This is a genomic window from Serratia sp. 506_PEND (assembly GCF_001076875.1).
In the GTDB taxonomy this organism is placed as follows: domain Bacteria; phylum Pseudomonadota; class Gammaproteobacteria; order Enterobacterales; family Enterobacteriaceae; genus Serratia; species Serratia marcescens.
Genome location: NZ_JVEL01000531.1, coordinates 1 through 42,843 on the forward strand (window position 1 = coordinate 1; position 42,843 = coordinate 42,843).

The 42,843-nt window shown below is 62.6% G+C and carries 38 protein-coding genes, 1 pseudogene and 1 riboswitch; of the genes and pseudogenes, 30 read left to right on the forward strand and 9 right to left on the reverse strand.

What is annotated here, in order from left to right; genetic code table 11:
* The 6 genes and pseudogenes from ADK28_RS22330 to baeR form a co-directional block, all read left to right on the forward strand.
* On the forward strand, positions 1-978 hold a 978-nt coding region (locus tag ADK28_RS22330), incomplete at its 5' end, for an MdtA/MuxA family multidrug efflux RND transporter periplasmic adaptor subunit (RefSeq protein ID WP_048796700.1).
* Positions 978-4,097 carry an MdtB/MuxB family multidrug efflux RND transporter permease subunit gene (locus ADK28_RS22335; RefSeq protein ID WP_048796701.1) on the forward strand — a complete coding sequence of 1,040 codons (3,120 nt, stop codon included), beginning with the start codon at positions 978-980 and terminating at the stop codon, positions 4,095-4,097. The genes ADK28_RS22330 and ADK28_RS22335, both read left to right, overlap by 1 nt.
* A pseudogene (gene mdtC, locus ADK28_RS22340) lies at positions 4,094-7,170 on the forward strand (multidrug efflux RND transporter permease subunit MdtC). The gene ADK28_RS22335 and the pseudogene mdtC overlap by 4 nt, the downstream one beginning before the upstream one ends.
* Positions 7,171-7,180: 10 nt before the next feature.
* Positions 7,181-8,611 carry a multidrug transporter subunit MdtD gene (mdtD, locus tag ADK28_RS22345; RefSeq protein WP_048796702.1) on the forward strand — a complete coding sequence of 477 codons (1,431 nt, stop codon included), beginning with the start codon at positions 7,181-7,183 and terminating at the stop codon, positions 8,609-8,611.
* On the forward strand, positions 8,608-9,990 hold the full coding sequence (baeS, locus tag ADK28_RS22350; RefSeq protein WP_048796703.1) for a two-component system sensor histidine kinase BaeS: 1,383 nt from the start codon (positions 8,608-8,610) through the stop codon (positions 9,988-9,990). Before mdtD ends, baeS begins: the two co-directional genes overlap by 4 nt.
* Entirely contained in the window at positions 9,990-10,706 is a 717-nt protein-coding gene (gene baeR, locus ADK28_RS22355; RefSeq protein ID WP_004941568.1) for a two-component system response regulator BaeR, read from the forward strand. Before baeS ends, baeR begins: the two co-directional genes overlap by 1 nt.
* Before the next feature lie 6 nt (positions 10,707-10,712).
* Here baeR and ADK28_RS22360 read toward each other — a convergent pair whose 3' ends face one another.
* Positions 10,713-11,102, reverse strand: coding sequence for a type II toxin-antitoxin system VapC family toxin (locus tag ADK28_RS22360; RefSeq protein WP_048796704.1), 390 nt, complete (start codon positions 11,100-11,102; stop codon positions 10,713-10,715).
* 3 nt (positions 11,103-11,105) lie between these two features.
* The gene (locus ADK28_RS22365; protein ID WP_004941563.1) at positions 11,106-11,369 is read right to left on the reverse strand and encodes an antitoxin; all 264 of its coding nucleotides are present in this window, start codon (positions 11,367-11,369) and stop codon (positions 11,106-11,108) included.
* Between the two features lie 338 nt (positions 11,370-11,707).
* Between ADK28_RS22365 and ADK28_RS22370 the strand changes: the two genes are divergently transcribed.
* The 17 genes from ADK28_RS22370 to gutQ all read left to right on the forward strand — a co-directional run bounded on the left by ADK28_RS22370 (position 11,708) and on the right by gutQ (position 28,826).
* Entirely contained in the window at positions 11,708-12,046 is a 339-nt protein-coding gene (locus tag ADK28_RS22370) for a YegP family protein (RefSeq protein ID WP_016926703.1), read from the forward strand.
* Between the two features lie 178 nt (positions 12,047-12,224).
* Positions 12,225-13,577, forward strand: a complete 1,353-nt coding sequence (yegQ, locus tag ADK28_RS22375; RefSeq protein ID WP_028127781.1) for a tRNA 5-hydroxyuridine modification protein YegQ — start codon at positions 12,225-12,227, stop codon at positions 13,575-13,577.
* Positions 13,578-14,044: 467 nt separating this feature from the next.
* A complete protein-coding gene (yegS, locus tag ADK28_RS22380; RefSeq protein ID WP_016926701.1) occupies positions 14,045-14,950 on the forward strand; it encodes a lipid kinase YegS in 906 nt (301 codons plus the stop codon).
* A 168-nt stretch (positions 14,951-15,118) separates the two neighbouring features.
* Entirely contained in the window at positions 15,119-16,333 is a 1,215-nt protein-coding gene (gene manD, locus ADK28_RS22385; RefSeq protein ID WP_016926700.1) for a D-mannonate dehydratase ManD, read from the forward strand.
* A gap of 5 nt (positions 16,334-16,338) precedes the next feature.
* The gene (locus ADK28_RS22390) at positions 16,339-17,355 is read left to right on the forward strand and encodes a Zn-dependent oxidoreductase (protein ID WP_161802728.1); all 1,017 of its coding nucleotides are present in this window, start codon (positions 16,339-16,341) and stop codon (positions 17,353-17,355) included.
* A 91-nt stretch (positions 17,356-17,446) separates the two neighbouring features.
* Complete coding sequence (locus ADK28_RS22395) at positions 17,447-18,736, forward strand: MFS transporter (RefSeq protein ID WP_048796706.1); 1,290 nt, start codon at positions 17,447-17,449, stop codon at positions 18,734-18,736.
* Between the two features lie 52 nt (positions 18,737-18,788).
* Positions 18,789-20,294, forward strand: a complete 1,506-nt coding sequence (locus ADK28_RS22400; RefSeq protein ID WP_048796707.1) for a mannitol dehydrogenase family protein — start codon at positions 18,789-18,791, stop codon at positions 20,292-20,294.
* Positions 20,275-21,606, forward strand: coding sequence for an MFS transporter (locus tag ADK28_RS22405; RefSeq protein WP_048796708.1), 1,332 nt, complete (start codon positions 20,275-20,277; stop codon positions 21,604-21,606). The genes ADK28_RS22400 and ADK28_RS22405 overlap by 20 nt, the downstream gene beginning before the upstream one ends.
* Before the next feature lie 98 nt (positions 21,607-21,704).
* On the forward strand, positions 21,705-22,391 hold the full coding sequence (locus tag ADK28_RS22410; RefSeq protein WP_016926696.1) for a GntR family transcriptional regulator: 687 nt from the start codon (positions 21,705-21,707) through the stop codon (positions 22,389-22,391).
* A 205-nt stretch (positions 22,392-22,596) separates the two neighbouring features.
* Positions 22,597-23,646 carry a class I fructose-bisphosphate aldolase gene (gene fbaB, locus ADK28_RS22415; RefSeq protein ID WP_015378749.1) on the forward strand — a complete coding sequence of 350 codons (1,050 nt, stop codon included), beginning with the start codon at positions 22,597-22,599 and terminating at the stop codon, positions 23,644-23,646.
* A 236-nt stretch (positions 23,647-23,882) separates the two neighbouring features.
* Positions 23,883-24,431: a PTS glucitol/sorbitol transporter subunit IIC gene (gene srlA, locus ADK28_RS22420; RefSeq protein WP_004941528.1), complete on the forward strand. Its 549-nt coding sequence runs from the start codon at positions 23,883-23,885 to the stop codon at positions 24,429-24,431.
* Between the two features lie 15 nt (positions 24,432-24,446).
* Positions 24,447-25,427, forward strand: a complete 981-nt coding sequence (srlE, locus tag ADK28_RS22425; RefSeq protein WP_016926695.1) for a PTS glucitol/sorbitol transporter subunit IIB — start codon at positions 24,447-24,449, stop codon at positions 25,425-25,427.
* 22 nt (positions 25,428-25,449) lie between these two features.
* The gene (gene srlB / locus ADK28_RS22430) at positions 25,450-25,812 is read left to right on the forward strand and encodes a PTS glucitol/sorbitol transporter subunit IIA (RefSeq protein WP_033639642.1); all 363 of its coding nucleotides are present in this window, start codon (positions 25,450-25,452) and stop codon (positions 25,810-25,812) included.
* Between the two features lie 10 nt (positions 25,813-25,822).
* Positions 25,823-26,602: a sorbitol-6-phosphate dehydrogenase gene (gene srlD, locus ADK28_RS22435; RefSeq protein WP_048796709.1), complete on the forward strand. Its 780-nt coding sequence runs from the start codon at positions 25,823-25,825 to the stop codon at positions 26,600-26,602.
* A gap of 46 nt (positions 26,603-26,648) precedes the next feature.
* On the forward strand, positions 26,649-27,005 hold the full coding sequence (gene gutM / locus ADK28_RS22440; RefSeq protein ID WP_016926693.1) for a transcriptional regulator GutM: 357 nt from the start codon (positions 26,649-26,651) through the stop codon (positions 27,003-27,005).
* Between the two features lie 83 nt (positions 27,006-27,088).
* Positions 27,089-27,862 (forward strand): glucitol operon DNA-binding transcriptional repressor SrlR, encoded by a 774-nt coding sequence (gene srlR / locus ADK28_RS22445; protein ID WP_016926692.1) that lies wholly within the window; start codon positions 27,089-27,091, stop codon positions 27,860-27,862.
* Positions 27,855-28,826, forward strand: a complete 972-nt coding sequence (gene gutQ / locus ADK28_RS22450) for an arabinose-5-phosphate isomerase GutQ (RefSeq protein ID WP_048796710.1) — start codon at positions 27,855-27,857, stop codon at positions 28,824-28,826. Before srlR ends, gutQ begins: the two co-directional genes overlap by 8 nt.
* Positions 28,827-28,867: 41 nt before the next feature.
* Here gutQ and ADK28_RS22455 read toward each other — a convergent pair whose 3' ends face one another.
* The 4 genes from ADK28_RS22455 to ADK28_RS22470 form a co-directional block, all read right to left on the reverse strand.
* Positions 28,868-29,326, reverse strand: coding sequence for an inhibitor of vertebrate lysozyme family protein (locus ADK28_RS22455; RefSeq protein WP_033639640.1), 459 nt, complete (start codon positions 29,324-29,326; stop codon positions 28,868-28,870).
* 84 nt (positions 29,327-29,410) lie between these two features.
* A complete protein-coding gene (gene thiD, locus ADK28_RS22460) occupies positions 29,411-30,211 on the reverse strand; it encodes a bifunctional hydroxymethylpyrimidine kinase/phosphomethylpyrimidine kinase (protein ID WP_033639638.1) in 801 nt (266 codons plus the stop codon).
* Positions 30,211-31,002, reverse strand: a complete 792-nt coding sequence (gene thiM / locus ADK28_RS22465) for a hydroxyethylthiazole kinase (RefSeq protein ID WP_048796711.1) — start codon at positions 31,000-31,002, stop codon at positions 30,211-30,213. Before thiM ends, thiD begins: the two co-directional genes overlap by 1 nt.
* 35 nt (positions 31,003-31,037) lie before the next feature.
* A riboswitch (TPP riboswitch) is annotated at positions 31,038-31,134 on the reverse strand.
* Positions 31,135-31,225: 91 nt separating this feature from the next.
* Positions 31,226-31,840: a TetR/AcrR family transcriptional regulator gene (locus ADK28_RS22470; RefSeq protein WP_048796712.1), complete on the reverse strand. Its 615-nt coding sequence runs from the start codon at positions 31,838-31,840 to the stop codon at positions 31,226-31,228.
* Positions 31,841-32,057: 217 nt separating this feature from the next.
* On the opposite strand from ADK28_RS22470, the gene ADK28_RS22475 reads away from it, so the two are divergent.
* The 4 genes from ADK28_RS22475 (at position 32,058) to ADK28_RS22490 (ending at position 35,834) form a co-directional block, all read left to right on the forward strand.
* Positions 32,058-32,321: a YtcA family lipoprotein gene (locus ADK28_RS22475; RefSeq protein ID WP_004941494.1), complete on the forward strand. Its 264-nt coding sequence runs from the start codon at positions 32,058-32,060 to the stop codon at positions 32,319-32,321.
* A 10-nt stretch (positions 32,322-32,331) separates the two neighbouring features.
* Positions 32,332-33,369, forward strand: coding sequence for a multidrug transporter subunit MdtN (mdtN, locus tag ADK28_RS22480; protein WP_016926685.1), 1,038 nt, complete (start codon positions 32,332-32,334; stop codon positions 33,367-33,369).
* 4 nt (positions 33,370-33,373) lie between these two features.
* Complete coding sequence (locus ADK28_RS22485) at positions 33,374-35,338, forward strand: FUSC family protein (protein WP_048796713.1); 1,965 nt, start codon at positions 33,374-33,376, stop codon at positions 35,336-35,338.
* Between the two features lie 70 nt (positions 35,339-35,408).
* Positions 35,409-35,834, forward strand: a complete 426-nt coding sequence (locus ADK28_RS22490; protein ID WP_016926687.1) for a GNAT family N-acetyltransferase — start codon at positions 35,409-35,411, stop codon at positions 35,832-35,834.
* Here ADK28_RS22490 and ADK28_RS22495 read toward each other — a convergent pair.
* Positions 35,831-37,054 carry an MFS transporter gene (locus tag ADK28_RS22495; protein WP_048796714.1) on the reverse strand — a complete coding sequence of 408 codons (1,224 nt, stop codon included), beginning with the start codon at positions 37,052-37,054 and terminating at the stop codon, positions 35,831-35,833. The two genes, ADK28_RS22490 and ADK28_RS22495, sit on opposite strands and share 4 nt — an antisense overlap.
* A 95-nt stretch (positions 37,055-37,149) precedes the next feature.
* Between ADK28_RS22495 and ADK28_RS22500 the strand changes: the two genes are divergently transcribed.
* Together ADK28_RS22500 and rluF are read left to right on the forward strand one after the other, a co-directional pair.
* Entirely contained in the window at positions 37,150-37,590 is a 441-nt protein-coding gene (locus ADK28_RS22500) for a winged helix-turn-helix transcriptional regulator (protein ID WP_025303888.1), read from the forward strand.
* Positions 37,591-37,695: 105 nt separating this feature from the next.
* Positions 37,696-38,565, forward strand: coding sequence for a 23S rRNA pseudouridine(2604) synthase RluF (gene rluF / locus ADK28_RS22505; protein ID WP_048796715.1), 870 nt, complete (start codon positions 37,696-37,698; stop codon positions 38,563-38,565).
* Between the two features lie 138 nt (positions 38,566-38,703).
* On the opposite strand, the gene ADK28_RS22510 is transcribed toward rluF, so the two are convergent.
* Positions 38,704-41,766, reverse strand: a complete 3,063-nt coding sequence (locus tag ADK28_RS22510) for an autotransporter outer membrane beta-barrel domain-containing protein (protein WP_048796716.1) — start codon at positions 41,764-41,766, stop codon at positions 38,704-38,706.
* A gap of 195 nt (positions 41,767-41,961) precedes the next feature.
* Positions 41,962-42,276, reverse strand: coding sequence for a hypothetical protein (locus tag ADK28_RS22515; RefSeq protein ID WP_015378764.1), 315 nt, complete (start codon positions 42,274-42,276; stop codon positions 41,962-41,964).
* Between the two features lie 175 nt (positions 42,277-42,451).
* On the opposite strand from ADK28_RS22515, the gene ADK28_RS22520 reads away from it, so the two are divergent.
* A partial coding sequence (locus ADK28_RS22520) for a response regulator (RefSeq protein ID WP_048796717.1) occupies positions 42,452-42,843 on the forward strand: 392 nt, incomplete at its 3' end.

The following is a 42,843-nucleotide window of genomic DNA, read 5'->3' on the forward strand; positions in this document are numbered from 1 at the left end:
ACCGTGACCGTCACCAGCCGGGTCGATGGCCAACTGATGGCGATCCACTTTACCGAAGGCCAGCAGGTCAAAGCCGGCGATCTGCTGGCGGAGATCGATCCCCGGCCGTTCCAGGTGCAACTGACCCAGGCTCAGGGGCAGTTGGCAAAAGATCAGGCCACGCTGGCCAACGCCCGGCGCGATCTGGCGCGCTATCAGCAGTTGGTGAAAACCAATCTGGTTTCCCGTCAGGAGCTGGATACGCAGGCCTCGCTGGTGCAGCAGACCGAAGGCGCGATCAAGGCCGATCAGGGCGCGGTCGACAGCGCCAAACTGCAGATCACCTACAGCCGCATCACTGCGCCAATCGACGGCCGCGTCGGCCTGAAACTGGTCGACGTCGGCAACTATGTCACCAGCGGCAGCGCCACCGGTCTGGTGGTGATCACGCAGACGCACCCGATCGACGTAGTGTTCACGCTGCCTGAAGGCAACATCGCCGATCTGCTCAAGGCGCAAAAAGCCGGGCCGGTGAGCGTCGAAGCCTGGGATCGCACCAACCAGAACAAGCTGACGACCGGTTCGCTGCTGAGCCTGGACAACCAAATTGATACCGCCACCGGCACCATCAAGCTGAAAGCGCGTTTCGCCAACGAAGATGACGCGCTGTTCCCCAACCAGTTCGTCAACGCGCGGCTGCAGGTGGATACCCTGCACGACGCGGTGGTGATCCCGACCGCCGCGCTGCAGATGGGCAACGAGGGCAACTTCGTCTGGACGCTCGGCGAAGACAACAAGGTCAGCAAACATCGGGTCACCGCCGGCGTGCAGGACAGCCGGCAGGTGGTGATCAGCGCCGGCCTCAACGCCGGCGATCGGGTGGTGACCGACGGCATCGATCGCCTGACCGAAGGCATGCAGGTGGAAGTGCTCGCGCCGAGCGAAGCGCCGGCGGCGGCCAACGCCAAGCGCGAACCTGACGTTCAGAGGAAGTCCTGATGCAGGTGATGCCTCCCAACGCCGGCGGCGGTCCGTCCCGCCTGTTTATTCTGCGCCCGGTCGCCACCACGCTGCTGATGGTGGCGATATTGCTGGCGGGGATTATCGGCTATCGCGCGCTGCCGGTGTCCGCCCTGCCGGAGGTGGATTACCCCACCATCCAGGTGGTGACGCTATACCCCGGCGCCAGCCCGGACGTGGTGACCTCCGCCATTACCGCGCCGCTGGAACGCCAGTTCGGCCAGATGTCCGGCCTGAAGCAAATGGCGTCGCAAAGCGCCGGCGGCGCCTCGGTGGTGACGCTGCAGTTCCAGCTGGCGCTGCCGCTCGACGTCGCGGAGCAGGAAGTGCAGGCGGCGATCAACGCCGCCACCAACCTGCTGCCGAACGATCTGCCCTACCCGCCGATCTACAGCAAGGTTAACCCCGCCGATCCGCCGATCCTGACGCTGGCCGTGACCTCCACCGCCATGCCGATGACGCAGGTGGAAGACATGGTGGAAACCCGCGTGGCGCAAAAAATTTCTCAGGTGACCGGCGTCGGCCTGGTGACCCTGGCCGGCGGCCAACGCCCGGCGGTGCGCGTAAAATTGAACGCCGCGGCGGTCGCCGCCTATGGCCTGGACAGTGAAACCATCCGCGCCGCCATCAGCAACGCCAACGTCAACTCGGCGAAAGGCAGCCTTGACGGCCCGACCCGATCGGTCACCCTGTCCGCCAACGACCAAATGAAATCTGCCGATGACTATCGCCAGTTGATCGTCGCCTATCAGAACGGCGCGGCGATCCGCCTGCAGGATATCGCCACCATCGAACAAGGGGCGGAAAACACCCGGCTGGCGGCCTGGGCCAACCAGCAGCAGGCGATCGTGCTGAACATCCAACGCCAGCCCGGCGTCAACGTCATCACCACCGCCGACAGCATCCGCGAAATGCTGCCGACGCTGATTAAAAGCCTGCCCAAGTCGGTCGACGTCAAGGTGCTGACCGATCGCACCACCACCATCCGCGCCTCGGTCAGCGACGTGCAGTTCGAGCTGCTGCTGGCAGTCGCGCTGGTGGTGATGGTGATCTACGTGTTCCTGCGCAACGTGCCGGCGACCATTATCCCCAGCGTGGCGGTGCCGCTGTCGCTGGTGGGCACCTTCGCCGCCATGTACTTCCTCGGCTTCTCCATCAACAACCTGACGCTGATGGCGCTGACCATCGCCACCGGCTTCGTGGTGGACGACGCCATCGTGGTGATCGAGAACATCTCGCGCTACATCGAGAAAGGGGAAAAACCGCTCGACGCCGCGCTGAAAGGGGCCGGCGAGATCGGCTTCACCATCATCTCGCTGACCTTCTCGCTGGTGGCGGTGCTGATCCCGCTGCTGTTCATGGGCGACATCGTCGGCCGCCTGTTCCGCGAGTTCGCCGTCACGCTGGCGGTGGCGATTTTGATCTCCGCCGTGGTGTCGCTGACGCTGACGCCGATGATGTGCGCGCGCATGCTCAGCCACGAATCGCTGCGCAAGCAGAACCGTTTTTCCGCCGCCTCCGAACGCTTTTTCGAGCGGGTGATCGCGCGATACGGCCAGTGGCTGAAAACGGTGCTTAACCATCCCTGGCTGACGCTCGGCGTGGCCGTGGGCACCCTGGCGCTGACGGTATTGCTGTATCTGCTGATCCCGAAAGGTTTCTTCCCGGTGCAGGACAACGGCATCATTCAGGGCACGCTGGAAGCGCCGCAGAGCGTCTCGTTCAGCAACATGGCCGAGCGCCAGCAGCAGGTCGCAGCGCAGATCCTCAAGGATCCGGCGGTGGAAAGCCTGACCTCGTTCGTCGGCGTCGACGGCAGCAACGCCACGCTCAACAGCGGCCGGCTGCAGATCAACCTGAAGCCGCTGAGCGAACGCAGCGACCGCATTCCGGCGATCATCAGCCGCCTGCAGCAGCAAACGGCGCGGTTTCCCGGCGTGAAGCTGTACCTGCAGCCGGTGCAGGATCTGACCATCGATACCCAGGTCAGCCGCACCCAGTACCAGTTCACCCTGCAGGCGATGTCGCTGGACGATCTCAGCCTGTGGGTGCCGCAGCTGATGGATGAGCTGAAACAAACCCCGCAGCTGGCGGACGTCACCAGCGACTGGCAGGATCAGGGGCTGGTGGCCTNCGTCAACGTCGATCGCGATTCGGCCTCCCGCCTCGGCGTCACCATGAGCGACGTGGACAATGCGCTGTACAACGCGTTCGGCCAGCGCCTGATCTCCACCATCTACACCCAGGCCAACCAATACCGTGTGGTGCTGGAGCACGACGTCAGCGCGACACCGGGGTTGGCGGCGCTCAATGAGATCCGTCTGAGCGGCAACGACGGCGCCGTGGTGCCGCTGAGCGCCATCGCCAAAATCGAAGAGCGCTTCGGCCCGCTGTCGGTCAACCATCTCGACCAGTTCCCGTCGGCCACCGTTTCGTTCAACGTCGCCGACGGCTACTCGCTCGGCGAGGCGGTGGACGCGGTCACCCAGGCGGAAAAAAATCTCAACATGCCAAGGGACATCACCACCCAATTCCAGGGGGCGACCCTGGCCTTCCAGGCGGCGCTCGGCAGCACGCTGTGGCTGATTTTGGCGGCGGTGGTGGCGATGTACATCGTGCTGGGCGTGCTGTATGAAAGCTTCATTCATCCGGTCACCATCCTCTCCACCCTGCCGACCGCCGGGGTCGGCGCGCTGCTCGCGCTGATGATGGCCGGCAGCGAGCTGGACGTGATCGCCATCATCGGCATCATCCTGCTGATCGGCATCGTGAAGAAGAACGCCATCATGATGATCGACTTCGCGCTGGCGGCGGAACGCGAGCAGGGCTTATCGCCGCGCGACGCCATCTATCAGGCCTGCCTGCTGCGTTTCCGGCCGATCCTGATGACCACGCTGGCGGCCCTGCTCGGCGCGCTGCCGCTGATGCTGAGCACCGGCGTCGGTGCGGAGCTGCGGCATCCGCTCGGCGTCTGTATGGTCGGCGGTTTGATCATGAGCCAGATCCTGACGCTGTTCACCACGCCGGTGATCTACCTGCTGTTTGACAAACTGGCGCGCAACACGCATCGCCAGCCGGATACGCAGGAGTTGCCGTGAGATTCTTCGCCCTGTTCATTCACCGGCCGGTGGCCACCACCCTGCTGACGCTGGCCATCGCCATCAGCGGCGCGATCGGCTTTCGCCTGCTGCCGGTGTCGCCACTGCCGCAGGTGGATTTTCCGGTGATTTCGATCAGCGCGTCGCTGCCGGGCGCCTCGCCGGAAACCATGGCGTCCTCGGTGGCGACGCCGCTGGAGCGCGCGCTGGGCCGCATCGCCGGGGTTAACGAAATGACGTCGATGAGCTCGCTCGGCAGTACCCGGGTCATTTTGCAGTTCGATCTCGATCGCGACATCAACGGCGCCGCGCGCGACGTGCAGGCGGCGATTAACGCCGCGCAAAGCCTGCTGCCGACCGGCATGCCGAGCCGCCCCAGCTACCGCAAGGTCAACCCTTCCGACGCGCCGATCATGATCCTGACGCTGACCTCGGACACCTACAGCCAGGGGCAGCTTTACGATTTCGCCTCCACCCAGCTGGCGCAGAAGATCAGCCAGACTGAGGGCGTCGGCGACGTTTCCGTCGGCGGCAGCTCGCTGCCGGCGGTGCGGGTGGAGCTGAACCCTTCGGCGCTGTTCAATCAGGGCGTGTCGCTGGACACCGTACGGCAGGCCATCGCCAACGCCAACGTGCGCCGCCCGCAGGGCGCCGTGGAAAACCCACAGCAGCGCTGGCAGATCCAGGCCAACGACGCGCTGAAAACCGCCGACGCGTACCGCCCGCTGATCGTTCATTACAACAACGGCTCGGCGGTGCGTTTAGCCGACGTGGCCGAGGTCAAAGACTCGGTGCAAGACGTGCGCAACGCCGGGATGACCGACGCTAAACCGGCGATCATTCTGGCCATCAGCCGCGCGCCGGACGCCAACATCATCGAAACCGTCGATCGCATTCGCGCCGAGCTGCCCGCCCTGCAGGAGAATATCCCGGCCTCGATTCAACTCAACGTCGCGCAGGATCGTTCGCCGACCATCCGCGCGTCGCTGGCCGAGGTGGAACAGTCGCTGGCGATCGCCATCGGGCTGGTGATCCTGGTGGTGTTCATCTTCCTGCGCTCCGGGCGCGCCACGCTGATCCCGGCGGTCGCCGTACCGGTGTCGCTGATCGGCTCGTTCGCCGCCATGTATCTGTGCGGGTTCAGCCTCAACAACCTGTCGCTGATGGCGCTGACCATCGCCACCGGCTTTGTGGTGGACGACGCCATCGTAGTGCTGGAAAACATTTCCCGCCACGTCGAGGCCGGCATGAAACCGATCAACGCCGCGCTGCTGGGCGCGCGGGAGGTCGGTTTCACCGTGCTGTCGATGAGCGTTTCGCTGGTGGCGGTGTTTATCCCGCTGCTGCTGATGGAAGGCCTGCCCGGCCGGCTATTCCGCGAGTTCGCCGTCACCCTGTCGGTGTCGATCGGGCTGTCGCTGATCGTCTCGCTGACGCTCACGCCGATGATGTGCNCCTGCTGCGCCACCAGCCGCCGCGTTCGCAGCGGCGGGCGCGCGGCTTCGGCAAAATGCTGCTGGCGCTGCAGCAGGGCTACGGGCGCTCGCTGAACTGGGTGCTCGGCCACTCGCGCTGGGTGCTGGCGGTGTTCCTCGCCACCGTTGCGCTCAACGTCTGGCTGTATATCAGCATCCCGAAAACCTTCTTCCCGGAACAGGATACCGGGCGTCTGATGGGCTTTATTCAGGCCGACCAAAGCATTTCGTTCCAGGCAATGCGCGGCAAACTGGAAGACTTCATGAAAATCGTGCGCGAAGATCCGGACGTGGAAAACGTCACCGGTTTTACCGGCGGTTCGCGCACCAACAGCGGTTCGATGTTCATCTCACTGAAACCCCTGTCGGTACGCAGCGACGACGCGCAGAAAGTGATCGCCCGCCTGCGCGCCCGCCTGGCCAAAGAACCGGGCGCCAGCCTGTTTTTAATGGCGGTGCAGGATATCCGCGTCGGCGGCCGGCAGGCCAACGCCAGCTACCAATATACGTTGCTGGCGGACGATCTCGCCGCGCTGCGCGAATGGGAGCCGAAGATCCGCACCGCGCTGGCCGCATTGCCCGAGCTGGCGGACGTCAACTCGGATCAGCAGGATAAAGGCTCGGAGATGGATCTGGTCTACGATCGCGAAACAATGGCGCGCCTCGGCATTTCGGTGTCCGACGCCAACAACCTGTTGAACAACGCCTTCGGCCAGCGACAGATTTCGACCATCTACCAACCGCTCAACCAATACAAAGTCGTGATGGAAGTGGCGCCGCCCTACACCCAGGACGTGAGCTCGCTGGACAAAATGTTCATCATCAACAACGAAGGCAAAGCGATACCGCTCTCCTACTTCGCCAGTTGGCGGCCAGCCAACGCGCCGCTGTCGGTCAACCATCAGGGGCTGTCCGCCGCCTCGACCGTCTCCTTTAACCTGCCGGACGGCGGCAGCCTGTCGGACGCCACCGCGGCGATAGAGCGCACCATGACTCAGCTCGGCGTGCCGTCCACGGTGCGCGGCGCTTTCGCCGGCACCGCCCAGGTGTTCCAGGACACCCTGAAGTCGCAGTTGATCCTGATCCTGGCGGCGATCGCCACGGTGTATATCGTGCTCGGCGTGCTGTATGAGAGCTATATCCATCCGCTGACCATCCTTTCCACGCTGCCTTCCGCCGGCGTGGGGGCGCTGCTGGCGCTCGAGCTGTTCGGCGCGCCGTTCAGCCTGATCGCGCTGATCGGCATCATGCTGTTGATCGGCATCGTGAAGAAAAACGCCATCATGATGGTCGACTTCGCGCTCGAAGCGCAGCGCAACGGCGGCATCAGCGCCCGCGAGGCGATTTTCCAGGCCAGCCTGCTGCGTTTCCGGCCGATCATGATGACCACGCTGGCGGCGTTGTTCGGCGCGCTGCCGTTGGTGCTGACCAGCGGCGACGGCGCGGAGCTGCGCCAGCCGCTCGGCATCACCATCGCCGGCGGCCTGGTGATGAGCCAGCTGCTGACGCTGTACACCACCCCGGTGGTCTACCTTTACTTCGACCGGCTGCAGGCGAAGTTCCGCCGCAACAAGCAACTGGCTCCGCTGCCCCATTAATGGCCGACTGATGCTGATGAAACACGCCGCCACGGTACGCTGGCAACTCTGGATAGTGGCATTCGGCTTCTTTATGCAGACGCTGGATACCACTATCGTCAACACCGCCCTGCCCTCAATGGCCGCCAGCCTGGGGGAGAACCCGCTGCGCATGCAGTCGGTGATCGTCTCCTATGTGCTGACGGTGGCGGTGACGCTGCCGGCCAGCGGCTGGCTGGCGGACAAAGTCGGCGTACAGCGGGTGTTTTTCAGCGCCATCGTGCTGTTCACCCTCGGCTCCCTCCTCTGCGCCCGTTCGGAAACCCTGAACGAGCTGATCGCCTCGCGCGTGCTTCAGGGCGTCGGCGGCGCGATGATGGTGCCGGTCGGGCGCCTGACGGTGATGAAGATCGTGCCGCGCGAGCAGTACATGGCGGCGATGACCTTCGTGACGCTGCCGGGCCAGATCGGCCCGCTGATGGGGCCGGCGCTGGGCGGTTTCCTGGTGCAATACGCCAGCTGGCACTGGATTTTCCTGATCAATATTCCGGTGGGCATCGTGGGCGCCATCGCCACGCTGCTGCTGATGCCCAACTACCAAATGCAGACCCGCCGCTTCGATCTCAGCGGCTTTATCCTGCTGGCGATCGGCATGGCGTCGCTGACGCTGGCGCTCGACGGCCATAAAGGCATGGGGCTGTCCGGCGGCGCCATCGCCGGCCTGGTGGCGCTGGGCGCAGCGGCGCTGTTGGGGTATGTTTGGCATGCCTACGGCAATAGCCGCGCCCTGTTCTCGCTGCGGCTGCTTCGCACCCCGACCTACAAAATCGGGCTGCTGGCCAGCCTGCTGGGGCGCATCGGCAGCGGCATGCTGCCGTTCATGACGCCGCTGTTCCTGCAGGTGGGCATGGGTTTCACGCCGTTCCACGCCGGGCTGATGATGATCCCGATGATCATCGGCAGCATGGGCATGAAGCGCATCGTGGTGCAGGTAGTCAACCGCTTTGGCTACCGCAACGTGCTGGTGGCCGCCACGCTGCTGCTGGCGCTGGTCGGCCTGAGCTTCCTGCTGACGGCGATGCTCGGCTGGCTGTGGCTGCTGCCGGTGGTGCTGTTCTTCCAGGGGATGATCAACTCACTGCGCTTCTCGGCGATGAACACTCTGACGCTGAAAGATCTGCCGGACCGGCTGGCCAGCAGCGGCAACAGCCTGCTGTCGATGGTCATGCAGCTGTCGATGAGCCTCGGCGTCAGCGTCGCCGGCATCTTGATCGGCAGCTTCGCCCATCACCAGGTGGTGGCCGATAGCCCGGCCATCCACAGCGCATTCATTTACAGCTACTGCTGTATGGCGTTGATTATCGCTCTGCCCGCGCTCGCCTTCGCGCGCGTGCCGGCCGATAGCGCGCCCAACCGCACGCTGACCAAAGAGCCGGGTACCGGCTCAACGAGGTTGCAATGAGGATAGGCATTACCGGAAAACTGTTCCTGGCCATTTTCGCTACCTGCATGCTGGTGTTGATCACCATGCATTGGGGGGTGCGTGTCAGCTTTGAGCGCGGCTTTATCGATTACATCAAGAGCAGCAACGAGCAGCGCATCAACATGCTGAGCGAAGCGCTGGAGGAACAGTACAGCCATCATGGCAACTGGATATTCCTGCGCAACAACGATCAGGTGGTCTACCAAATCATGCGTTCGTTCGAGCAGAATAGCGACAGCAGCCACAATCTGCCGCCCAAGGGGTGGCGCACCCAGTTTTGGGTGGTGGACAGCCAGTTCAATCGGCTGGTCGGGCATTCCGGCCCGTTGCCGAAGGAAGGGCCTCGCCACCCGATCCGCTACAACAACGAGATCGTCGGCTGGGTGCTCACCACCCCGGTCGAGCGCCTGACGCGCAATACCGACATCAACTTCGATCGCCAGCAGCGGCGCACCAGCTGGATTATCGTCGCGCTCTCCACCCTGTTGGCGGCGGCGGTGACCTGGCTGCTGTCGCGCGGCATGCTGGCCCCGGTCAAGCGCCTGGTGGCGGGCACCCACCGCCTGGCGGCCGGCGATTTCACCACCCGCGTGGCGGTCAGCAGCCAGGATGAACTGGGCAGGCTGGCGCACGACTTCAATCAGTTGGCCACCTCGCTGGAAAAAAACGAGCAGATGCGTCGCGCCTTTATGGCCGACGTGTCGCACGAGCTGCGCACGCCGCTGGCGGTGCTGCGCGGCGAGCTGGAGGCGCTGCAGGACGGCGTGCGCCAGCCGACGCCGGCGTCGCTCAGCTCGCTGCAGGCCGAGGTATCCACCCTGACCAAACTGGTCGACGATCTGCACCAGCTGTCGCTCTCCGATCTCGGCGCGCTGGCCTATCGCAAGGCGTCGGTGGACTGCGTGCACCTGGTGCAGATCGCCGTCGCCGCCTTCCGCGAACGCTTCCGCGCCAAAGGGCTGGAGATCGTCACCCATCTGCCGACGCAGGCGCCGCTGTTCGGCGATCCCGATCGCCTGAACCAACTGTTCAATAACCTGCTGGAAAACAGCCTGCGTTACACCGACGCCGGCGGCCGGTTGGAGATCGGCGTCGAGCAGCAGCCGGGGCGGCTGCTCCTTTACTGGCAGGACAGCGCGCCGGGCATCAGCGATCAGCAACTGACGCGCATTTTCGAACGTTTCTACCGGGCGGAAGGTTCACGCAACCGCGCCAGCGGCGGTTCCGGGCTGGGGTTGGCGATCTGCCACAACATCGTGGAAGCGCACGACGGGAAAATCCGCGCCGAGCATTCGCCTTTAGGCGGCGTGCGCATTACAGTAGAATTTGCTACCCCGATAAAAAATAAGGCGCCCTGATGGACATTCAGAATCAACCCGTGCAGATCATGATTGTTGAAGATGAGCCCAAGCTGGGCCAGCTGCTGGTGGATTATCTCCAGGCGGCGGGCTACGCCACCCGCTGGCTGACCAACGGCAATGAGGTGGTGCCGACCGTGCACCAGCATCCGCCGGCGCTGATCTTGCTCGACCTGATGTTGCCGGGGGCCGACGGCCTGACGGTGTGCCGCGAGCTGCGCCGCTTCAGCGACGTGCCCATCGTGATGGTGACGGCGAAAATCGAAGAGATTGACCGCCTGTTGGGATTGGAGATCGGTGCCGACGATTACATCTGCAAACCCTACAGCCCGCGCGAAGTGGTGGCGCGGGTGAAAACCATCCTACGCCGCAGCTATCGGCCGCAGGAGAACGCGCGGGAAGATGACCTGCTGCACATCGATGAACCGCGCTTCCAGGCCAGCTATCAGGGGCAGTTATTGGATCTGACGCCGGCGGAGTTCCGCCTGCTGAAAACGCTGGCCAGCCAGCCGGGCAACGTGTTTTCACGCGAGCAGCTGCTGAACAACCTGTACGACGACTACCGGGTGGTCACCGACCGCACCATCGACAGCCACATCAAAAACCTGCGCCGCAAACTGGAACTGATCGACGGGGAAAAATCCTTCATCCGCTCGGTATACGGCGTGGGCTACCGCTGGGAAGCCGAGCCCTGCCGGCTGATGAATGGGGTTTAGGGGAAATCAGCGCGTCCAGTCTTCAACCGCCAACCCGGGCACCATGGCGAATGCGCGATCGTTGGTCACCAGCGTCGCGCCACGGCTCTGCGCGTGAGCGGCGATCAGTTGATCCATCGCGCCCATGATTTTGCCCTTCCTCTCCATGGTTGCCCGCATTTCACCGTAGCAACGGGCGGCCTCGCTATCCCATGCATAGACCGTCACGGCAGCAAGAAAGGCCTCGACCATGCTTTGCAACGCCTTGTTCCGCCGTTTAGCCACACCGCAAAGCAGTTCCGCCTCCGTGACGCTGGAAATACATACGGCAGAAGGCGGGAGCTTTTCCATGACGTTAAGCACCTGCGGATGCTGCCGAAACAAGTGGCTGACGGTGTTGGTATCAAACATGTACATCGCCTACTCTTCCTCTGAGAACGGATCGCGGTCTGCCACCCCTTGCTGACGATCTTCCGCGCCAAGAAATTCTTGCGGCACCGGCGTTTGGGCGATAATGCTCAGCAGCGGTGCCCAGCTGTCCGGCTTTGCCGGATATTTGGATAAAATCACGTTGCCCTCCCGATCGCGACGGATATAGACACGATCCGTATCAAATTCAAATTCCACCGGTAACCTCACCGCCTGATTTCTGCCGTTTTTAAACAGCTTTGCGATTCTTTCCATCTTGACACCTCCACAGCAGGCATAGGCCAAAGCATATGCCTGTAGCGTGTCGATGCCAAGATATGTCGCTCATTTTTCATCCACATTGACGAAACGGCCAAACAGTAACGCACGATCTCACGGGGTGAAACCCTGCTCCCCTTGTTATGCGGCGCACTGCGCAATCGCCGCCCGCTCCCTTAGCTTCCCGTGCGGCGCTGTGCTTCTCGGACGAAAACTCCGCGCCGGCGCAAAAAAACTGCGCATTTTTTCGACTAAGCTGCTGTGAGGTTTAGCCGCCGATTTTCAAGCGATTGGCTACACTTACATCACGAATCGGAACCTACAGGAGAAGAACCATGGCAATCGGTCATTACGAGCTGAAAAAAGCAAAGAACGGACAGTACCACTTCAACCTGAAAGCCAGTAACGGCGAGATCATTCTGGCCAGCGAGATGTATGCCAGCAAAGCCTCGGCGGAGAACGGCATCGCCTCGGTGCAGACCAATTCACCGCACGAAGCGCAGTACGAACTGAAGCACAGCGCCAGCAATCAGCCCTATTTTGTGCTGAAGGCCAAGAACCATCAGGTGATCGGCGTCAGCGAAATGTACAGCTCCGAAAGCGCGGCCAAAAACGGTATCCAGTCGGTGACGAAAAACGGCCCGACCACCGACATCCGCGATTTGAGCGCCTGATCCCCCGTTTCGCCCGCGCGGTGGCCGCCACCGCGCGTTTTCCGTTTGACCGGGATCAATCTCCCTTGAATAAATCCGGTTAACTGCTGATTTCTTGCCGCGCTGCGGCTACAATCCCCCGCTTTTACTGCGCCATCAGGTGGCGTGGTGCTGACCTGAAATCAGACCGAGACACACTATGTTTACACCGGAACTTCTCTCCCCGGCCGGCACGCTGAAAAATATGCGTTACGCCTTCGCCTACGGCGCCGATGCGGTTTACGCCGGCCAGCCGCGCTACAGCCTGCGGGTGCGCAACAACGAGTTCAACCACGAGAATCTGGCGCAGGGCATCAACGAAGCGCATGCGCTGGGCAAAAAATTCTACGTGGTGGTCAACATCGCCCCGCACAACGCCAAGTTGAAGACCTTCCTGCGCGATCTGAAGCCGGTTATCGATATGGGCCCGGATGCGCTGATCATGTCCGATCCTGGCCTGATCATGATGGTGCGCGAAGCCTTCCCGCAGATGGACATCCACCTGTCGGTGCAGGCCAACGCCGTTAACTGGGCGACGGTGAAGTTCTGGAAGCAAATGGGCCTGACCCGCGTGATCCTGTCGCGCGAACTGTCGCTGGAAGAGATCGCCGAGATCCGCGCCGAAGTGCCGGACATGGAGCTGGAAATCTTCGTCCACGGCGCGCTGTGCATGGCCTACTCCGGCCGCTGCCTGCTGTCCGGCTACATCAACAAGCGCGATCCCAATCAGGGCACCTGCACCAATGCCTGCCGCTGGCAGTACAAAGCGGAGGAAGGCAAAGAGGACGACACCGGCAATATCGTGCACCTGCACGAACCGATCCCGGTGCAAACCGTCGAGCCGACGCTGGGCATCGGCGCGCCCACCGACAAGGTGTTCATGCTGTCTGAAGCGCAAAAGCCAGGCGAATATATGAGCGCCTTCGAGGACGAACACGGCACCTATATCATGAACTCCAAGGATCTGCGCGCCATCCAGCACGTGGAGCGTCTAACGCAGCTCGGCGTGCATTCGCTGAAGATCGAAGGGCGCACCAAGTCCTTCTACTACTGCGCCCGCACCGCTCAGGTCTATCGCCGCGCCATCGACGACGCGGCCGCCGGCAAACCGTTCGATCCGACCCTGCTCACCACGCTGGAAGGCCTGGCGCACCGCGGCTATACCGAAGGCTTCCTGCGCCGCCACGTGCACGAAGCGCAGCAGAATTACGACTACGGCTCCTCGCTCTCCGAGCGCCAGCAGTTCGTCGGCGAATTCACCGGCGTGCGCCGTGATGGCTGGGCGGAAGTCGACGTGAAGAATAAGTTCGCGCTCGGCGACAGCGTCGAAATGATGACACCGGGCGGCAACGTGGTGTTCACCCTCGAGAGCATGAAAAATAAGAAAGGCGAATCGATTGAGGTGGCGCCGGGCAACGGCCATATCGTTTATTTGCCGATCCCGCAGGATATCGATCTCAATTATGCGTTGCTGATCCGCAATTTGGCGGAAGAAAATAGCGCCGGGGCATAAAAATGAATCGCCGTCATTCGGCGGCGATTTTTAGCAAATATTAGAATTGGATCACATCAATGTGCGCGCAGCTTGGTTACTATCACGCTGCTTAAAACGAACAACGAAAATATTTGCATAGCAATACTAGGAACCACCTCCTTAGCCGGCCCAATCTCCCTTGGGCTGGCTTTTTCTTTATGGGTGCGCCTATTTTTTTCCACCACGCCTATTTCCATAACTTATTCCCATTATCCGTTTTAATAATAATAATCACGCCGCTTCGATATATAAATAACGCTACAGCGATTAATCCTCGCTTCTTTAACACTTTGCTTATTTCCGCGTAAAATTCAGATAAATTCGCATTGCTTCATATTCACTGAGCGCCGGGAAATAACCGGAATTAGCTGAATATTCTGATGGCCTGGTGGCGGCAGCTGGTTTATCTTGAGGCATTCTTGGTTTTCCGCCGGAGGATATCGGCAATGCCTCAACACTCACATGCGTCCGCCCTGCTTATCATCAACGGCAAAGGCGCCGGTAACGAAGAGCTGCGTCAGGCGGTCAACCGGCTGCGCGAAGAACAGATAACGTTGCACGTGCGCGTCACCTGGGAGCACGGCGATGCCGCGCGCTATGTCGCGGAAGCCGCACAGCTCGGCGTCGGCACCGTCGTCGCCGGCGGCGGTGACGGCACCATTAACGAAGTGGCCGCCGCGCTGGTGCAGCTGCCGGCGCACAACCGGCCGGCGCTGGGCATCCTGCCGCTCGGCACCGCCAACGACTTCGCCATGGCGTGCAATATCCCTCCGTCCCCCGAACTGGCGCTGCAGCTGGCGATCAAGGGCCGTTCAGTGCCGATCGATCTGGCGAAGGTCAACGGCGAGCGCTACTTCATCAACATGGCCACCGGCGGCTTCGGCACCCGCATCACCACCGAAACGCCGGAGAAGCTGAAGGCGGCGCTGGGCGGCGTGTCCTACTTTGTGCACGGCCTGCTGCGCATGGATACGCTGCAGGCCGACCGCTGTGAAATCCGCGGGCCGGACTTCCGCTGGGCCGGCGAAGCGCTGGTGATCGGCATCGGCAACGGCAAACAGGCCGGCGGCGGCCAGGAACTGTGCCCCAGTGCGCTGATCAACGACGGCCTGCTGCAGCTGCGCCTGCTGATCGCCGATGAACTGCTGCCGGCGCTGGTCGCCGCCCTGTTCAACGACGAAGAGAGCAACAGCATCCTCAGCGCGGCGCTGCCGTGGCTCGAGATCGACGCGCCGCATGAGATGACCTTCAACCTCGACGGCGAACCGCTCAAAGGCCGCCATTTCCGCATCGAAGTGTTGCCGCAGGCCATCGAATGCCGCCTGCCGCCTAACTGCGCCCTGCTGGGCTAACCTTGTCGGGCGCAGCCGCTGCGCCCCGCTTCTTCCCCTCCGTTCATCCGCTTCCACTCGCGATCAAATGTGATCCTCTCCGGCAAATTCATCAATTCATACTTGTATGGTAGTTAGTTCATGGCGTATTTTCGCGCTATCTCTCCGCAGCTACAGGATGTGAAGGTTATGAAAATCGTCAACGCCGAGGTGTTCGTCACCTGCCCGGGGCGCAACTTTGTCACGCTGAAAATCACCACCGATGACGGCATCATCGGCCTCGGTGACGCCACGCTGAACGGGCGCGAATTGCCGGTGGCCTCTTACCTGAAAGATCACCTCTGCCCGCAGTTGATCGGCCGCGACGCGCAGCGGATCGAAGACCTCTGGCAATTCTTCTACAAAGGCGCTTACTGGCGGCGCGGCCCGGTGACCATGTCCGCCATTTCCGCCGTCGACATGGCGCTGTGGGACATCAAGGCCAAGGCCGCCAATATGCCGCTGTATCAGCTGTTGGGCGGCGCCTCGCGCTCGGGAGTGATGGTGTATTGCCACACCACCGGCCATTCGATCGACGAGGTGCTCGACGACTACGCCAAACATAAAGAGCAAGGCTTCAAGGCGATCCGCGTTCAATGCGGCGTGCCGGGCATGAAAACCACTTACGGCATGGCCAAGGGCAAAGGCCAGGCTTATGAGCCGGCCACCAAGGGCGACTGGCCGGAAGAGCAGCTGTGGTCGACGGAAAAATACCTCGATTTCACCCCCAAACTGTTCGACGCAGTGCGCACCAAGTTCGGTTTCAACGAGCACCTGCTGCACGACATGCACCACCGCCTGACGCCGATCGAAGCGGCGCGCTTCGGTAAAAGCGCCGAGCCGTATCGCCTGTTCTGGATGGAAGATCCGACGCCGGCGGAAAATCAGGCCTGTTTCCGCCTGATCCGCCAGCATACCGTCACGCCGATCGCCGTCGGCGAGGTGTTCAACAGCATCTGGGACTGCAAACAGCTGATCGAAGAACAGCTGATCGACTACATCCGTACCACTCTGACGCACGCGGGCGGTATCACCGGCATGCGGCGCATCGCCGACTTCGCCTCACTGTACCAGGTGCGCACCGGTTCACACGGCCCTTCCGATCTGTCGCCGATCTGCATGGCGGCGGCGCTGCACTTCGATTTGTGGGTGCCGAACTTCGGCGTGCAGGAATACATGGGCTATTCCGAGCAAATGCTCGAAGTGTTCCCGCACAGCTGGACGTTCGACGACGGCTATATGCATCCGGGCGACAAGCCGGGCATCGGCATCGAGTTCGATGAGAAGCTGGCGGCCCGTTACCCGTATGAACCGGCCTACCTGCCGGTCGCGCGTCTGGAGGATGGCACCTTATGGAACTGGTAAACACCATGCGCAGCGTCGTGATCGAACAGCCCGGGCGCCTGGCGATCCAGACGCGCGCGCTGCCGCAACCGGCGGCCGGCGAAGTGCGGGTCAAGGTGAAATTCGCCGGCATCTGCGGCTCCGACGTCCATATCTATCACGGCCATAACCCGTTCGCCCGCTACCCGCGGGTGATCGGCCACGAGTTCTTCGGCCTGATCGATGCGCTGGGCGAAGGCGTCGATCCGGCGCGCCTCGGCGAACGCGTCTCGGTAGACCCGGTGGTGAGCTGCGGCCACTGCTATCCCTGTTCGGTCGGCCGCCCCAACGTCTGCACCTCGCTGCAGGTGATCGGCGTGCACTGCGACGGCGGCTTCAGCGACTACGCCTGCGTACCGGCGCGCAATGCCTACCCGGTTCCGCCGGCCATCAGCGATCGCCACGCCGCGATGATCGAACCCTTCAGCATCGCCGCCAACATTACCGCCCATCTGCAACCGCGCCCCGACGACATCGCGCTGATCTACGGCGCCGGGCCGATGGGGCTCACGGTGATCCAGACGCTGAAAGGGGTGTATGGCGTCAAGCAGGTATGGGTCGTCGATCGCATCGCCGAGCGGCTGGACATGGCGCGCGCCAACGGTGCCGACGAAACATTCAACAACGCCGAGGCCGCATTGCCGCAGGCGCTGCAGCAGCGCGGCGTTCAGCCGACGCTGATCGTCGATGCCGCTTGCCACCCCGCCATTTTACCGGAGGCGATCGCGCTGGCTTCGCCGGCGGCGCGCATCGGCATCATGGGCTTTTCCGGCGACGCCTGCACCCTGACCCAGCAGAGCATCACCAGCAAGGAGCTGTCGATCTTCTCTTCGCGCCTGAACAGCGCGCGCTTCCCGCAGGTGATCGCCTGGATGGCGAACGGCAAGCTGGACCCGCAGCGGCTGCTCACCCACTGCGTGCCCGCCGACGACGTCGAACGGGCGATGCAGATGTTCGAGCGGGATCAGCGCACCTGCTGCAAGGTGCTGCTGCAGTTCGAGTAACGCCAAGGCGGCATCGGGGCATGGGGCGGCGCCCGCCGCCCGTGCAAACAACGAAGCATCACGATTAAAACGACACCCAGTGGAGTGCTTTATGTTTAAAAACCTGCGTTGGACCATCGTGTTCCTGCTGTTCATGGTCTACATGATCAACTACCTCGATCGCGTGGCGCTGTCGATCACCGTGCCGATGATCGAACAGGATCTGATGCTGAACGCCGAACAGTTCGGTCTGATCTTCGGCAGCTTCTTCTTCGGCTACGCCATTTTCAACTTCGTCGGCGGGCTGGCGGTCGACCGCTTCGGCCCGACGCTGGTGCTGGGCGTGGCGGTCGGCCTGTGGTCCATCTTCTGCGGCATGACGGCGATCGCCACCGGTTTTTACTCAATGCTGATCCTGCGCGTCCTGTTCGGCATGGCCGAAGGGCCGATCTGCGCCTCGGCCAACAAGATGATTAACGGCTGGTTCCCGAAGAAACAGGCGGCGACCGCCGTGGGCCTGCTCAGCGCCGGTTCGCCGTTGGGCGGCGCGGTGGCCGGGCCGATCGTCGGCTATCTGGCGCTGGCGTTCGGCTGGCGGCCGGCGTTTATGATCATCTGCGCCATCGGCATCGTCTGGATGCTGGTGTGGTTCTTCGTGGTGGCGGATAACCCGGCGAAAAGCCAACGCGTCAGCAACGAAGAACGGGCGCTGATCGCACGGTTGAAACAGGAAAATCTCGGCGAGGAAAGCGCCTTGAGCGACGCTCCGCACGGGCTGGGTTACTACCTGAAGCAGCCGATCATTCTGGTCACCGCCTTCGCCTTCTTCTGCTACAACTACATCCTGTTCTTCTTCCTGAGCTGGTTCCCCTCGTATCTGGTGCAGGCGCACAATCTGAACATCAAAGAGATGAGCCTGACCACGATGATCCCGTGGATCGTCGGCTTCGTCGGGCTGGCGCTCGGCGGCTATATTTCCGACAAGATCTTCAACATCACCGGCAAATTGCTGCTGTCGCGCAAGATCGTGCTGGTCACCAGCCTGCTGGCGGCGGCGGTGTGCGTGGCGTTGGCGGGCACCGTCAGCAGCGTGGTGCCGGCGGTGATGCTGATGTCGGTGTCGATCTTCTTCCTCTACATTACCGGCGCCCTTTACTGGGCGATCATTCAGGACGTGGTGCATAAATCCCGGGTCGGCGGCGCCAGCGGGTTCATTCATTTGATCAGCAGCGTCTCCGGCATAATCGGGCCGATCGCCACCGGCTACATCGTGCAGAACACCGGCAAATTCGACAGCGCCTTTATGCTGGCGGGCGGCGTCGCCGCGCTGGGCGCGCTGCTGGTGCTGCTGGTGATCAAGGCGCCGCGCGCAACGGCGGGCGTGCAAATCTTAAAACCCTAACGCCAGACGGGGCGGCTTCGCCCCTTTGCTTACCTCTCCAGGGACATTGAACATGAGACTTTCCGACCACAGCGCGCTGCCGGCCGCCGTTATCCGGCCCGGCTACGCACGTGAGCGCGTGAAACCGCGCATGGCGCATATCGGCTTCGGCGCGTTTCACCGCGCGCACCAGGCGATGTACGCCGACAGGCTGGCCAGCGAGCACGGCAGTGACTGGGGCTACTGCGAAATCAGCATGCAGCACGGCCGGCAAAAGATCGCCGATCTACGGCAACAGGACCTGCTGTTCTCGGTGGCGGAGATGGACGACGACGGCTGGCGGGGCCGGGTCATCGGCGTGGTGCGCCAGGCGCTGCACCTGCAAACCGACGGGCTGGCGGCGGTGCTGGCGGCCCTGACGCAGCCCGAGATCGCCATCGTCTCGCTGACCATCAGCGAAAAGGGCTATTGCCACCACCCCGCCAGCGGCCGGCTGATGGCGGAACACCCGGCGATCGCGCATGATATCGCCCACCCGGCACAGCCGCAGTCGGCGCCGGGGCTGCTGCTGGCGGCGCTGCGCCTGCGCCGTGAACGCGGGCTGCCGCCGTTCGCCGTGATGTCCTGCGATAACATGCCGGCCAACGGTCGGGTCACGCGCCAGGTGCTGGTCGAACTGGCGCAGCGGCAGGATCCGGCGCTGGCCGACTGGGTGCGTCAAGAGGTCGCCTTCCCTTCCACCATGGTGGATCGCATTGTGCCGGCGATGACGCAGGAAGCCCGCGAACAACTGTTTGTCTGGCTGGGCGGCGTCGAAGATGAGGTCGGCGTGGCCTGCGAGCCGTTCAGCCAGTGGGTCATTGAGGACCGATTTCCCCAGGGGCGCCCGGCCTGGGAAAAGGTCGGCACCGAACTGGTGAGCGACGTGCTGCCGTACGAGGAGATGAAGCTGCGCATGCTGAACGGCAGCCATTCGTTTCTCGCCTACCTCGGCTACCTGGCCGGTTATCAGCACGTCGGCGATTGCATGCAGGATGCGGATTTTGTCCGCGCCGCCCGCCACCTGATGCTGGCGGAACAGGCGCCGACCCTGCAGGTGCCGAACGTCGATTTGGCGCAGTATGCCGACTCGCTGCTGCAGCGTTACCGCAACCGCGCGTTGAAGCACCGCACCGCGCAGATCGCCATGGACGGCACGCAGAAGTTGCCGCAACGGCTGCTGGACGCGATCCGCTGGCATCTGGCGCGCGGCAGCCGCTTCGACTGCCTGGCGCTGGGCGTCGCCGGCTGGATGCGCTACGTCGGCGGCCGCGATGAACAAGGCGAGCCGATCGCCATCAGCGATCCGCTGCGCGAACGCCTCGCCGCGTTGGTCGCCGGCAGCGAGGAAGGCCGGCCCCGCGTCCTGGCGCTGCTGCAACTCGACAGCGTCTTCGGCCGCGATCTGCCCGATTCGCCTGACTTCGTCCACGCCGTCAGCCACGCTTATCACCAACTGCTGAGCCTGGGGGCCAAAGCCGCCGTCGCCGCTCTGCCGCTTACCGACCGGGAGGTTTCCGATGACCGTCACCACGCATAATGCCGTCAATACCGGCAATCAACCGCTGCTGCGGCGCGTCGCCAGCGCTTCGGCCATCGGCACCGCCGCCGAATACTATGATTTCTTCGCCTACGGCACCGCCGCGGTGCTGTTCTTCGGCCAGCTGTTTTTCCCCAGCGCCGATCCGCTGATCAGCACGCTGGCGGCCTTCGCCACCTACGCGGTCGGTTTCCTGGCGCGCCCGCTGGGCGGCATCGTGTTCGGCCACATCGGCGACAAGGTCGGCCGCAAGAAGGCGCTGGTGATCACCATCCTGATCGTCGGCCTCGGCACCTTTTGCATCGGCCTGCTGCCCACCTATGAGCAGATCGGCATCTGGGCGCCGATCGCGTTGATCTTTATCCGCGTGCTGCAGGGCTTCGGCGTCGGCGGCGAACAGGCCGGCGCGGTGCTGATGACCGCCGAATATGCGCCGCGGCCGCGGCGCGGCTTCTACGCCAGCTGGGTGCAGATCGGCGCGCCTGCCGGTTTCTTGCTGCCGTCCGGGCTGTTCGCGCTGCTGACCGCCGTGCTGTCGCCGGCGCAGATGCTGGACTGGGGCTGGCGCATTCCGTTCCTGCTCAGCCTGCTGCTGGTGCTGGTCGGGCTGTTTATTCGCCTGAAGATCGACGAATCGCCGGTGTTTACCCAGATCCGCGCCACCAAAGCGGTGGAGAGCCGGCCGGTGGTGGAAGTGGCCCGCCGCTATCCCGGCCTTATCGCCAAAGGGGTGTGCGCCAAGCTGATCGAAGCCTGCGCCTTCGCCATGTTCACGGTGATCGTGCTGGCCTACGGTAAGGCCAACCACCTCAACGAAAGCATTCTGCTGGAGGCGATGATCGTGGCGGTGCTGCTGGAGATTTTCGCCATTCCGCTGATGGGCCGCCTCTCCGATCGGCTGGGGCGCAAACCGGTTTACATCGCCGGCGCGCTGCTGCAGGTGGTGTGCATCGTGCCGTTCTTTATGGCGATCAACCTCGATAATTTCTGGGTGACGCAGATCGCCATGATTGTAGTGCTGACCTTCGGCCACAGCATGTGCTACGCGCCGCAGGCCTCCTACTTCCCGGAACTGTTCCCCACCCGCGTGCGCTGCAGCGGCATCGCGCTGATCTGGCAGATCGGCTCGCTGATCGGCAGCGGCATTCTCGGGCTGCTGGCGGTGAAGATCCTGCAGGTGACCGGCGGCCATTACTACGGGCTGGCCGGCTACATGATGGTGCTGGGCGTGGTGTCGGCCCTCGGCCTGAGCCTGATGCCGGAAACCGCGCCAGAGCGGCGCAAGCAGGAGTATCAGGATTGGCATCACTGAGTTACCCTGCCCGGCGGGTGGATTTATCCCCCCGCCCTCAACCAATAATCTGCTAGTATGGTGGCATTCGAATTCCAGCCAGATGCCTGATTGTCGCCATGTCTGAAACGTACAGTCTCACCAACAACGTCCCGGTCAACCAGCAGATCTATCGCTTCCTGCGCAAAGATATCGTCGACTGCACCATCCCCCCCGGCACCCTGCTGTCCGAGAAAGAGATCTCCACCCGCTTTTGCGTTTCGCGCCAGCCGGTGCGCGAAGCCTTCATCAAGCTGGCGGAGGCCGGCCTGGTGCAGATCCTGCCGCAGCGCGGCACCTTCGTGATGAAAATTTCCGCCAAGCGCGTGGCCGACGGGCGCTTTATCCGTCAAGCGGTGGAATGCGCCATCGTGCGCCGCGCGGCTGAGCGCGCCACTCCGGCGCAGCTGATGACGCTGGAGCATAACCTGCACCGTCAAGAGCTGGCGGCGCAGAACGGGCAAACGCGCGAATTTTTGGCGCTGGACGACGAGTTCCACCAGCTGCTGACCCAGTTTGCCGACTGCCCGCTGGCGTGGGAGACCATCGAAACCATCAAGGCCACCATGGATCGGGTGCGTTTCCTCAGCCTGAGCGAAGTCTCGCCGCCGGAGAGCCTGATCAAGCAGCACTACCGCATCTATGAAGCGCTGAAAGCGCGCGATGCCGAGGCGGCGGAGCGCGCCATCCACGATCATCTGCAGGAGATGATCTACTCCATCACCCCGATCGCCCTGCAGAACACCGAGTGGTTCGAGATCGAATAATCAACCGCTTAGCAAGCCGGGGGCGATCGCCCCCGCGTATTTGGCCACGCAAATGGCATTTCCTCTCAATCGCATCTATTGTTTGTCCTTGCCGGAGCAAGTTCGGTAGCATCGCTTTACAGCTTCAATCACCGCTTTTTACTGCGCCGGTGGTCAAAAACCCTTGCATTGCCGGTGTATGAAGAAGCTTAATCGGGAGTGAATCATGACTGATATTGTGCAGTTGCTAGGAAAGGAAGCGGAAGATCTGCTGCAACACCGCTGTACCACTATCCCCGCCGAGAATCTCTACCTGCCGGGCGCCGACTTCGTCGACCGCGTAATGATCGATAACAACCGCCCCAACAGCGTGCTGCGTTCGATGCAAACCCTGTTCAACCACGGCCGCCTGGGCGGCACCGGTTATCTGTCCATCCTGCCGGTCGATCAGGGCATCGAGCACTCCGCCGCCGCCTCGTTCGCCGCCAACCCGCTGTATTTCGATCCGAAGAACATCGTCGAGCTGGCGATTGAAGCCGGCTGTAACTGCGTCGCCTCCACCTACGGCGTGCTGGCGTCGGTATCGCGCCGCTACGCGCACAAGATCCCGTTCCTGGTCAAACTCAACCACAACGAAACGCTGAGCTACCCGACCCAGTACGACCAGACCCTGTACGCCAGCGTCGAGCAGGCGTTCAACATGGGCGCGGTGGCGGTCGGCGCCACCATTTACTTCGGCTCCGAGCAGTCGCGCCGCCAGATCGAAGAGATCTCGATCGCCTTCGAGCGCGCGCATGAGCTGGGCATGGTCACGGTGCTGTGGGCCTATCTGCGTAACCCGGCGTTCAACAAGGACGGCGTGGACTACCACTCCAGCGCCGATCTGACCGGCCAGGCCAACCACATCGCCGCCACCATCGGCGCCGACATCGTCAAACAGAAAATGGCGGAAAACAACGGCGGCTACCGCGCAGTGAAATTCGGCTACACCGACGACCGCGTCTACACCAAGCTGACCACCGATCACCCGATCGATCTGGTGCGTTACCAGTTAGCCAACTGCTACATGGGCCGCGCCGGGCTGATCAACTCCGGCGGCGCCGCCGGTGAGAACGATCTGCAGGAATCGGTGCGCACCGCGGTGATCAACAAACGCGCCGGCGGCATGGGCCTGATCCTGGGGCGTAAAGCCTTCAAGAAATCGATGAAAGACGGCGTTGCGCTGATCAACGCCGTGCAAGACGCCTATCTGGACAAGAAGGTCACCATCGCCTGATGTGACGGACCGCCTGTCCCAAAGCCCGGTTCGCCGGGCTTTTTTGTGCCCGTTATCCCGCCTCCCGCGCCGTTCATCTTCTCTTTCTTTCATTTTAAACTTTCAAAATAAAATATTTATCTTTCAAATTGTGATCTATTTAAAACAAATAGCCCAACAAAGTGACTACTGTAAGGCCCATGGCGACAGAGCCGCCGTTCGCTCCAGGCCATATCAGTCCATTACAGGAGAACATAATGATTGAGCTAATCACCCACGGCGCCGAGTGGTTTATCGGCCTGTTTCAGAAAGGCGGTGAAGTGTTTGTCGGCATGGTGACCGGCATTTTGCCCTTGTTGATCAGCCTGTTGGTTATCATGAACGCGCTGATCAAATTTGTTGGCCAGGAACGTATCGAACGATTGGCGCAGCGCTGCGCGGGCAACCCCGTTTCGCGTTATCTGCTGCTGCCGCTGATCGGCACCTTTGTCTTCTGCAACCCGATGACCCTCAGCCTGGGGCGCTTCATGCCGGAGAAATACAAGCCGAGTTACTACGCGGCGGCCTCCTACAGCTGCCACTCGATGAACGGCCTGTTTCCGCACATCAACCCCGGCGAACTGTTCGTTTACCTCGGCATCGCCAGCGGCCTGACCACCCTCGGCCTGCCGCTCGGCCCGTTGGCGGTGAGCTATTTCCTGGTGGGGCTGTTCACCAACTTCTTCCGCGGCTGGGTCACCGATCTCACCACCAGTCTGTTTGAACGCAAGATGGGCATCCGTCTGGATCGCCAGGTGCAACTTTAATTCGTGGAGTGCAGCATGAGTGCTTATATCCGTATTGAAAAAGGCGCCAGCGGCTGGGGCGGCCCCCTGGAGCTGCCGATAGAGCCCGGCAAAAAAGTGGTGTACATCACCGCCGGCACCCGGCCTTCCATCGTCGATCGCCTCAGCGAATTGACCGGCTGGCCCGCCGTCGACGGTTTCAAAGAGGGCGAGCCGCCGGCGGAAGAGATCGGCGTGGCGGTGATCGACTGCGGCGGCACCCTGCGCTGCGGCCTGTACCCGAAACGCCGCATTCCGACGGTCAACATCCATGCCACCGGCCAGTCCGGCCCGCTGGCGCAGTTTATCCTCGAAGACATCTATGTCTCCGGCGTGCGTGACCACAACATCAGCCGAATCGACGCGACGGAGAACCCACCCGCCGCCGCGGTTGCAGCGCCGCCCAAGGCGCGCGACTACGACACCAGCAAGAAGATCACCGAGCAAAGCGACGGGCTGCTGGCGAAGGTCGGCATGGGCATGGGATCGGTGGTGGCGGTGTTCTTCCAGGCCGGACGCGACACCATCGACACCGTGCTGAAGACCATTCTGCCGTTTATGGCGTTCGTCTCGGCCTTGATCGGCATCATCATGGCCTCCGGCCTCGGAGACTTTATCGCTCACGGCCTGACGCCGCTCGCCAACAGCCCGATCGGCCTGGTGACGCTGGCGCTGATCTGCTCATTCCCGCTGCTGTCGCCGTTCCTCGGCCCCGGCGCGGTCATCGCCCAGGTGATCGGCGTGCTGGTCGGGGTACAGATCGGCCTCGGCCATATTCCGCCGCAGCTGGCGCTGCCCGCGCTGTTCGCCATCAACGCGCAGGCCGCCTGCGACTTCATTCCGGTCGGCCTGTCGCTGGCGGAAGCCAAACAGGACACCGTGCGGGTCGGCGTGCCTTCAGTGCTGGTCGGCCGCTTCCTGACCGGCGCGCCGACGGTGTTAATCGCCTGGGCCGCCTCGGCCTTCATTTATCAATAATGTGATCCCCAGGGAGACGTTTATGCACACCATTTTTCACACCACCATCACGCAGATCGGCGGCTGCGCCCGCGACGCGTTGCTGGACAACATGCTGATCACCTTCCGTGAAGGCGCCCCGGCGGATATCGAAGAGTTCTGCTTCATCCACCGCCACGGCGCAACCGCCGGCGAGCTGCAGGTCGGCGGCGTGATGGAACTGGCGCAGCAGCGCTACGCCATCACCGCCGTCGGCAGCGTCGCCACGCAGAATCTGCGCGAGCTGGGCCACGTCACCGTGCGCTTCGACGGCGAAGCCGAAGCCGAATTCCCCGGCTCGATCCACGTATCCGGCCCGACGCCGACCGATATCCCGTTGGGCAGCACGCTGTCATTTATCGCATAAGGAGTAGACCATGTCTGAAGTAGCTGTAGTGATTGGCGGCGGCCAAACGTTAGGCGCCTTTTTGTCCCACGGGCTGGCGCAGGCCGGTTATCGGGTGGCGGTGGCCGATCTGAACGCCGACAACGCCAATCGGGTGGCGCGGCAGATCAACGAAGAGTACGGCACAGGCAGCGCCTGCGGTTTTCAAGCCGACGCCACCGACGAGCAGAGCGTGATCGCGCTGGCGGCGGCGGTTGACCGGGCGTTCGGCCAGGCCAACCTGCTGGTGTACAGCGCCGGCATCGCCAAGGCGGCGCCAATCACCGATTTCCCGCTGGGCGACTTCGACCGCTCGCTGCAGGTGAACCTGGTGGGCTATTTCCTCTGCGCCCGCGAGTTCTCGCGCCTGATGATCCGCGACGGCATCGCCGGGCGCATCATCCAGATCAACTCCAAGTCCGGCAAGGTCGGCAGCAAGCACAACTCCGGCTACAGCGCCGCCAAGTTCGGCGGCGTGGGGCTGACGCAGTCGCTGGCGCTCGATCTGGCGGAGTACGGCATCACCGTGCATTCGCTGATGCTCGGCAACCTGCTGAAGTCGCCGATGTTCCAGTCGCTGCTGCCGCAGTACGCGCAAAAACTGGGCATCGCGCCGGACCAGGTGGAGCAGTACTACATCGACAAGGTGCCGCTGAAGCGCGGTTGCGACTATCAGGACGTACTGAACACCCTGCTGTTCTACGCCAGCGACAAGGCCTCTTACTGCACCGGCCAGTCGATCAACATCACCGGCGGCCAGGTGATGTTCTGACGCCATCGACGCCCCCTTCCGCGGAAGGGGGCCTAAGGAGAACCCCATGACACAAGCTTTGATCGCCTTCGCGCTGCTGGCCTGGCTGCTGCAAATCGCCTTCGGCTGGTGGCAACTGCAACGTTTCAACCGCGCCTTCGACGGTTTATGCCGGCTGGGCGCCGTGGGCGTCGGCCGTTCCGGCGGCCGTTTTCGTCCGCGGGTGGTGCTGGCGCTGGCCTTCGACGCCGATCGGCGGGTATGCGGCAGCCTGTTGCTGCGCGGCCTGACCGTCTTCGCCCGGCCCCGCCCGCTGCCTCATTTACACGGATTGCATCAGCGGGATTTGCGCCCGGATGTGATCTTCCCCGAGGATCGCGCATGCCAGTCTGCACTATCGTTAGCGATTGACCCCAAATCGTGATATTTTCACATTAAAAGACATTACCTTTCATAGTGAATTATTCAGCGAGGGGAAATGCCCAACTCTTGTGAACGGGAATCGCGATGAAACCAAAGCAGCGGCAGGCCGCTATCCTTGAATATCTGCAGCGGCATGGCAAAACGGCGGTGGACGCCCTGGCCGAGCATTTCTCCACCACCGGCACCACCATCCGCAAGGATCTCACCCTGCTGGAAGAAGAAGGCGAGGTGATCCGCACCTACGGCGGCGTGGTGCTCAGCCGCGACGACGGCGATCAGCCAATCGACCGTAAAACCCATATCAACACCGAGAAAAAGCGCCGCATCGCCAGCGCCGCCGTGGCGCTGATCGCCGACGGCGACTCGCTGATCTTCGACGCCGGCAGCACGGTGCTGCAGATGGTGCCGCACCTGGCGCAGTTCAATAACATCACGGTGATGACCAACAGCCTGACCATCGTCAACGCGCTGGTGGAACTGGACAACGATCAGACCATCCTGATGCCCGGCGGCACCTACCGCAAAAAATCGGCCTCGTTCCACGGCAGCCTGGCCGAATCGGCGTTTCAGCAATTCAGCTTCGACAAGCTGTTTATCGGCGCGGACGGCGTCGATCTCAACGCCGGCGTCACCACCTTCAACGAAGTGCACAACGTCAGCAAAGCGATGTGCGAAGCCGCCGGCCGCATTATTTTGTTGGTGGACTCCTCGAAATTCGGCCGCAAGAGCCCGAACGTGGTGTGCGAACTCAGCGCCGTCGATACGCTGATCACCGACCGAGACATCAACCCCGATTACCTCGCCGCCCTGCAGGCGAAAGGCATCAATATCATTCTGGTAGGAGACCCCGATGAGTAACGCCAACGCCCTGCTCGCCTTCGCCCGCGAAACGCTGGAGATCGAGTTGACCGAAGCGCAGCGCCTGCTGGCGCGCCTGGATGACAATTTCGTCTGCGCCTGCGAGCTGCTGCTGAATTGCCGCGGCAAAGCGGTGATTTCCGGCATCGGCAAGTCCGGCCATATCGGCAAGAAGATCGCCGCGTCGCTGGCCAGCACCGGCACGCCGTCATTCTTCGTGCATCCGGCGGAGGCGCTGCACGGCGATCTCGGCATGATCGGCGCCGACGACGTGGTGGTGTTCATCTCCTACTCCGGCCGCGCCAAAGAGCTGGATCTGATCCTGCCGCTGCTGGCGGAGAACGGCATTCCGGTGATCGCCGTTACCGGCGGCAAAGAGTCGCCGCTGGCGCAGGCCGCGGCCTGCGTACTGGATATCGGCGTCGAGCGCGAAGCCTGCCCGATGGGGCTGGCGCCCACCTCCAGCGCGGTCAACACCCTGATGATGGGCGACGCCCTGGCGATGGCGCTGATGCGCCAGCGCGGTTTCAACGCGGAAGACTTCGCCCGATCGCACCCGGGCGGCAGCCTGGGCGCGCGTCTGCTGAACCGCGTGCATCACCTGATGCGCACCGGCGATCGCCTGCCGCGCGTGCGCGAAAGCGCCAACGTGATGGAGGCGATGCTGGAACTGAGCCGCACCGGGCTGGGGTTGGTAGCGGTCTGCGACGCGCAGCAGCGGGTGGTGGGCGTATTTACCGACGGCGACCTGCGCCGCTGGCTGGTGAAGGGCAACAGCCTGCAGGATCCGCTCAGCCCGGCGATCACCCGCCCCGGCTATCGGCTGCCAGAGCAGTGGCGCGCCGGGGAGGCGCTGGAAGCGCTGCACGAACAACACATCAGCGCGGCTCCGGTGGTCGATATGGACGGCGTGCTGGTGGGGGCGCTCAACCTGCACGATCTGCATCAGGCCGGCATCGGCTGATCAACGCCGGGGGGCGCCATCATCAGCGCCCCCCGGTCAGATCATTTCCAATCGGGATTGTTCTCGAACTGCTGCTTCAGCAGCGCTTTCATGTCGTCATTCGGCTTGCCGAGCCACTGGTACTTGGCATACTTCTTCGGATGATCGACGGCTTCCGGCCGATCTTCCACTTCCACCCGCACGCCCCAGGCCTGGGATTTGTCCGCGCTGAACGCCACGATCAAAAAGTTATTGCCGCAGTCGTGGGGCTTGCACAGGTTGCCGACCAGATACTCTTTGCCCTTCCAGTTCAGATTCTGCGCCGGCGTAGAGGTGCCGACGCCCTTGCGCGCCCAGCCCGGCATCCGCGCCTGGCCTTTGACCATGTTTTGCCAGCTGGCCTGATACCCCGGCTGCTGAATCAAATCCGATGTGGTGACGATTTGTTGGGCAAAGCTGCCCGCGCTGAAGCTGAGCAGTGCGCCAAAGAGGGCGCAACGCAGCGCCTGGTGTCCCGTCATAGTCCTTCTCCCTAGGTTAAATCAGGTTTCGCCCATAAAACCGGGCCTGAACTAGTCAGACCACGGTTGCGGCAAAAAGTTGACTCACCACCAGGCGTGAAAATGATGCACCGGCCCGATGCCGTGCCCCACTTCCAGCGTATCCGCCTGTTGCAGCGCTTGTTGCAGGTAGCCCTTGGCGGCGGCCACCGTGGCCGCCCAGTCGGCATGGCGCGGACGCAGCGCCGCCAGCGCGGCCGAGAGCGTGCAACCGGTGCCGTGGGTATGGCGGGTGGCGACGCGCGGCGCGGTAAAACGCTGCTCGCCTTCGGCGGTAAACAGCCAGTCCGGGCTCTCGCTTTCGCTCAGGTGGCCGCCCTTCATCAGCACCGCTCGGCAGCCCATCGCCAGCAGCGCCCGCCCCTGCTCGCGCATCTGCGCTTCATCTTCCGCCGGCGCGCACGCCAGCAGCGCCGCCGCTTCCGGCAGGTTCGGCGTAATGATCGACACCAGCGGCAACAGCTCGCGTCGAATCGACGCCACCGCCTCCGGGGCCAGCAACGGATCGCCGCTTTTCGCCAGCATCACGGTGTCCAGCACCACGAATTCCGGCCGGTAATGGCGCAGCCGTTCGGCCACCGCCTGCACGATATCGGCGTTGGCCAGCATGCCGATCTTGACGCTGTCGATGCGCACGTCGCTGAACACCGAGTCCAGTTGCGCGGCGACAAACGCCGGATCGATGTAATACACCGACTGCACGCCGCGGGTATTCTGCGCCACCAGCGCGGTGATCACCGAGGTGCCGTAGGCGCCAAGCGCCGAGAAGGCCTTCAGATCGGCCTGAATGCCGGCGCCGCCGCTGGGATCGGTGCCGGCGATGGTCAGCGCGTTAATGCGTTTCATCACAGATCCTCCCCGCGCAGCTGATACAGGGCGTCGAGGAACGCCGGCGTAAAACTGCCCGGCCCGGCGGCCTGCCTGGCCGCGAGGCCGCCGCAGTGGGACATCACCCGGCAGGCGGCCGCCACGTTGTCCAGGCGATCGCCCGGCAGGGCGCAAAACGCCGCCGCCACCGCCGACAGCGCGCAGCCGGTGCCCACCACCCGCGTCATCAGCGGGGAGCCGCCTTCGATCGCCCAATCGCGTTGGCCGTCGGTGACGTAATCCACCGCGCCGGTGACCGCTACTACCGCACCGCTGCGCTGCGCCAGCTCACGCGCGGCGGGCAATGCCGCCAAGGAATCGTCGCCGCTGTCCACGCCGCGGCCGCTGGCCAGCAACCCGCTGAGCGCCATGATTTCCGAGGCGTTGCCGCGTATCACCGCCGGTTTCTCGTCCAGCAGCTGTTTGGCGAAGGCGGTGCGGTAGGAGAGCGCGCCGACCGCCACCGGATCCAGCGTCCAGGGCTTGCCGGCCTGATTGGCGGCTGCCACCGCCGCGCGCATCGATTCGGCGCGCAGCGCGTTGAGGGTGCCGACGTTGATCAGCAGGCCGTCGGCCAGCGCGCTGAACTGCGCCGCCTCTTGCGGCTCCACCACCATCGCCGGGGAGGCGCCGAGCGCCAGCAGCACGTTGGCGGTCAGCGATTGCACCACTTCGTTGGTCAGGCAGTGGATCAGCGGAGGCCGCTGTTGGAATTGAGTCAGGCAGGCCGCGGCGCGAGCGCCGGGTAGTGCATCAGGTCGAGCGATCATATTCCTCCCAACCGGCGTTCAAGAAGGCGGCGCCGGTTGGGCGGCCGTGACTTCCCTACGCTGGCATTATCCAGATCAGGTAATACGGGTATTTCTCAGCCTTCACGCAGAAGGGCACCCCGAGTCATGAAAATCAATAGGTTGTGATCAACGTTGCGTTAATCCCTGAGCGGGATCATGCCAGCGGCGGCGCGGACAAACAAGCGAATAAATTCGCTCGCGCCTAAGCGATGTTGCCCTCTTTTCCCGCCAGATACAGGCTCAGCACGCCGGGCAGCTCCGCCAACGTAAACGCCACGCTCTGCGGCGCCGTTTTGAAGATGTGATGCAAGGTGCCGGCCACCAGGCTTTGCAACAGCCGGGTTTGCTGCAGGATCTCCGTCTCGGCGGTCTCGGGGCGACGCAGCTGCAGCACTCGGGCGATCAGCGCCAGGAAGCTGGACTTTTCGTCCGGCAGGTTCATTTCCCGCATCACCGGCAGGTAGTCGGCGTGCTCGCGCAGGTATTGCGCATAGGGTGAAAACAGCCGCTGGATCACCGCTTCAGCGGAGAGGTGCCGCCACTCGTCGTCGCTGGCCAGCGCCATGTCGCGCACCAGCGCCTCGATCGATTCGGTATGCCGATCCGCCAGCGCCTTGATCACCGCGTGGCGATCGGGGAAAAAGTGATACATCGAGCCGATGGAGGTTTTGGCGTGTTTGGCCAGCCGCTGCATGCTGAGCGCCGCCAGGCCATCCTGCGCCACGATCGCCGCCGCTGAATCCAGAATGGTTTGTACGCGTTGCCGCCCTCTTTCCTGCTGCGGCTCTCGCCCGGTGATGTGTTCGTCGATTTGCATATTCGTTTCTGCCCGCTGTCATCAACGCATTATACCCATTTGCCGCCGCGAAGGCAGGGTGACACAAAAAACTAGATTAACCCCTCTAGTTTAGAGTAGAGTATTTATTCTAGTTTCCCCTTGCGCAAGCATGGGGGTGACAAACAGTGACCTCACTCACTGAAAAAGAGTCATTTCATTCGGCCCGTCGACCAAGCCAATCGCCAGAGAACGCCCTATGCCCGACAAAAAACTGCTTATCACCTGCCTGACCGCGCTGTTGCTCACCGGGTGCTCGCCGGCACCGTCCATGGTGGTGTTCGGCGCTTCGTTCCCCGACTGGCTGTTTTGCCTGTGCGGCGGCGTGGCGGGCATGGTGGCGATCCACCTGCTGCTGCGCACCCCGGAAAAACGCGCCTGGCTGGCGCCGCAGCTGCTGACGTATCCGGCGCTGACCGCGCTGATCGCCATGCTGACCTGGTTACTGGTTTTCCCCCACTGAGACTGACGCCATGACCCAACCACAAACCTCCAACAAGCGCAGACTGCTGGTGCTTACCATCCTGGCGTTGACGCTCATCGTGGCCGCCGTCGTCGTCTGGCGGGTGGAAAACGCCCCCACTACCGACGATGCCTACGCCTATGCCGACACCATCGACGTAGTGCCGGAGGTGAATGGCCGCATCATCGAGATGCCGATCCGCGACAACCAGGAAGTGCGGCAAGGCGATCTGCTGTTCCGCATCGATCCGCGCCCTTACCAGGACGCGCTGGCGGCCAGCGAAGCGCGCCTGATCACGCTGAATGAACAGATCAAGCTGACGCAGCGTTCGGTCAACGCGCAGCAGTACAATGCCGAATCGATGAACGCCATCGTCAAACGCTCGCAGGCGCTGGTGGCGCAGGCGACCGACACCCTCAACCGCCGGCAGAAGCTGCTCGGCAAGAACTACGTTTCGGCGGAAGAAGTGGAAACCGCCCGCACCTCCCAGCGCTCGGCGCAGGCGGAACTGCAGGCCGCATTGCTGCAGGCGAAACAGGCGGAAGCCGCCGTCAGCGGCGTCGAAGCCCTGGTCGCGCAGCGTGCCGAAGTGCAGGCCGACATCGCCATCGCCAAACTGAACCTGGAGTTCACCGAGGTGAGAGCGCCGTTCGACGGCCGCATCGCCTCCCTGAAAACCACCGTAGGCCAATATGCCTCCAGCGCCAAACCGGTGTTCACGCTGATCGACACCCGCCACTGGTACGTGGTCGCCAACTTCCGCGAAACCGACCTGAAAGGCGTGCATCCCGGCGTGCCGGCCACGCTGTATTTAATGAGCGACGCCGGCCAGACCTTCAGCGGCAAGGTGGAATCGATCAGCTACGGCGTGCAGCCCGACGACGGCGGCACAGTGCTGGGCGGGCTGCCCAACGTGTCGCGCAACATCAACTGGGTGCACGTTTCGCAGCGCTTCCCGGTCAAGATCGCGGTAGAAGCCCCCAACCCGGCGCTGTTCCGCGTGGGCGCTTCGGCGGTGGCCAAGCTGAACCTGCGCCATGAAGAATAAAACGATGTCTCACGGCTGGCTGTCCCAGTTGATCGACGAGCTGCGCCCTTCGGACAGCCGCATCAACCTGGTGATCCGCGCCCTGCTCTCCAGCGCGATCGCCATCGTGATCTCGCAGACGCTGCAGGTGCCGTGGCTGGCGCTGTCGCTGATCGCAGTCTTCTTTATCACGCAGTCCAATATCGTGATCACCCGCGCAATCGGCATCCTGTTTTTCGTCAGCTCCACGCTGGCGATCGGCGCCGCTATCCTGGTGCTGAAATTCACCTACGACTACCCGATGCTGCGCATCCTGCTCTCCAGCGCGCTGTTTTTCCTCAGCGTGTTCCTGATGCGGGTGACCAAGGTTGGGGTGCTGTTCTTCCTGATGGCGCTGGTGGTGATCTACACGCAAAGCTTTGTCGATCTCACTCCGCAGGCGGAAGTGGTGATACGGCTGGTGCTGTGGGTATGGGTGGCGATCAACTACGCCATCCTGCTCACCCTGATCGTCAATACCCTGCTGCTGCCGGCTGAACCGCTGAAACAGCTAAAGGGCCGGATGAACGCGGTGTTGGACGAAACCCGCGCTATGTTGGCCAACGGCGGCGAGACGCGCGATCTGAGCGCCATCTCGCAGCACGCCACCGAGCTGCACAAGCTGCTGCGCTTTTCGGTGATGCGCAGCGATCGCTGCCGCGCCAACGAGCCCGGTTATCTGGCGCTGATCACCCTGGTGTTGCAACTCAATATTCTGGCCTACCAGCTGCCGCCGGCTTTCGGCGCGGCCGCGCGTCAATTGGCGCAAGAGATAGACGCCGCCTGCCGCGCGCTGCAAACCGCGATCAGCCACGACAGCGCGCTGCGATTTTCCGTCGCGATCGCCGGCAGCGACGATCCGCAGGTGCCGGCGCCGCTCAATGAAATGGCCGGCCTCCTGCAGGTCTACGCCAACCGCAGCGACTACGCCGACGCCCTGCAGGCCGCGCCGCCGCCAAAAGTGCCCTTCTTTACCCCCGATGCCCTGACCAACCCGGTTTACATCCAGTTTTCGTTGAAAACGCTGCTGACCGTGCTGGTCGCCTACGTGTTTTATACCGCCGTCGATTGGTCCGGCATTCATACCATCATGCTGAGCTGCCTGATCGTGGCGCAGCCCAGCCTCGGCGCCACACAGCGGCGGGCGCGGCTGCGTCTCGGCGGCGCGGCGATCGGCAGCCTGCTGGCGCTGATCTCGGTGGTGTGGATCATGCCTCACCTCGACAGCCTCGTCGGCTTGCTGCTGCTGACGCTGCCGGTGATCGCCCTCTCCGCCTGGATCGCCGCCGGCTCCGAGAAAATAAGCTATGCCGGGGTACAGATCCTGTTCACCTTTTCCCTGGCGCTGCTGGAAAGCTTCGGCCCGGTCACCGAGCTGACCGAGATCCGCGATCGCCTGATCGGCATCGTGCTGGGGGTAGGGTTCGCCACCTTCATTCACGCCACGCTGTGGCCGGAATACGAAGGGGAGTCACTGCGGCAGCAGGTTGCCAACGTGCTGCGGGAACTGTCGCGCTTCCTCGGCGGCGAGAACACAAACGCCATCGGCATCTGGCAAAAGATCGAGGGCTGCGAAGCGGTGGTGGCCCGGGTGACGCTGGAGCCCACCTGGCAGCTGGCGGACGATAACCATGAAAGCTTCACCCGGCATATCCAACGGATCTTTAACCAGACGCGCAGCCTGTTGCTGACCAGCGAAAAGCTCAACACCTATCTGGCAGGCGGCGGCGCGGCGCTGTCCGCGCAGGAACGCCAGGCGCTGATCGAGGTGCAACGTCAGGGCGGGCGCGTTCTCGCCGAGTATGCGGCGCAGCTTTCCCGCGCGCCGCAAGCGTTGCGGGCGCCCGACTTTCATCCACCGTCGGCCGCCCTGCACGCCGACACCGTGCGCCATCTTGCTCAGGAGCTGAGCGACGGAGTCAATCGCCTGCCCGCCTGGGGCGACGCCTAGCATTTTCCGTTTGTGGCCATGCACGCCCGGCGCCATGCGCTATAGTGAGCACAAACCACCGGGAGATGTCATGCAAATAAGACCTTACCAAGAGGCCGATCGCCCCTTCCTGCGCACGCTGTACCTGGCGTCGCGCAAGGCGGCGTTCGGTTGGCGCAATACCTCAAACTACCAGTTGGAAGATTTCGACCGCGCGACGCTGGGCGAAGCGATTTGGGTGGCGGAAGACGGCGGCGTGCTGCTGGGATTCGTCTCCATCTACCGCGAAGACAACTTCATTCATAACCTGTATGTCGATCCCCATCAGCCGCCGCGCGGCGTCGGCAGTGCGCTGCTGCAAGCGGCGCAAGCCACCTTCACCGCCACCGGCTCGCTGAAATGCCTGGTGAAGAATGAAAAGGCGCTGACGTTCTACCGCAAACACGGTTGGCGTATTATCTCTACCGGCAACGACGGCGAAGAAGATTATTACCTGATGCATTCGCCGGCCCGCTAGCTCTTACCCGCGGCATCCGGCATCCCGCGCAGCGTCAGCCGCCAAAACAGCAGCGCGCTCAGGCTGACGCCCGCCCCCAGCCAGCAGACGCCGCTCCACCCCGCCCAGGCGTACATATGGGTGCCGGCAAAGGCGCCCAGCCCGCTGCCGACGGCGTAAAACAGCATGTAGCAGCCCACCAGCCGGCTATGCGACTGCGGGTGCGCGCGGAAGATCATGCTCTGGTTCAGCACGTGGATCGCCTGGCCCGCCAGATCCAGCAGCACGATGCCCGCCACCAGCCAAACCAGGCCGCTGCCGAGCAAACCGAGCGGCAGCCAGGCCAGTGTCAACAGCAGCAGACACGCGCCGCTGGCCGCCTGCCCCAGCCCGCGATCCGCCAGATGCCCGGCGCGCACCGCCGCCAGCGCGCCCACCGCGCCGACCAGGCCGAACGCTCCCACCGCGGCATGGGTGAAGTTGAACGGCGCCTGGCTCAGCGGCAACACCAGCGAACTCCAAAAGAGGCTGAAAGCGCCGAACATCAGCAGCGCCAACATGCCGCGAATTTGCAGCGTGCGGTCATGCCGCAACAGGCTCAACATCGAACGCAGCAGCGCGGGATAACTCAGCGTGCTGGGCGCGGTGCGCGGCGCAGGCAGCAGGCGCGACAGGATCGGCAGCAATACCAGCGTCACTCCGGCGGAGAAGAAGTACACCGTGCGCCAGCCGCCAACGTCCGCCAGCGCGCCGGACAAGGTGCGCGCCAGCAGCAACCCCAGCACCACCCCGCCCTGCGCCGCGCCGACCACCCGCCCGCGTTCCTGCGGCGCCGCCAGGGCGGCGGCGAATGCGATCAGCCCCTGCGTCATGGCGGTGCCCAGTAGCCCCACCAGCAACATCCCCGCCAGCAGCCAGGGCGCGCTGTGCGCCCAGCCCACCAGCAGCAGCGCGCCGATCAGCCCCAGCTGTTGCCCCGCCAGCAATCGATGCCGGTTCAACCGATCCCCCAGCGGCACCACCAACAGCAACGCCAGCGCGCAGCCCAACTGAGTCACGGTGATCACCATGCCGATCGCCGCCAGGCTGATGGAAAAATCGCGGGCGATGGCGTCCAGCAGCGGCTGCGCATAGTAAACGTTGGCCACGCTGAAGGCGCTGGCGGCGGCCAACAGCAGCACCAGGGCGGCCGGCAGACGCCCCAGCGCCGCACAGGGAGGATCCAGCAGTTTGTCGCTCATTGCACACCTCAATCTGGTTTCATTATTAAACCCAATGAACTTTAGGTGCAGAGGTTTTATAATGCAACCAGAATGTGCAGCTGGAGATAACCGCCGTGAAACGTAAAAGCCTGGAAGACGCGCCGTGCCCGGTGGCGCGCACGCTGGATGTGATTGGCGACTGGTGGTCGCTGCTGATCGTGCGCGACGCCTTCGACGGCGTCACCCGCTTCAGCGAATTTCAAAAAGGGCTGGGGATGGCGAAGAACATCCTCGCCACCCGGCTGCGCGCGCTGGTGACGCACGGCGTGCTGGAGATCGTGCCCGCCGCAGACGGCAGCGCCTATCAGGAATATGTGCTGACCGAGAAAGGCCGTGCACTGTTTCCGGTGATCGTCGGCCTGCGCCAATGGGGGGAAGATCATTTGTTCGCCGAGGGAGAAGCGCACTCAACGCTGGTGGAAAGCGACAGCGGCCGCCCCGTGCCGCGTCTGACGCCGATCGGCAGTGCCGGGCAGACGCTCACCCCGCTGAATACCCGGGTGGTGAAGGTATGAAGCGTCTCAATAAGGCCTGCATCACCTTGCGCTATTGCATCTATTATCGAACAGCTTCCGCAATCCCCTGCGGGTAATGTATAGTCCGCGTTTTACGGAGATCCCATGCTGACCAACTCATCCATTCGTTTGAACAAATACATTAGCGAGAGCGGCATCTGCTCACGCCGCGACGCCGATCGATACATCGAACAGGGCAACGTTTTCATCAACGGTAAACGCGCCACCGTTGGCGCCCAGGTATTTGCCGGCGATGTCGTGAAGGTTAACGGTCAGCTGATCGAACCGCGCAATGAAGAAGATCTGGTGCTGATCGCGCTGAACAAACCGGTCGGCATCGTCACCACCACCGAAGACGGCGAGCGCGACAACATCGCCGACTTCGTCAACCACAGCAAGCGCATCTTCCCGATCGGCCGCCTGGACAAGGATTCGCAGGGGCTGATCTTTCTGACCAACCACGGTGACCTGGTCAACAAGATCCTGCGGGCCGGCAACAATCACGAGAAAGAGTATCTGGTGACGGTCAACAAGCCGGTGACCGACGAGTTTATTCGCGGCATGGGCGCCGGCGTGCCGATGCTGGGCACGGTGACCAAAAAGTGCAAGGTGAAGAAAGAAGCGCCGTTCGTGTTCCGCATCACGCTGGTGCAGGGGCTGAACCGTCAGATCCGCCGCATGTGCGAACACTTCGGCTACGAGGTCACCAAGCTGGAACGCACGCGCATCATGAACGTCAGCCTGAAAGGGTTGCCGCTGGGCGAGTGGCGCGATCTGACCGATGACGAGCTGATTGAGCTGTTCAAACTGATTGAAGGCTCTTCGTCAGAGGCCAAGCCGACGAAGAAAGCCCCGGCCAAATCTGCCCCGGCGAAAAAGCCGAGCGCCGGCGGGCCGAAAAGCGCCGATAAAGCCGCTGCGCCGGCCGGCCGCAAGCGCTTTACCCAGCCGGGGCGCAAGAAAAAAGGGCGTTAACCGCCTTCCCCCGCTCAGCCCGCCGTTGCGCGGGCTTTTTTATCGTGAAAGTCAGCCACAGGCCGCCACTGAGTTCTCACCATAAAAAAGGCCCGCATCAAGCGGGCCAGTCGGTACCAGAGAAGTCTAGAGGGAAAATCAGAACGACCAGCGCAAGTTGGCGTTGACCGAATTAACGCGGGTATCGGCGCCGAATTGCCCCTGATAGCCGACATCCAGCGTCGCGGCGCGCGACAGTTTCACGCTCACGCCGATATCGCCCACCATCACGTTGTCATCCACGGCCTGGCCCTGCGTGACGAACGCGTCGCTGCCGGCAAACGCCATGCGCGATGAGGTGTTCTTATCGCCGTAAGCATGCTGCCAGCCGAGCGAGCCGTAGAGGCTGACGTTCTTCGGCAGTTCGGTCACGCCGCGCACCCCGAGCGTGGAGTAGAAGGTATTCATCGTTTCATTGCGCACGCTCAACGCCGCCGCGCCGCCCGACTCCTGGAAGCTGTCGGTATGCAGGCGGATATAGCTCAGGTTGATGAACGGTTCGACGTTCATCTCCGGCTGGCCGAAACGGTAACCCGCTTCGGTGAACGCCAGCAGCGAGTTCGCGTCGTAATCTGACTTCAGCCGATCCGAGAAGCCGCTGAAATCGACGTTGCGCTTGCCTTCAATCTTGTGCCAGGTGTAACCCAGCGCGCCGCGCAGTGAGAACGCATCCTGCTGCCCGGCCGCATACAGACCGAGGTGGTAGTTGTCGGTATCGGCCTTGGAGCGGCGGCTGTCAACGTCGTAGTCGCCGCGGCTGTAACCGAAGTAACCGCCGATGCGCACGTTATGGTCCGTCAGTTTGCGATCAGCCCCCAACAGGAAGCCGGTGGTGTTGCCATCCAGCTTGCCCACGTTGCCGTTGCCGCTGTTTCTGCCCCAGGAACTGAAGGTCTGCCCCCAGACGCCGCTGTTTTGCGCCTGCGCCGGTTGCACCAGCGACATCGCCAACGGCGGTACCGGCAGGCTGTCGTTGTCGAACAGGCGCAGCATGCGCTGGTTCAGAACGTTGAACAGCTGGGTGCTGCCGGCGATCAGGTTAGACTGCATCGACGGATAGACTTCGCCGGACAGCTGATTGAACGCCTCGCGCGCTTCCGGCGCGCTCAGCAGCAGCAGCGAGTTGTACAGCGCCAGCGAAGGGCCGCTCTGCGTCAGCGTCGAGAGCGCGCCGGCGGTATTCCACTGGTTGCCGCTTTCGGCCACCGTTTGGAAAATGCCCGGCTTGCCGCTGCCTGGGTTCTCGCCCCCCGGGTTTTCACCGCCCGGGTTCTCGCCCCCAGGATTCTCACCGCCCGGGTTTTCTCCGCCCGGGTTCTCGCCCCCAGGGTTTTCCCCGCCCGGATTCTCGCCACCCGGGTTTTCTCCGCCCGGATTCTCGCCGCCAGGGTTTTCACCCCCCGTGTCTTTCTGCGCGATGGTCAGATCCACGGCGTTGGCGCTGTGGTTCAACGCCACATCGAGGAAGGCAGACTTGGAGACCGCCGCCGCGAACTGGCCTTCAATGCCGCCGTCCGAGGTCAGAATGCGGTAGCTTTGGCCGGTTTTATAGCTGGTTTGCGGATCCAGCGCCGTCACCTGCACTTTGGCCTGATCGCTGATGGTGGTTTTGCCCGCCACCAGCAGTTGATCGCTGCGTCCGTCGCCGGCGATATCGACGTCATAGAAGGATTCGCCGATAAAGTTCAGGTAGCGTTTCAGCGTCAATGTGCCGATATTGCCGTCGCCGGGCGAGATATGGCCGCCGGACTGGATCTCGGTCTGGCCCAGCGTGCCGTTGCCGCCCAGCGTGCCGCCGGCCTTGATCGAGGCGGCGCTGCTGTAACCCTGCCCGTTATTGACGTCGGAACCCGCCGTCGCGTTGAGGATCAGCGTGCCGCCGTTCTCGGCGCCGAGGGTTTGGATCTCGAAGATGTCGTCTTCTTTCTGGGTGTTGATGTCGCTGGCGATGATGAGCTTGCCGCCGCGCGCGGTGACGTTCGCCTGCAGGCCAGTAAGATCGCCGTTCAGCGTCGTATGCCCGGCGGTGTTGATCACCTCGCCTTCGCCGCTCATCTTGTTGCTGAAGACGTAATTGCCGTCGGTATGGTTAAAGTACACATAGCTGCGGAACAATCCGCCCCGCAGGGCGATCGCCGTCTGGGCATCGATAGTGCCTGCAGCGCCCGCCGCGCCGAGCGTCGGCTCGGTCAACCCGGTGCCGGTATCCATGTTGCCGCGGCTGCCGATAATCAGCGCGCCGCGGTTAGAACCGGAACCGGTCTTGCCCAGCACCACTTCGTTGCCGCCGGCGGAGAATGTCCCGCCGTCCATGACCGCCAACACGCCATTGCCGTAATCGCCGACGTTGACGCTGCTGCCGCTGGTAAACCGTGAGCCGTTGCCGGCGATCGTCAGCTCGGCGGTTTTACGCGCGCCCGAGACGCCCGCCACCTGAATATTACCGACGTTGACCGAAGCGCCGTTCAACACGTCCAGATCGCCGTAAAGCGTGAGCGCGCGGCCGACGTTCCATTGGGAATTGGCCCCCGTGACCGTGGCTTTCGGGCTCAGCGTATCGGTCTCGCCCGGCCCGCTGCCATTGCCGATGCGCGCGTCAAAGGCGGTGTTCAGCACCGCGCCGTCTTCAATCGCCAGCGTGGATCGCGCCCCTAAGTCGGTGCCGACGCTGAGAAAATTGCTGGTGACGCGAGAACCGGCGCCGGTGGCGATAAGGTGGCTGTCGTAGCCGCGGGTGGTGCCGACCACGATCTCTTTCGCGCTGGCCAGCGCGCCGTCTTCAACCCGCAAAGTGCCCCGCCCCAGATTCAGGCCGCCGCGCAGCACGAACTGATCGTTCACCGCGTTCAGCTCGGCGTTCGGCCCGCGGACCGTGACCAGGCTGTCATGAATTTGGCCGTTGAACATCCGGCCGATATTGATGTTATAGGCGCTGATCTTGCCATTCTCGATCAACAGGTTGCCGCTTTGATTACGGCCGACGTAAACGTCCCCGGTGTAGGCCAATGATTCGGTAATTTTTGAGTCGCCGTCAAAAATGGCATCGTCTGCGCGAGCGATATCGGCAGGCGCCAGCATCAACAACGGCGCGGAAAATAGAGCGAGGTAAAGTTTGGAAAGCGGTGTTCTAACCGCTAAAGGGTGCGATGTCTTGTCATTCACGGGCTATCTCCGTACTCGTTAGCGTGATGTCGCGAAATTTATTGTTATAGGGAACTCAATACACTAGAGGAGGTGTGAGACGTTATTTCGCGCACGCCGGTTTAGTGATCGTCGAAGCAAAAGCTTATTGCCCCCCGGCGCTGACGCTCCGACGATGAAAAACCAGGAAGCGGTAATACCGCCCCCCAAAGCGAATTATTTATGCGTGACCACCGGCGTACAGGTCGGCGCGCTCAGCGACGGCGACGAACCTAAAATTCCCGGCATCATCAGCGACGAGCAATCGAAAATGCGGCCTTTTTCCGTGGTGGCGCGATAAGAAAGTTTTTGGCCGCCCAGCGCATCCGGCTGTGCGCCATTGACGTTGGTCACGGTAATTTCGTCCGACGATCCCAGCCCCAGCATTTTGGCGGTTTCCGCCTGCAGTAATGGAATGGCCTGATCGGTTTTCAGGGTGGAACAACCGGCTACCATCATCGTAACGGTTAAAGCGATAAGTGGTTTCTTCATAAATTATCCTTTATAACCAATCAGTTAAAATTACCGATTGGCTTTATGTTTTCTCTTATCCAAATCCTCGAATAATATATTTCCCTTTCCTAAACGAAAAAACCCTCCTAAAGTAGGGAGGGTTGATAATAATTCATCAGACCTATCTGATATTTGAAGGCGAAAGGAGAATCCTTTGGGGCAGGATTATGCGTTGGTCGTTGATGACCATCCATTGGTAGCAAGCGGCATCGCCAATTTTCTCAGCACGCATTGCCGATTCAAACAGGCGCATGTGGTGACCAATGAAGAGAGTTGCTACCGCCATATTAGGGAAAATGGCCCACCGCGTTTACTGGTGATCGATTTTTGGCTCTCTTCCGGTACAGCATTGAAATTACTCAAAGAAGTAAAACAACGTTATCCGCAGGTGCGGATTTTGGTGGTCAGCGGCGACGAGAATAACGATATCTGGCAGAAAGTTAATAATGCCGGCGGGCATGGATTCGTCTTAAAAAACGAGCCGCCGGAATTATTCGCCAGGGCGGTTTTTGCGCTGAACAATAATCAGGAATGGTTCCCTGACGG

What these genes read in the sequence shown, in the direction of transcription:
- mdtD (WP_048796702.1), top strand. Translation starts at nt 7,181, where the DNA reads ATGCTGATGAAACACGCCGCCACGGTACGCTGGCAACTCTGGATAGTG.
- baeS (WP_048796703.1), top strand. Translation starts at nt 8,608, where the DNA reads ATGAGGATAGGCATTACCGGAAAACTGTTCCTGGCCATTTTCGCTACC.
- baeR (WP_004941568.1), top strand. Translation starts at nt 9,990, where the DNA reads ATGGACATTCAGAATCAACCCGTGCAGATCATGATTGTTGAAGATGAG.
- ADK28_RS22360 (WP_048796704.1), bottom strand. Translation starts at nt 11,102, where the DNA reads ATGTACATGTTTGATACCAACACCGTCAGCCACTTGTTTCGGCAGCAT.
- ADK28_RS22365 (WP_004941563.1), bottom strand. Translation starts at nt 11,369, where the DNA reads ATGGAAAGAATCGCAAAGCTGTTTAAAAACGGCAGAAATCAGGCGGTG.
- ADK28_RS22370 (WP_016926703.1), top strand. Translation starts at nt 11,708, where the DNA reads ATGGCAATCGGTCATTACGAGCTGAAAAAAGCAAAGAACGGACAGTAC.
- yegQ (WP_028127781.1), top strand. Translation starts at nt 12,225, where the DNA reads ATGTTTACACCGGAACTTCTCTCCCCGGCCGGCACGCTGAAAAATATG.
- yegS (WP_016926701.1), top strand. Translation starts at nt 14,045, where the DNA reads ATGCCTCAACACTCACATGCGTCCGCCCTGCTTATCATCAACGGCAAA.
- manD (WP_016926700.1), top strand. Translation starts at nt 15,119, where the DNA reads ATGAAAATCGTCAACGCCGAGGTGTTCGTCACCTGCCCGGGGCGCAAC.
- ADK28_RS22390 (WP_161802728.1), top strand. Translation starts at nt 16,339, where the DNA reads ATGCGCAGCGTCGTGATCGAACAGCCCGGGCGCCTGGCGATCCAGACG.
- ADK28_RS22395 (WP_048796706.1), top strand. Translation starts at nt 17,447, where the DNA reads ATGTTTAAAAACCTGCGTTGGACCATCGTGTTCCTGCTGTTCATGGTC.
- ADK28_RS22400 (WP_048796707.1), top strand. Translation starts at nt 18,789, where the DNA reads ATGAGACTTTCCGACCACAGCGCGCTGCCGGCCGCCGTTATCCGGCCC.
- ADK28_RS22405 (WP_048796708.1), top strand. Translation starts at nt 20,275, where the DNA reads ATGACCGTCACCACGCATAATGCCGTCAATACCGGCAATCAACCGCTG.
- ADK28_RS22410 (WP_016926696.1), top strand. Translation starts at nt 21,705, where the DNA reads ATGTCTGAAACGTACAGTCTCACCAACAACGTCCCGGTCAACCAGCAG.
- fbaB (WP_015378749.1), top strand. Translation starts at nt 22,597, where the DNA reads ATGACTGATATTGTGCAGTTGCTAGGAAAGGAAGCGGAAGATCTGCTG.
- srlA (WP_004941528.1), top strand. Translation starts at nt 23,883, where the DNA reads ATGATTGAGCTAATCACCCACGGCGCCGAGTGGTTTATCGGCCTGTTT.
- srlE (WP_016926695.1), top strand. Translation starts at nt 24,447, where the DNA reads ATGAGTGCTTATATCCGTATTGAAAAAGGCGCCAGCGGCTGGGGCGGC.
- srlB (WP_033639642.1), top strand. Translation starts at nt 25,450, where the DNA reads ATGCACACCATTTTTCACACCACCATCACGCAGATCGGCGGCTGCGCC.
- srlD (WP_048796709.1), top strand. Translation starts at nt 25,823, where the DNA reads ATGTCTGAAGTAGCTGTAGTGATTGGCGGCGGCCAAACGTTAGGCGCC.
- gutM (WP_016926693.1), top strand. Translation starts at nt 26,649, where the DNA reads ATGACACAAGCTTTGATCGCCTTCGCGCTGCTGGCCTGGCTGCTGCAA.
- srlR (WP_016926692.1), top strand. Translation starts at nt 27,089, where the DNA reads ATGAAACCAAAGCAGCGGCAGGCCGCTATCCTTGAATATCTGCAGCGG.
- gutQ (WP_048796710.1), top strand. Translation starts at nt 27,855, where the DNA reads ATGAGTAACGCCAACGCCCTGCTCGCCTTCGCCCGCGAAACGCTGGAG.
- ADK28_RS22455 (WP_033639640.1), bottom strand. Translation starts at nt 29,326, where the DNA reads ATGACGGGACACCAGGCGCTGCGTTGCGCCCTCTTTGGCGCACTGCTC.
- thiD (WP_033639638.1), bottom strand. Translation starts at nt 30,211, where the DNA reads ATGAAACGCATTAACGCGCTGACCATCGCCGGCACCGATCCCAGCGGC.
- thiM (WP_048796711.1), bottom strand. Translation starts at nt 31,002, where the DNA reads ATGATCGCTCGACCTGATGCACTACCCGGCGCTCGCGCCGCGGCCTGC.
- ADK28_RS22470 (WP_048796712.1), bottom strand. Translation starts at nt 31,840, where the DNA reads ATGCAAATCGACGAACACATCACCGGGCGAGAGCCGCAGCAGGAAAGA.
- ADK28_RS22475 (WP_004941494.1), top strand. Translation starts at nt 32,058, where the DNA reads ATGCCCGACAAAAAACTGCTTATCACCTGCCTGACCGCGCTGTTGCTC.
- mdtN (WP_016926685.1), top strand. Translation starts at nt 32,332, where the DNA reads ATGACCCAACCACAAACCTCCAACAAGCGCAGACTGCTGGTGCTTACC.
- ADK28_RS22485 (WP_048796713.1), top strand. Translation starts at nt 33,374, where the DNA reads ATGTCTCACGGCTGGCTGTCCCAGTTGATCGACGAGCTGCGCCCTTCG.
- ADK28_RS22490 (WP_016926687.1), top strand. Translation starts at nt 35,409, where the DNA reads ATGCAAATAAGACCTTACCAAGAGGCCGATCGCCCCTTCCTGCGCACG.
- ADK28_RS22495 (WP_048796714.1), bottom strand. Translation starts at nt 37,054, where the DNA reads ATGAGCGACAAACTGCTGGATCCTCCCTGTGCGGCGCTGGGGCGTCTG.
- rluF (WP_048796715.1), top strand. Translation starts at nt 37,696, where the DNA reads ATGCTGACCAACTCATCCATTCGTTTGAACAAATACATTAGCGAGAGC.
- ADK28_RS22515 (WP_015378764.1), bottom strand. Translation starts at nt 42,276, where the DNA reads ATGAAGAAACCACTTATCGCTTTAACCGTTACGATGATGGTAGCCGGT.